General features: G+C 52.2%; 46 protein-coding genes (2 of these 46 running past the window's edge). 33 read left to right on the top strand and 13 right to left on the bottom strand.

The features are described from left to right. Both QMG16_RS06370 and fdhD read left to right on the top strand, forming a co-directional pair. A protein-coding gene (locus QMG16_RS06370; RefSeq protein WP_281793099.1) for an NUDIX domain-containing protein crosses the window boundary here: on the top strand, positions 1–273 show its 3' portion. 180 nt of this gene lie to the left of the window's left edge; only the last 273 of its 453 coding nucleotides appear in the window; its start codon lies beyond the left edge, outside the window; the stop codon is at positions 271–273. A gap of 21 nt (positions 274–294) precedes the next feature. Continuing rightward, positions 295–1,128 carry a formate dehydrogenase accessory sulfurtransferase FdhD gene (fdhD, locus tag QMG16_RS06365; RefSeq protein ID WP_281793097.1) on the top strand — a complete coding sequence of 278 codons (834 nt, stop codon included), beginning with the start codon at positions 295–297 and terminating at the stop codon, positions 1,126–1,128. A 95-nt stretch (positions 1,129–1,223) separates the two neighbouring features. Here the strand turns inward: fdhD and QMG16_RS06360 are convergent, their stop codons facing one another. Together QMG16_RS06360 and QMG16_RS06355 are read right to left on the bottom strand one after the other, a co-directional pair. Then, positions 1,224–2,519 carry a spore maturation protein gene (locus QMG16_RS06360; RefSeq protein ID WP_281793095.1) on the bottom strand — a complete coding sequence of 432 codons (1,296 nt, stop codon included), beginning with the start codon at positions 2,517–2,519 and terminating at the stop codon, positions 1,224–1,226. A 23-nt stretch (positions 2,520–2,542) separates the two neighbouring features. After that, positions 2,543–6,124: an AAA family ATPase gene (locus QMG16_RS06355; RefSeq protein WP_281793094.1), complete on the bottom strand. Its 3,582-nt coding sequence runs from the start codon at positions 6,122–6,124 to the stop codon at positions 2,543–2,545. Positions 6,125–6,475: 351 nt separating this feature from the next. Here QMG16_RS06355 and QMG16_RS06350 point away from each other — a divergent pair, with 351 nt between their 5' ends. The 8 genes from QMG16_RS06350 (at position 6,476) to aqpZ (ending at position 14,342) form a co-directional block, all read left to right on the top strand. Then, entirely contained in the window at positions 6,476–7,006 is a 531-nt protein-coding gene (locus QMG16_RS06350; protein WP_281793093.1) for a nucleotide exchange factor GrpE, read from the top strand. Continuing rightward, the gene (locus QMG16_RS06345) at positions 7,006–8,718 is read left to right on the top strand and encodes an Hsp70 family protein (RefSeq protein WP_281793091.1); all 1,713 of its coding nucleotides are present in this window, start codon (positions 7,006–7,008) and stop codon (positions 8,716–8,718) included. The genes QMG16_RS06350 and QMG16_RS06345 overlap by 1 nt, the downstream gene beginning before the upstream one ends. Next, complete coding sequence (locus tag QMG16_RS06340; protein WP_281793089.1) at positions 8,711–10,786, top strand: hypothetical protein; 2,076 nt, start codon at positions 8,711–8,713, stop codon at positions 10,784–10,786. Before QMG16_RS06345 ends, QMG16_RS06340 begins: the two co-directional genes overlap by 8 nt. Then, positions 10,783–11,145 (top strand): hypothetical protein, encoded by a 363-nt coding sequence (locus QMG16_RS06335; protein WP_281793087.1) that lies wholly within the window; start codon positions 10,783–10,785, stop codon positions 11,143–11,145. The genes QMG16_RS06340 and QMG16_RS06335 overlap by 4 nt, the downstream gene beginning before the upstream one ends. 15 nt (positions 11,146–11,160) lie before the next feature. Next, entirely contained in the window at positions 11,161–12,294 is a 1,134-nt protein-coding gene (locus tag QMG16_RS06330) for a phosphotransferase enzyme family protein (protein WP_281793085.1), read from the top strand. Continuing rightward, on the top strand, positions 12,291–12,845 hold the full coding sequence (locus QMG16_RS06325) for a DOMON-like domain-containing protein (protein WP_281793083.1): 555 nt from the start codon (positions 12,291–12,293) through the stop codon (positions 12,843–12,845). Before QMG16_RS06330 ends, QMG16_RS06325 begins: the two co-directional genes overlap by 4 nt. 44 nt (positions 12,846–12,889) lie before the next feature. Next, positions 12,890–13,138, top strand: coding sequence for a GlsB/YeaQ/YmgE family stress response membrane protein (locus QMG16_RS06320; RefSeq protein ID WP_281793081.1), 249 nt, complete (start codon positions 12,890–12,892; stop codon positions 13,136–13,138). A gap of 508 nt (positions 13,139–13,646) precedes the next feature. Then, positions 13,647–14,342, top strand: coding sequence for an aquaporin Z (aqpZ, locus tag QMG16_RS06315; RefSeq protein ID WP_373878714.1), 696 nt, complete (start codon positions 13,647–13,649; stop codon positions 14,340–14,342). A 141-nt stretch (positions 14,343–14,483) separates the two neighbouring features. On the opposite strand, the gene grdA is transcribed toward aqpZ, so the two are convergent. From grdA to QMG16_RS06295, 4 genes are read right to left on the bottom strand one after another with little or no spacing between them, the layout of a single operon-like run. Then, a complete protein-coding gene (gene grdA / locus QMG16_RS06310) occupies positions 14,484–14,948 on the bottom strand; it encodes a glycine/sarcosine/betaine reductase complex selenoprotein A (protein WP_281793077.1) in 465 nt (154 codons plus the stop codon). Positions 14,949–14,978: 30 nt separating this feature from the next. After that, positions 14,979–16,424 (bottom strand): glycine/sarcosine/betaine reductase complex component C subunit beta, encoded by a 1,446-nt coding sequence (gene grdC / locus QMG16_RS06305; RefSeq protein ID WP_281793076.1) that lies wholly within the window; start codon positions 16,422–16,424, stop codon positions 14,979–14,981. 11 nt (positions 16,425–16,435) lie between these two features. Next, positions 16,436–17,743, bottom strand: a complete 1,308-nt coding sequence (gene grdB / locus QMG16_RS06300) for a glycine reductase complex selenoprotein B (protein WP_281793074.1) — start codon at positions 17,741–17,743, stop codon at positions 16,436–16,438. Between the two features lie 9 nt (positions 17,744–17,752). Beyond that, complete coding sequence (locus QMG16_RS06295; RefSeq protein WP_281793072.1) at positions 17,753–19,039, bottom strand: glycine/sarcosine/betaine reductase component B subunit; 1,287 nt, start codon at positions 19,037–19,039, stop codon at positions 17,753–17,755. Positions 19,040–19,522: 483 nt separating this feature from the next. Here QMG16_RS06295 and trpS point away from each other — a divergent pair, with 483 nt between their 5' ends. Beyond that, a complete protein-coding gene (gene trpS, locus QMG16_RS06290; RefSeq protein ID WP_281793070.1) occupies positions 19,523–20,608 on the top strand; it encodes a tryptophan--tRNA ligase in 1,086 nt (361 codons plus the stop codon). A 171-nt stretch (positions 20,609–20,779) separates the two neighbouring features. On the opposite strand, the gene QMG16_RS06285 is transcribed toward trpS, so the two are convergent. From QMG16_RS06285 to QMG16_RS06275, 3 genes are all read right to left on the bottom strand, one after another. Further along, positions 20,780–21,703 carry an AAA family ATPase gene (locus QMG16_RS06285; protein WP_281793068.1) on the bottom strand — a complete coding sequence of 308 codons (924 nt, stop codon included), beginning with the start codon at positions 21,701–21,703 and terminating at the stop codon, positions 20,780–20,782. Positions 21,704–21,823: 120 nt separating this feature from the next. Further along, positions 21,824–22,210: a hypothetical protein gene (locus QMG16_RS06280; RefSeq protein WP_281793066.1), complete on the bottom strand. Its 387-nt coding sequence runs from the start codon at positions 22,208–22,210 to the stop codon at positions 21,824–21,826. A gap of 39 nt (positions 22,211–22,249) precedes the next feature. Continuing rightward, entirely contained in the window at positions 22,250–22,678 is a 429-nt protein-coding gene (locus QMG16_RS06275) for a PilZ domain-containing protein (RefSeq protein WP_281793064.1), read from the bottom strand. A gap of 775 nt (positions 22,679–23,453) precedes the next feature. On the opposite strand from QMG16_RS06275, the gene QMG16_RS06270 reads away from it, so the two are divergent. From QMG16_RS06270 to QMG16_RS06260, 3 genes are all read left to right on the top strand, one after another. Continuing rightward, positions 23,454–23,999, top strand: a complete 546-nt coding sequence (locus QMG16_RS06270; RefSeq protein ID WP_281793062.1) for a hypothetical protein — start codon at positions 23,454–23,456, stop codon at positions 23,997–23,999. 69 nt (positions 24,000–24,068) lie between these two features. Further along, the gene (gene hisC, locus QMG16_RS06265; protein ID WP_281793060.1) at positions 24,069–25,130 is read left to right on the top strand and encodes a histidinol-phosphate transaminase; all 1,062 of its coding nucleotides are present in this window, start codon (positions 24,069–24,071) and stop codon (positions 25,128–25,130) included. 569 nt (positions 25,131–25,699) lie between these two features. Beyond that, entirely contained in the window at positions 25,700–26,824 is a 1,125-nt protein-coding gene (locus QMG16_RS06260) for a sodium ion-translocating decarboxylase subunit beta (RefSeq protein WP_281793058.1), read from the top strand. A 75-nt stretch (positions 26,825–26,899) separates the two neighbouring features. On the opposite strand, the gene QMG16_RS06255 is transcribed toward QMG16_RS06260, so the two are convergent. Continuing rightward, on the bottom strand, positions 26,900–28,303 hold the full coding sequence (locus QMG16_RS06255) for an amidophosphoribosyltransferase (RefSeq protein WP_281793056.1): 1,404 nt from the start codon (positions 28,301–28,303) through the stop codon (positions 26,900–26,902). 350 nt (positions 28,304–28,653) lie between these two features. Here QMG16_RS06255 and QMG16_RS06250 point away from each other — a divergent pair, with 350 nt between their 5' ends. The 6 genes from QMG16_RS06250 to argJ all read left to right on the top strand — a co-directional run bounded on the left by QMG16_RS06250 (position 28,654) and on the right by argJ (position 39,169). Next, complete coding sequence (locus QMG16_RS06250) at positions 28,654–30,354, top strand: glutamine--tRNA ligase/YqeY domain fusion protein (protein ID WP_281793054.1); 1,701 nt, start codon at positions 28,654–28,656, stop codon at positions 30,352–30,354. Between the two features lie 58 nt (positions 30,355–30,412). Continuing rightward, positions 30,413–33,259: an AMP-binding protein gene (locus QMG16_RS06245; RefSeq protein ID WP_281793052.1), complete on the top strand. Its 2,847-nt coding sequence runs from the start codon at positions 30,413–30,415 to the stop codon at positions 33,257–33,259. A gap of 27 nt (positions 33,260–33,286) precedes the next feature. Next, positions 33,287–34,429 carry an aminotransferase class V-fold PLP-dependent enzyme gene (locus QMG16_RS06240; protein WP_281793050.1) on the top strand — a complete coding sequence of 381 codons (1,143 nt, stop codon included), beginning with the start codon at positions 33,287–33,289 and terminating at the stop codon, positions 34,427–34,429. A gap of 296 nt (positions 34,430–34,725) precedes the next feature. Continuing rightward, positions 34,726–35,214: an N-acetyltransferase gene (locus QMG16_RS06235; protein ID WP_281793047.1), complete on the top strand. Its 489-nt coding sequence runs from the start codon at positions 34,726–34,728 to the stop codon at positions 35,212–35,214. A 228-nt stretch (positions 35,215–35,442) separates the two neighbouring features. Further along, entirely contained in the window at positions 35,443–37,968 is a 2,526-nt protein-coding gene (gene secA / locus QMG16_RS06230) for a preprotein translocase subunit SecA (RefSeq protein ID WP_281793045.1), read from the top strand. Further along, positions 37,913–39,169, top strand: coding sequence for a bifunctional glutamate N-acetyltransferase/amino-acid acetyltransferase ArgJ (argJ, locus tag QMG16_RS06225; RefSeq protein WP_281797041.1), 1,257 nt, complete (start codon positions 37,913–37,915; stop codon positions 39,167–39,169). The genes secA and argJ overlap by 56 nt, the downstream gene beginning before the upstream one ends. Before the next feature lie 131 nt (positions 39,170–39,300). On the opposite strand, the gene glgP is transcribed toward argJ, so the two are convergent. Beyond that, positions 39,301–40,917: an alpha-glucan family phosphorylase gene (glgP, locus tag QMG16_RS06220; RefSeq protein WP_281793043.1), complete on the bottom strand. Its 1,617-nt coding sequence runs from the start codon at positions 40,915–40,917 to the stop codon at positions 39,301–39,303. Positions 40,918–41,835: 918 nt separating this feature from the next. Between glgP and QMG16_RS06215 the strand changes: the two genes are divergently transcribed. The 8 genes from QMG16_RS06215 (at position 41,836) to lon (ending at position 50,352) form a co-directional block, all read left to right on the top strand. Continuing rightward, positions 41,836–42,129, top strand: a complete 294-nt coding sequence (locus tag QMG16_RS06215) for a hypothetical protein (RefSeq protein WP_281793042.1) — start codon at positions 41,836–41,838, stop codon at positions 42,127–42,129. A 325-nt stretch (positions 42,130–42,454) separates the two neighbouring features. Then, positions 42,455–43,867, top strand: a complete 1,413-nt coding sequence (locus QMG16_RS06210) for a KamA family radical SAM protein (RefSeq protein ID WP_281793040.1) — start codon at positions 42,455–42,457, stop codon at positions 43,865–43,867. Then, positions 43,864–44,838, top strand: a complete 975-nt coding sequence (locus QMG16_RS06205) for a D-alanine--D-alanine ligase family protein (protein WP_281793038.1) — start codon at positions 43,864–43,866, stop codon at positions 44,836–44,838. Before QMG16_RS06210 ends, QMG16_RS06205 begins: the two co-directional genes overlap by 4 nt. Positions 44,839–44,900: 62 nt before the next feature. Continuing rightward, entirely contained in the window at positions 44,901–45,860 is a 960-nt protein-coding gene (locus QMG16_RS06200) for a D-alanine--D-alanine ligase family protein (protein WP_281793036.1), read from the top strand. 154 nt (positions 45,861–46,014) lie between these two features. Continuing rightward, a complete protein-coding gene (locus tag QMG16_RS06195; protein WP_281793034.1) occupies positions 46,015–46,509 on the top strand; it encodes a GNAT family N-acetyltransferase in 495 nt (164 codons plus the stop codon). Between the two features lie 76 nt (positions 46,510–46,585). Then, on the top strand, positions 46,586–46,936 hold the full coding sequence (locus tag QMG16_RS06190) for a DMT family protein (protein ID WP_281793032.1): 351 nt from the start codon (positions 46,586–46,588) through the stop codon (positions 46,934–46,936). 575 nt (positions 46,937–47,511) lie between these two features. After that, positions 47,512–47,952, top strand: a complete 441-nt coding sequence (locus QMG16_RS06185) for an Hsp20/alpha crystallin family protein (RefSeq protein ID WP_281793030.1) — start codon at positions 47,512–47,514, stop codon at positions 47,950–47,952. Between the two features lie 33 nt (positions 47,953–47,985). Next, complete coding sequence (gene lon, locus QMG16_RS06180; RefSeq protein ID WP_281793028.1) at positions 47,986–50,352, top strand: endopeptidase La; 2,367 nt, start codon at positions 47,986–47,988, stop codon at positions 50,350–50,352. 79 nt (positions 50,353–50,431) lie between these two features. Here the strand turns inward: lon and QMG16_RS06175 are convergent, their stop codons facing one another. Then, the gene (locus QMG16_RS06175; RefSeq protein WP_281793026.1) at positions 50,432–51,382 is read right to left on the bottom strand and encodes a PP-loop family protein; all 951 of its coding nucleotides are present in this window, start codon (positions 51,380–51,382) and stop codon (positions 50,432–50,434) included. A 147-nt stretch (positions 51,383–51,529) separates the two neighbouring features. Between QMG16_RS06175 and QMG16_RS06170 the strand changes: the two genes are divergently transcribed. Then, entirely contained in the window at positions 51,530–52,408 is an 879-nt protein-coding gene (locus tag QMG16_RS06170; protein ID WP_281793024.1) for a radical SAM protein, read from the top strand. A 61-nt stretch (positions 52,409–52,469) separates the two neighbouring features. On the opposite strand, the gene QMG16_RS06165 is transcribed toward QMG16_RS06170, so the two are convergent. Continuing rightward, the gene (locus QMG16_RS06165) at positions 52,470–53,321 is read right to left on the bottom strand and encodes an NAD(+)/NADH kinase (RefSeq protein ID WP_281793022.1); all 852 of its coding nucleotides are present in this window, start codon (positions 53,319–53,321) and stop codon (positions 52,470–52,472) included. A 181-nt stretch (positions 53,322–53,502) separates the two neighbouring features. Here QMG16_RS06165 and QMG16_RS06160 point away from each other — a divergent pair, with 181 nt between their 5' ends. The 4 genes from QMG16_RS06160 to lnt form a co-directional block, all read left to right on the top strand. Then, the gene (locus QMG16_RS06160) at positions 53,503–54,426 is read left to right on the top strand and encodes a GGDEF domain-containing response regulator (protein WP_281793021.1); all 924 of its coding nucleotides are present in this window, start codon (positions 53,503–53,505) and stop codon (positions 54,424–54,426) included. A 498-nt stretch (positions 54,427–54,924) separates the two neighbouring features. Further along, the gene (gene speD / locus QMG16_RS06155; protein ID WP_281793019.1) at positions 54,925–55,374 is read left to right on the top strand and encodes an adenosylmethionine decarboxylase; all 450 of its coding nucleotides are present in this window, start codon (positions 54,925–54,927) and stop codon (positions 55,372–55,374) included. Positions 55,375–55,637: 263 nt separating this feature from the next. Beyond that, on the top strand, positions 55,638–56,519 hold the full coding sequence (locus QMG16_RS06150; RefSeq protein WP_281793017.1) for a hemolysin family protein: 882 nt from the start codon (positions 55,638–55,640) through the stop codon (positions 56,517–56,519). Positions 56,520–56,658: 139 nt separating this feature from the next. Continuing rightward, positions 56,659–57,671: the 5' portion of an apolipoprotein N-acyltransferase gene (gene lnt, locus QMG16_RS06145; protein ID WP_281793015.1), read on the top strand. The gene runs 508 nt beyond the window's last position; only the first 1,013 of its 1,521 coding nucleotides appear in the window; its start codon is at positions 56,659–56,661; its stop codon lies beyond the right edge, outside the window.

Here is a 57,671-nt window from a genome sequence, read left to right as displayed (position 1 = left end):
AGCCTGGAGACGGCTGCCCGGCGTGAAGCCTTTGAAGAAACGAACCTGGAAGTCGAGGATCTGGAACAGTTTCACGCCTATTCAGAACCTGACCGTGATCCCCGTCAACATACTGTGAGTGTGGTTTTTACGGCCACGGGAAAGGGAATCCCAAAGGCGGCCGATGATGCAAAACACCTGGAGGTGTTTGCTCCGGATGCGCTTCCCAAAGTCCTCGCCTTCGATCATGCCAAAATCCTTTCGGATTATCTGGCATCCCTGCGCCGCCGTTGAGCCGGATTCGAGGTTCAGCTTATGACCATAGACAAAGTCCCGGAGGAAGATATCTCTTCGGAAAAGGTCTCCGCCGTTTCTACCTGGATTTATGACAGAACGGGCCAGGGCGTCGAACGCTCTCAGTGGGTGATCAAGGAGCGTCCGGTTACACTCTACCTGAACGGACGCGAAATGGTGACCCTCCTTTGCGCAGGACATCATCTGGATGAATTGGCTGTGGGATTTTTTCATGCCGAAGGCTTTCTACAGACTCGCGATGATCTGGTAACGCTCGATGTGGAGGAGGTGGCGGGAAAAGTCCGTATCGGGACAAAGGCAGATGTTTCCCTGCCGGACCGTCTCTGGATGAAGCGAACCATTACATCGGGGTGCGGCAAGGGATCTCTTTTCTATTATGCACTGGATGCCCTGATGAGCCGTCCGGTCAAGGGCGACATCGAAATTTCGCCGCAGCAGGTGCTGGATCGAGTGGAGGAGTTGCACCGGCTCAGTGAAATCTACCGTCGCACGCATGGAGTCCATAACACCGTTCTGGCTGCGCCTCACAAAGCTTTGCTCTTCCGCGACGATATCGGCAGGCATAATGCGGTGGATATGATAGTGGGGTATGCTTTCCTGAATCGCATTTCCCTGGAGGACAAAATCCTCATCACAACGGGGCGGCTTACCTCCGAGATTCTCATCAAGGCCGCCAAAGTCAACATTCCCATCATCATCAGCCGCAATACCGCCACCACACTCGCCATTGAACTGGCTCACTCCCTCAACATCACCCTCATCGGATACGCTCGTGCAGGAAAATTCACGGTCTACAGCGGCAGAGAACGAATAATTGACGCTGTTGGAGTTTGAACGGATGTTTTGGATGTGTATTTTGAGCTAGGCTTGCAACGTCATTGCTGCAAAGGCAGGAATCCAGAAAATCACAGGCTATTGATTGACACCTCCTATCCATAGAGGAAGGCGCAAATGGCGACAGAGGCCATCACCGCAACCAAATCGGCGGTAAGGGCGGCTCCAAGGGTATGGCGCAGGCTCCGCACCTGCACAGCCCCAAAGTAGACCGCCACAACGTAGAACGTTGTTTCCGTCGAACCCTGCAGTGTGGAGACAAGATAGCCGGTGTAACTGTCCGGTCCTATGGAAGGGTCTTTGATGATGGATGCGAGGATGCCGTATGCTCCCGATCCCGAAAGCGGCCTCAGAAGGGCCATGGGTAACGCTTCCGCCGGAAGGCCGACGTAAGCCGTCCATCTGCCCAGCCAGTGCACCATGGCTTCCAGTGCGCTGCTGGCGCGGAACATTCCCACAGCGACGAGAATGGCAACCAGATAGGGGATAATTTTCACGGCCACTTGAAAACCATCCTTAGCCCCATCGACGAAGACCTCGTAAATACGCACCCGGCGAAATACCCCGAAACTCAGGAAAGCGACCATGAGCCCAGGAATGACCCAGGGCGAAATCTCTTTTCCATAGAGGATCGTGACGGGGATGAGGCCGGCCAGGCACAGAAGCGCCAAAAGGCTCACCCATAGGGGATAAGAGCCGATCTGTTCGATCGAATCGGACTTGTCATCCGCTTCAGAGGAACTCCCTTCCTTTGCCATTCCTTCATTTTGGCCGGGATCGTTTTGTATGGAAAGCCTTTGATAGGCTTTTGCAGCGATTATGGCGGCAACGGTTGAACAAATCGTAGCGAATAAAGTCGTTGGGAGTATTCCCGCAGGATTGTGAGAACCTGCCGCCGCCCTAAGGGCAATGACTCCCGTTGGCAAGAGTGTCACGCTCGAAGTATTGATGGCAAGGAAGAGGGCCATGGCGTTCGTGGCGGTTCCGGGCTTCGGGTTGAGTTTATCCAGTTCCTGCATGGCGCGAATGCCAAATGGGGTTGCAGCGTTTCCAAGCCCCATGGCATTGGCCGACATATTGAGAATCATGGCACCCATGGCCGGATGTTCGGGGGGCACGTCGGGAAACAATCGCACCATGACGGGCCGGATCAAACGGGCGAGAATCGTGAGCATGCCTCCTTGCTCAGCGACTTTCATCAAGCCGAGAAAAAGGGTCATGACCCCAATGAGTCCTATGGCCAGTTCCACGGAACTTCCAGCGGATTGTACCATGGCTTGGGAAAGACGCTCCATCGGGGATGCGGCGCCCTCCGGGGAAACTTCGAAAATCTGCTGCCAACCGGCGGCCGCAAATGAAACGAGAACGATAAGGAAAAAGATCTGGTTCATCGAGGGATCGTTTCTCTTCCTCTCTACGCCACAACGCTGATTCGGCTGCGGCCGCCCGGCTGTTTTTCTACCCTGATTTGAGTGGGGATTTCATCTGCCAGCCGTTTTACATGGGAGATGACGCCCACCATCTTGCCGTTTGCCCGCAATTCCTTGAGAGTGAGCATCACTTTGTAAAGCATTTCGTCATCCAGGACACCGAAGCCTTCGTCCAGGAAGAGGGTTTCGATCTTTCGATCCTTTGCGGCCATCTCGGCCAGGCCAAGAGCCAGGCAAAGGCTGACCACGAAAGATTCGCCGCCCGAAAGGGATTTTGTGGAGCGGCAGGCGCCTTTTCGAAGGGAGTCTTCAACCTGTATTCCAAGCCCCTCGTCTGAAAGCGGTCGAAGATGATATCGGCCATTCAGTGTTTCCAGATGCTGATTGGTGCGTTCCAGCAGACGTTCCAGCATCAGCCGCTGCATGTTTTTTTTGACTTCCGTGAGATCCTGTGACCGGAGGGCTTTTTCTTCATCCATCGCGTGGGCGCAGATTTTTTCCTGTTCCGCGACCGCCCGTAATAATTCACGATATCCCCGTTCCTGCTCTCTATGCTCTTTTAAAGCGCGGTTGGCGGATTCCAGCTCTTCTTGAAGGAATTCGAGACGCTCGGTGGCTGCGACGATTTTTCCCCGCAGTGTTTCCAGGGGCATTTCCATACCCTCCGAACGGGCCGACTCCAGGGTAGCCTTCGCGGCTTCATGGCGCCCGCTCGCTTCGGACAGAGTCTTCTCGGCCTCATCCCATTGCCTGGTGATTGCCTCCTCCTGTTCTAAAAGATGCAGAAAGTCTTCCAGTTGGGCAACGGATTCAAAGCCGGCGGAGGCAGCTGCCTGGGCGGCCTTTTCCCCGGCTTCCTGGAAAGCCGTTTGCGCATCTTGAGCGTGTTCTGATGCCTGGGAAAGGGCTTTTTCCTTTTCCTGGAGCGCCTCTCGAACGGATTCCATTTCCCGTGCCAGGGCCTCCTGCTCTTCGGTGCCGGAGGCGATTTCGCTTTCCAGTTCCTGTCTTTCTTTGGCAGGATCCTGTGTTCCGAAAAGTGCTTCGCGTTCACCCTTGAGAGCGGCTAACCGATGTTGTGTGGTCTCGATCTCCGCCGCAAGGGTGTCCACCTCTTTCCGGATCTCTATGAGCTCCTGTGGCAAGGCTCCCAGCTTCTCTTCAAACGACTGCAGCCGTTCCGCTAGAGTCTCCCGTTCTTGTAAGTGGCGGCGGTAAGTTGTCCATCGCTGGTTGGCGCTTTGAAGGAAGTCCCTCTCCGTACCGGATTCCGGCAAAGACTCACCGTATTTTTTCAGGAGATCGGCCAGTTGCTCCCGGACTTTTTCTTTATTTTCTTTCAGATCCTTTGTCAGGGCATCCAGGTCGGCCAGCGCTTTGACCTGCGTTGTATGAGCTTCTTGCTGCCGATCTCTTTCCTGTTCTTTTCTGGAGAGTTTTCTTTCCTTTCTTCGCAGGGCGTGATCCGTCCAAATGCCCTGCCATTTATGCCAGCGAGCGGAGCGCAGGCGTGACTTGAAGCGTTTGATATCTCGTTTGGCGGAGTTAATCTCCTTGTGGATCGCGGCCGGGTTTGTGATGTCCCATTCACCGCCTGCTTCAGCACACGCCTTGGTCCATGCTGCGCTGATGGCTTCCAGTGCCTTCAGCCGGGATTGGAATTCACCTGCTTTCGCATTGAGAGATTCCATCTCGGCTTGTAAAGCTCTGACCTTGTCCCGTTGAGCATACAGAGTAGCTTCAGGAACACCGATATCCGGCAGCCCCTGTTCTACGTATGGATGATCCAGGGCGCCACAGAGGGGGCATGGCTTTCCAGGAGCAAGAACCGCCCGGTCGGGTGCAAATTTCTTCAGAGTTTCAATCCCCGCGAACTTTCCTTCCAACTCGGCCAGAAGCTTTTCCTCAACGGCCAGTGACTGGGACAGTGTTTCCCTTTGAGACTCAATGCGAATCAGAGTGCTGCGGACGTCTTCACCACCCGTCTGCGCCTGATATCCCTGTTGGATTTGCATGAGTTTCCCGTATGCGGCCAGATGAATTTTTCGCTCTTTGTAATGGGTATGCAAGGATTCAATGCTGTCTGCTTCGAGCAACTCCATCAACCGTTTTTCTCTCGCATTCCGACGAGCGATGATCCGTTCCACTCTTTCCCGCGCCTTCCTGGCTTCCTCTTCAGCGCGCTTGAGGGTGTCTGCAGCCTGCTGCTCGGCTTTCAGAGCCTCCGTATGCCGTCCTTGCAGCTCGTGTATCTTGCGGCGTGTCTCCAACAGACGTTTGAGCATGCTTTCAATGATTGGAATGTCGGTTTCAAGGTGGGCATCCGAAGCGTGTTCCTGGATCCAGCTCAGTACTTGCTGCTGGCGGGTTTGGGTTTCGGCGAGCTTTTTTTCGATATCCGACTGCAGTTGGGGGTGTTCTTTGAGCGAACGCTCCAATGTTTCGTACCTGGAAACGGTTTCCAGGAAACGGGAGCTTTCTGCCGCAATCTCGCGGTCCAGTTGCAGGGCTTTCTGAACGTCTCCGCTGCGCTCTTCCATCCTTTTGCGGGCTTGATCCAACCTTTCACGGCTCTTTTCCAGGCTTTTTTCCAGATCTTCAAGGCGCGTGAGATCCGCCCCAATATCGGTCTGAAGCGATTTCAAGAGCGTTTCCGTCCTGTCTGCTTCGAGCCGCAGGTCTTTGAATCGAGCCATCTCCTCCCGAAAGGGAAGCGCCTTTCTGGCTTCTTCCAGCCGGTAAAGATCTGCCTGCAACCGGTTGGCGCAGGCTTCGGCCTCTTTCAGTGCCATAAAGGCTTCGCCCTCTTCCGAGGTCAGCCGATCCACTCGCTTTTGCCAGTCCTCCTGAGCTTTGAGCTCTTGAAGGATCCGTTCGGTTTCCTGCAGCTCCTCCTCGGTCTGCTCGAGGGACTCCTGCAGGGCCTTGAGCTGATCTTTGCTCAACGGGGAATAACCGCCGGCACTCTCCTTGAGCTGAAGCAGTTTCTCATTTTCCGCCCGGGCCCTGACATGAGTCATTTCCTCCAGTTCCTGTGCCAACTCGGGTCCTATGATTTTTTCCAGAATCTCTGACCGTTCGTTTTCAAGAGCATCCAGGAAGGCTGTGAATTCGCCCTGAGCAAGGAGGATAGAGCGACAAAAACGTTTGAAGTCGAGACCGGTCAGTTCAGCGACTCGCGTGCGAACTTTGATGATCCTGTCTTCCAGCGGAGTTTCCTGTCCGTTGAGACTGACCAGGGTCATCTCGGGAGATGCCACGCGTCCATCTTTTTTGCGCACGGACCATCGGCTGCGGTAGGCGCTTCCCCCAATGGAAAAAGTCACTTCGGAATAGGAATGGTCTGCCTCCCAGTTTAATACTCCTCCTCCTTCGACGTCTTTCATACGCGGGGTTTCACCGTAGAGCCCCAGGGTGATGGCATCGAGAATACTGGTCTTGCCGGAGCCGTTGGGGCCGACGATAGCAAAGAGTCCCGTGTCCGCCAGTGGGGGCTCGTCAAAGCGGATTTCAAATGTCCCCTGTAATGAATTGATATTTTCAAATTTGACGCCTAATATTTTCATCTTTCCCCTCCGCCGAAAGAGTATCCAGTGACAAGAGTTGCCGCCCGGTGTGTAGGAGCGGGGTACGGCGAATCTGCATTGTTTTCAATGGCCATATCATGGACATTTCAATGGTGCAAAGGGAAAAATTTCCAATATCTCAAGAGCTGTGAATGCACTCTTCAAAAGCAGCGGGCAGGGTCTTGTTTGCATCGCGGGCGCAGCGGACGGTTTCTTTTCTGCGATTCGGATTTTTATTAAGTCCATAAAAATAGTTGCTTTTGGAAGGGGTGTACACTTATCTTTTGTTTATGATTATTTTTAGAATTTTTTGCTTCAGTATCATGGATGATGGGTGGAGACAGGTCTAATATGTGGTCTAAATTGTTTCAGCTTTTCAGGCGAAAAACGGCTTCCGACGATGCATTCAAAGCGGATGCCGCGGCGCTTCAGGAGCTGCAGGCGGTCAAGAAACTGCTTCGAAAGCAGAATATATTCCTGGAAAAAATGAGAGAAGAACTGCTTGCTCAGAGTGAAGGACAGAGCCGGCAGCAGTTGCAGCCGCTTTTGTCTTTTGCCGAGGCTTATTTTTTCCTGAGCCAATCTCTTGGGCAGTATGAGGCTTTGTCGGCACAGCGTCGGGAAGCTGTCGAAATGGTTTGGAGCCGCCTGGACGGACTGCTCGCCGCCGTCCAGGTGACGATGATTCGCCAGGAAGGAGTCCCTTTTGATGGCCGTCTGCACGAAGCCATTGAAAACACATCGCCGGAATATGACCAGCTCAAGGTATTGCGAGTCCTTCAACCGGGTTATCTGCATGAGGGTAAAGTCATCAAGACAGCCAAGGTCGTTATCGGCCAGAACGAAACCATTGAAGCATTATTACGAGGAGTCAACCATTGATGGGTGAGATAATCTGTGGCATTGATCTGGGAACTACCAATTCAGTCGTTGCCTACCTCAATAAAGGTAAACCCGAGGCCGTCCCGGTAGAAGAAGGAAGCGCTATCGTGCCTTCAGTCGTCAGTCTTGACGAATCGAGCGGCGAATTGGTCGTCGGCCGAAGAGCGCGGAACAGGCTGGCAGCTTTTCCCGACCATACGGTGCGCTCCGTAAAACGTCTCATGGGGAAGGATTCCGTAATTCGTCTCGGGAGTCAAGAATTTAGCCCCGAAGAGGTCTCTTCCCTGATTCTCCGCTATCTTATTCACAAGGCTTCGGAGTTCTTGGGCCAGGAGATTCGAAAGGCGGTGATCACGGTGCCCGCCTATTTTGACGATGCACAGCGCAGGGCCACCATCCGCGCCGGGGAATTGGCGGGTCTCGAAGTGCTGCGAATCATCAACGAACCTACCGCAGCCGCCCTGGTATACGATCAGGTCACCTCGGAAGAATCGGAACCCAATCCTTACCTTATGGTTTACGATCTCGGAGGGGGGACCTTCGACGTCTCCATCCTGGAAATCAAGGGCGAAATCAAGGAGGTGCTGGCCTCTTGCGGCAATGCCGCTCTCGGAGGAGATGATTTCGACGAACGGCTCAAAGATTTCTTTTTGCGACACATCAAGGAAAAGACGGGATCGGACTTGTCCGGAGATCATGCTGTGAATGTCAGACTGCGGGATATTGCTGAGAGAACAAAAATCGTTCTTTCAGATCAGCCTTACGCATCCGTCGACGAGGTGGCTGTAGCCATGATCGGCGGGGAGCCGGTCAATCTCAGTCTGGAAGTCAGTCGCGCGGATTTCGAGGAGATGACCGACGATCTTCTGGCCAAGACCCTGGATAAGGTGCAGGAAGCCCTCAATGAAGCCAGCCTTGATCCGGAAGATATCGGCAGGATCATCCTCGTAGGGGGCGCCACCCGCATGCCTGCGGTTCAAGAGGAACTCTCCGAGATGTTCAATCGGTCCATCGAGCATTCTCTGGATCCCGATCTCTGCGTGGCATTGGGTGCGAGCGTTCAGGCAGGTCTCATTGCAGGCGAGCCTCTCGGGCATATCCTTCTCGATGTTAGCGCCCACTCGCTGGGTGTGAAAACCATGGATGAAATCGATCCCAAAACGGGCGAGGCGGATTACTTTTCTGTCATTATTCGCAGAAACAGCCGCATTCCAGCGAGCCGTTCGGAAGTCTATTACACGATGGTTCCGAACCAGGACGGAGTCAAGGTGGAGGTGTTCCAGGGCGAGAGCGCCTCCTGCGCGGAAAACACTCTCGTCGGGCAGTTTTATTTCCCTTTGAAGCCGGCTCCCGCTGGATCTCCTGTGACCGTAGAGTTTGCCTATGACCGGGAGGGCATTGTCCACGTCTCCGTGAACCAGAAAGGGTTCGAAAACAGCAAAACGGTTACCCTGAATGTTCGGCAGAAAGCTTTCCAGGAAGTCGCGGAAGGCGACTTGATGGATAAACCCATCAACTACATTTCCGAGAAGGCGCGACGCATCATAAACGATGAGCGGTTGCCTCAGGATGTGCGCGATCAGCTGAAAAAGCTTACCGGACAATATGAGAAAGCCGTATCGAGCGGGGACGACGAGCGGATTGACGAACTGGAAGACCGGCTGCTGGAAAAGATCGAAGAAGCCGAGGAAGTGCTGGAAGACATTGGCTAAGAAAAAGACGAAAAAGCTCGAGCGGGACCTCGAAAAATTCTTGCGCACCGGCAACTACTGGAAGTGGCTGCACGAAGTGGAAGCGTCGAATCTGGAGGCTCAATACGCCGAAGATCTTTCAGATGTCTGGAAAAGCCTTATCCGGAGAGCGCTTCGGGATCCCCATGCTTTCAAAACTTTCTGCGAGGAGGTTCAGAGCATCAGGAACCTTCCTGCATCCGCCGACTTCACTTTTCTGATGGTGCTCGAAGGCTTTTTGGAAGGCACCAAGACCCGCCAGGATCTGGCCGACCTGAAAGGTTTGAGCCTCCCTGCAGAGACCCTGAGAGAGAGGGCCCTTCTCTGGAATGATGAAATCTTTTCCTCCGGGCGAATGCAAAAGCTTTTGAAGCCTTTTGCCGTACAGCCGGAAAAGGTGACACAACGCTATTATGACGAACTTTCCAGGGCTCTGATTGAAACCGAACTTGCTGTACCCGTTGAAATGCTGGGTGAACACATTCCGGAACTGCGCCGAATGAACAGTAAGGCGGGAGTGGCAAAAGGCTGGAAAGCGGTCGATTTCGAGGAACTGGCCAATCTGGAAGATTCTTTATCGAATATTATGGAAAACTTTCCGCCCTCCCTCTTTCAGCTGTTGGTGCATCCTTTCGCATTTCAGATCGCCGCCCTCATGAAGCGGCTTGGAGGGAAGGGGGACCCGTCATCGATGGCCGGGCTGGTATCTGCTATACCCACTTTGTTTCAATCGGTGGCGGGAGAAAACGCGGATGAAATCCGTGCACAACTGTTACGCGCACACCCTGAATCCATGTCGGCCGCCGAAATCCCACGGCTCGAGTCGCAAATTGCCACGGGGAGCTTCGAGGAAAAGCTGGTGCTCCTGAATCGGATGCGAGAGATGCTCAAACAAAAGAGCCACAAGGATGAAGAGGAGTTTCTGCCGTTTTCCCTTTTCGGCGAGGAAGAGGAGGTAGACGAGGAATCCTGGCGTGTGTTTCGCTTGCTTTTCAACGAGATTTTGCGGGAAATTGGGGAAAGGACAAAAGATATCAGCCCTCGCGAGGGAAAAGAATTGCGGCAGGTCATGGATCGAATCATCCAGGACAATTTTCCGCTACTGATCGACGACCCGGGCGATGCTAAAGAGTTGGCTCCTCTCCTTTCCCGTCTGGTGGAGGCGCATTGCCTCGGCAAGCGCCTGGCGCTGCTCGCCCTGATAGTTGCCAAGGGGGCGAGAAACGTCTCCTTGCAGCACGCCGCGGAAAGTGTTCTCGACCAATCAGCTCCTGTGGATATAGGCGACATGGAATGGCTGCTCACAGTTTTTAGACCCCTTTATTATCCCGGTCTGAGAATATTGACTCCCCTTTTGGATCGCTTCCCCAGCGACAGCGAAATTTACCCCATGATTCCCATGAAAATTCTTCATGATACAGAGGATTTGGTTGCTTTGCGCACCCTTACCGGGCTTAGCCATGGGCTCATGGCCGGTTTCACAAAAGGTCTCGAGAAAAAGTTTGCGCAAGAATTCAATAAACTGCGGCAGGAGCTCAAAGAGCTTGGGGATTATCAACAGCTGAATTTATTGAGGAAATATATAGAATGCTTTCCCGAAGGGATCCATACCCCGGAGGCTTTAAATAACTGGTTGGAGAATCTGCGAAACTTTTACCCGGGGAATTTTCTATCCGCTTTGAGGAAAGAACTCGAGGGACTCGCAGTCAAGAAGGCAAGTGCTGAGGATATGTTTTTCCTGGATGATTCCGTCACCCAATTCCTGGATGGACAAATCAGTACAATTTTCAACTTCTTGAAGAAGCATGAAGATGACCTTTTGACGGCGGAACCGGGCGATCTCCAGGGGCTGTTTGATGTAATGAAAAAATTCAGGAGCCTCCTCCGTCGGGATCCCAGCCCTCTCGTGCGGGTGGGAAATATGTTACAAAGGCGTATTGAGAGTGGAGACATGGATGTCGCTCCCGTCAGAGATCAATTCATGAGGTTGCTCAGCGAGGTGGCAAAGCCGCCGGCCAAAAGCAGCAGGAGGAAAAGAGGGCGGAAATGACACGGGAAGAAGCTTTGAAAAATCTGAACCTGCCTGAGTCGGCAGGCAAAGAAGAGATCGAAAAGGCCTACCAGCGAATGGTTCGCCGTTATCCTCCAGAATTTCACCCGGAACGGTTCCGCCAGATCGATGAGAGTTACCGGACGCTTACCTCTCTGCCATTCCTCCTAGAAAATCTCCTTTCTCCCACATTGAAGCAGGCGGAGTTGGATCCGGCGCTTTTTTCCTTCTCGCCGTCGCTCTCCGATGATTGTCTGGAAAATGCCATGTCAGAAATTCGAAAAGCGTTCTTGATGGATTACCTTTGGGCTACCCCTCCGGCACCAGAAAAAAAAGTGAAACCGGGACAAAAAAGGTAAGTTCAAGAATGATGGATGCAAATGAAGGAACAGGGAACAAGAGGCGATAACGTGGAGAGTCTTGTCGCCGTGGCCGAACAGTTTAAAACGCAGGGCAGGGTTGTGGAAATCCGAGAGTTCGGGAGCGGCAATATCAACGACACGTTTTTGGTGACTCTGGATTCCGGGTCTGAGAAACATTTTATACTCCAGCGCATCAATACCGGGGTATTTCGGCAGCCGGAACTTGTCATGCAGAACATGCGCATTCTGACGGAACATGTCCAAAACCGGTTGCAGAGAATGCCCCTTCCATCCGGACGCCGCTGGGAGGTGCCCCGTGTTTTGCCGACCCATGATGCTCGTAGTTATTGGAGCGATGTAGGCGGCTCGTTCTGGCGGGCCATCAGTTTCATTGACGCCGCCCGGTCCTTCGATACCATACAGGATATGAATCACGCGGCGGAGATCGGGTATGCCCTTGGCATGTTCCATGACCTCGTGAGCGATCTTCCTTCCGAAAAACTTGTCGACACGCTGCAAGGGTTCCATGTCACACCGCGTTACCTGACTCATTTTGATGAGGTGCTGGCAGAAAGCGATTTTGACAGATCCCCCGAGGTGAAACATTGTTTGAAGTTTATCCAGGAACGAAGAGCCTGGGCGCATGTTCTTGAAAATGCCAGGATGGGCGGGCGGCTCCACTTGCGTCCGATTCATGGTGATCCCAAAGTCAATAATGTCATGATCGATAGTGTCACCCGTCAGGCCGTCGGCATCGTCGACCTGGATACTGTCAAGCCAGGATTGGTGCACTACGACATCGGCGACTGCCTCCGTTCGTGCTGTAACCCGCTTGGGGAGGAAGCTGAACGGTGGGAAGCGGTTCGCTTCGAACCCGACCTCTGCAGGATCATTCTGCGAAGTTATCTGTCGTTTGCAAACGGCTTTCTCACTGCCGGTGACTACGAGTATCTCTACGACGCAATCCGGCTGATCGCCTTTGAGTTGGGGTTGAGATTCTTCACCGACTGTCTCGAAGGCAATATTTATTTCAAGGTCAGGTACCGGGAACACAATCTTGCCCGCGCTCTTGTTCAGTTCAAGCTTGTTGAAAGCATCGAATTCCAGGCGAAGGCGATTTCCGCCATCATCCAGGAGATGAAATGAATCGGACCCCTTTTTCTCTGAAGCCTTTCCTCCCTCTCCCCACCGCACATATCCCAAAGGTCGAGATCTCGGGCGACATCGGCCGCTGTTCCGACGGGTTTGCCATTCGCTATCTGTTTGTGGACCCTCTTGGAAAAACCTCGATCCCAGTGCGTGCAGATGTCCCGCTTCGCAGGCATGGACTATGGGAGGAGACGTGTTTTGAATTTTTCCTGGCGGTCAAGAATTCTCCCTCTTATTGGGAATTCAATCTTTCACCCTCCGGGCACTGGAATGTCTATCGGTTTTCGGAATATCGGCAGAACATGCAGGAGGAAACGCGCTTTTCATCCCTCCCGTTTGATATACGGGTATTATCGAGTGGGGGACTTTCCCTTGCGCTGGAAATGGACTTGGGTATTTTTATGAAAAGGGGGTTGCCCCTCGAGGTGGGTGTCAGCGCCGTCATCAGGCAAAAAGACGGCAACGTGACCTATTGGGCTCTGTCCCACGCCGGTCGGCAGGCCGATTTCCATCGGCGGGATGGCTTCGCCGTGGAATGCAAAGCGTGAATGGTTCACCTTTAATCAAAATCTCAAAACATGAAGGAGGAGAAATGGGAATACTCTCTTGGATCGTTATGGGTCTCATTGTTGGAGCATTGGCAAAACTCATCATGCCCGGTAGAGATCCGGGCGGGATATTCGTCACCATTCTCATTGGCATAGCCGGTGCTTTCGTTGGGGGATTTATCGGTTCAAAAATGGGCATGGGAACCGTTACGGGGTTCAATCTCGGCAGCATCGGATTGGCCACGGGTGGGGCGTTGATCCTGCTTTTTGTCTATCGTCAGATCAAACGATAATGCACAAAACGGTATGAAGGGTTAGCGAAAAGACATTTGACGGAACATCAAGATCTTCTTCAATATCTGTAAATACCTTCTGAAAGAATAGTAGTTATTCTAAAAATTATGGAATCTTAAATCCGCCTCTCCTATCGAAATATTATTGCATGAGCTGATCGAGAAGATCATAATGTTGTCATTTTAGAGCCTATCCCAAAAAACACCGGCTTCAACCCCGTTTTATGCTGAGGTATCGAAGGGCGACCTGGGAAGTTTTGGGATAGGTGCTAGTGGATGTCATGCATTTCTACTGGTCTTATCATTTCATGTTCTGAATCCTGATCTTGGTTCGTCCGGTCTTTCTTTACACTTTTTCGATAAATTGGGTGAAAAGGGGGCTTTCGCCGCAGGAAACGGTGCGGGTTCGCTTCGAGGGCCTTTGGTATGAACGGGAGGAGTATTGGGGGAATGCAGTCGAAGCAAATCTAAACCACATTTCAATGAGGAGGTATGAGTCATGCCGATGATGAATCGATTAGGAGCGGAGTTTATCGGTACGTTTTGGCTGGTTTTTGGAGGATGCGGCAGTGCCGTTCTTGCTGCAGCGTTTCCCGGTCTAGGCATTGGGTTTCTGGGAGTTGCCCTGGCCTTTGGACTGACCGTTCTCACCATGGCGTTTGCCATTGGTCACATTTCCGGCTGCCACTTGAACCCGGCGGTTTCCGTCGGATTGGTCGTGGGAAAAAGGTTTCCTGTCTCCGATCTCCTTCCCTATGTTGTGGCTCAGGTAGCGGGTGCCATCCTTGCTGGTGGAGTGCTTTATCTGATTGCAAGCGGAAAGGCCGGCTTCGACATTGCCGGCGGCTTTGCATCAAACGGCTACGGTAGCCATTCCCCAGGGGGCTACCCCCTCACGTCGTGCTTTGTGGCTGAAGTCGTTTTGACCTTCATGTTTCTCATTATTATCCTCGGCTCGACCGACCCGCGGGCGCCCGCGGGGTTCGCTCCCATCGCCATTGGTTTGGGCCTGACCCTGATTCACCTTATCGGCATTCCGGTCACCAATCTCTCGGTGAATCCAGCACGCAGCACAGGACCCGCGCTCTATGTCGGCGGTTGGGCTATCCAGCAACTCTGGCTCTTCTGGGTCGCACCCATCATCGGAGCGGCATTGGCCGGCGTGGTTTACCGGTGGGTCGGTGGGGATGTCTCTTCCAAATAGCCGTCATCGCCATATGAACTGAATGAAAAGGGACGCTCCCCTCTGAGTGTCCCTTTTAGTTTCTGTGATCTCGAGTCGCTTCTCAAGGTGCTTTTCTTCCGAATACCTTTCACCACTTGGGACCCAGCCAGGAAGAGTCCCTCAGGCCTTTAGCATCTTCTCCCTTATTTCCTTGAATTTCTTGCTGATTTCTTCAGTATTGGTCACCATTTCCATAAATCCGGCCTGTTCTTCGTATACGTCTTGAGGAACGTCGTTTTTCACTTCAGACTCAAGGATATGGTATACGGGGAGTCTCAACGAGACTCCTGCCAGTGGACCTGCGAAACTGGGGTCGCCGATGGTGACGGTCTCCGCCGTGATCTGAGCCACTTCCAGATCGACTGCCCCGATGACCACCACCAAATCTTCGGTTCCCATGTCATCCACCAATTTCTTGATGATGGTCTGTTTTTCTGTGTCCACTGCGCCCGCCGCCGTTCAGACAAAACATTCTGTAGCGGCGAAAACCACCTCAGCACCGGCCGCCTTCATGCATTTCTCGATGGCCGGCCCCGGTACACCATCCCTGTCACCGAAAACGATGACTTTCTTCCCTTTAAGCATTGTATGCGTCCTTTTCTTTGAAAATACAGTTCACTGTCTCTTGGGATTCTTCTCTATAAGAAAAGACATGCCGTCCGAAAGCTGGGTCATCCTCCCCAAAAAAAGACTCCCCCGCGCAACAAACATGGCATTTTCCATTTTCCCTTTCTTTATGGCGTCAATGGCGTGGCCCAAAAAGGGAACCGCCGCCGGTACATGGCCTTGGGTGGGGGAAAAGCCAGGCATGCCGTGCTCCAGAACAAACCGGTCGATCTCTTCGCGCTTGATCTCCTTTCTCAATACCGCCAGGGCTCCGATCATCCGGTAATTGATCAGAGGCACGTTGCCGCTTCCCGCCGGGACGGTGACTTCGGGGTTTTGCAATTCAGTGGCGTACTTGTCCACTTGCGTGATCTTCATTCCCATTTTTTCGAGCGGCTTTAGAACCAACGATTCCATAATGCTCTGCTGAGAGGACCCGGAACCGATGTCATGCTTCCCAATGCCGTCCAGCCGGATGATGGGGCTCTCCCCATCGTCTTCGGTCACCAGGAAAGCGAGTCCGCCCAGCATATCCTCTAGGATGGGCATATCTTTGGAAACATGGCCTTTGAACTTCATACCGAGCTTGGCCATGGACCCTCCACCCACCACGGCGACCCTTTTGAACAGCCCGGACTTGACCATGGCTGCAGCGCTGACGATGGCATAGATGGGTCCCACGCAAAAGGCTTTGATGTCGCAGCCCGTGGCATGAACGCACCCGCACATTTCACCTATGGCTTTGGAGAGCCCGCCACCTCCCCGGTTGTATCGGTCGCCGACCGCTTCTTCGGAGCAGTTGAGGATAAGGTCGATCTCTTCCGGCTGAAGATTCGCCTTTTTCATGAGATGCGTCAAAGCCAGGGCTCCCGAAGCTTTCGCCATGAGGTTTTCCATCAATACGTGAGCCTTCAGGGTATCGTCCCGATCGTGATCGCGATGCAAACATCCCATCAGGCGGCCCTTGTGATAGATGGGAAGCGACCCGCGGTTTTCAATGCGATCGAGGATCTGTTCCATCTCCACTCCCACATCGATTTTTTTCAGGACTGACTTTTCCCAGAGCGGATTTGTCTCCAGGGCTCTACGGAGAAAAGGAGCCGCTTCCTTTTCGATCCACATGAGATCGAAATCGTCCGCGAGCTTCATCAACCCCAGGAACTCTTCTTCCGGCATGATCTCACCATAGGCGCCGTAACGGGACGCGCCTTCAAGGGGGTGTTTGTACCAGGGTTGCCCGATTTCGTTCAGGCGATCTGGATGGAGATTGCCGATAAAGACCTGGTTGGGGGGATAGGCGACCGCCTCTTCAAAACTCCTGAGATGCCGCTCTATGGTTGGCAAGAGAAGGGTCGGACTGTCGGCTATTTCCCGTATCGGTTTGGATCCGTACCGGACGAAACCGGGGACATGAGCGAGAATATAGGAACATGTTTTGACAATGGGGTCGAACATGGCTCACCTCATCAGAAAACCGTTTGCCCTTCGATCTTCGTTTCCAATGCGCGAAGGGCCTTTTCCACCAGGGCTCTGCGCAAAGATTTTTCCTCTGATTTGGACTTGGTGGGATCACCCAGGGGATGGGGGATGGCGATGGCGGGAACGATGCGGTTTGCTCCCACCGTCTTGGAGATGGGAACGATGCTGCAAATATGAACTGCCGGGATTCCTGCTCTTTCGATCTCTTTGGCCATCGTTGCGCCGCAACGAGTGCAGGTCCCTCAGGTGGAGCTGATGATGACGGCCTTGACGCCATCCCTCACGAGGTCCCTGGATATCTCCTGAGCAAACAGCCTGGCTTTCGCCACCGATGTACCGTTTCCTACCGTGGCATAGTAGTAGGGATAAAGCTTGCCGATGCCCCCTTCCTCTTCGAGGTCTCTCACTACATCCAGAGGGAGTACGCGGTGAGGGTCCTCGTTGGCATAGGTGGGGTCGTAGCCCCCATGGGCGGTTTCATAGGATTCCGGAGTCAACCGCTTCACTGTGCTGATGTCGTATCTGCCGTATTTTGTCGCACTGGAAGATTCTATGCGATCCGGATTTCCCTTGGGGACAATGCCCCCGCTGGTGATAAGGGCCAACGTGATTTCGTGCATCTTCTCAATGGGGGGCAGGGGGGCCACGCGATCGAAAACCGGCATGGGATACTCGGTTGCAAAGGGTTCCCTCTTCAATTTGCGCAGGAGCATCGCTACGGCTCTTGCCGCACCCGTTTCCGATGCAAAATAATTCCGGCGGATTCCCCTCGCGAGATACCCTTCTTCCTGAGGAGATTCAAGGGGTTTCCCTTTCGCGAGCTTCATGACAAGGCGGGTCATTTGCGCGGCCGCGTCCCTCATCCCTACGGTTGTAGCCTTCGTCTCGACGATGTAGGCGTCCTTCCGGTAAGATTCCACGCCCGGATTTTCGGGGAACATTCCTGTTACGGCGGGAATTCCCAACCGGTTCATCACTGCGGCGCATACCGCTCCGCAGGCGATTCCATATCTCCCCGCATTGAATGCGGGGCCGGCCAATACCAGATCGGGGCTGTAACCCTCGATCATAGCAAGCACCGCTTTTGTGGCTTCCTCGATATGTTCGCCGAAATAATTATCGCCGCAGATGACGGTGGCCTCAATCTCGACTTCCTGCCCAAAAAGTTCCTGGAAGAGGACTCCGGGGCCTACGGGGCCGGCTTTGCTGAGCGGTTTCGTATCGGCCTTATCTTCTCCCCCGATTTGCCCGAAGAATTGATTGAGATAGTGGACCGCTTTCAGTTTTCCTTCCATGACATCCCCCTATTCCCCCCGACAGGACAACCGTTCGAAGCCGAGTTCATTTGTGGCTCCCATGATGACCTGCAATTCGGCCCTGATGCCTTCCTCTAAGAGACTGCCGGACTGTCCTCCCGCGATCTTTTCTATGGCCCGGATATCGCCGATCACCTTGTCCATGTGAGGCAATGTGATGATCTCGTTGGCATTGCCGACGCTCACGACGGCATCAGCCTTGGGCGTCGTATCGGCCAGGGACTGAGACGCTCCATCCGCTCCGGCGAACTCATCGGAGACCAACACGGTGAGAATCCCTTTTTCTTCCATCTTTGAACAATACATCATGGCGTCGGCATCCGGATTTCCGAAGCCTTCCTTGGAGATGACGGCTCCGTCGGCGCCCAGCATTTCAGCCAGCTTGGCCGCATAGTCCGAAGATCGCATCTTATCCCTGAGAGTCACATTGGCGTTGCCGACGACGGTCCCCACGTAATGGAGATCGATCCCGTCCCGTTTGAGCAGCTCGTGGATGATGGGATTGTTCTGATGATGATAGGTGGTGTTCTTGTCGCATGCGGAAACGCAGTTTCCGCTTACAATCGCGCCGTCCATGACCTCGGTGGGCATAATGAGGGTAGGAAGCAGGGTCTTCAAGTCGTGCCCATAGAGGTAAGTATCGTGCAGCAGGCCCTGGCTCAAGAGCATATAAACATAAACCACTCTGGGAAGTTCCGTACCGCCGCTTTTCGGTTCAAAGGGCCGGTTCACCTCGAAACGCTCCACGTGATGTGGCTCAATATCTCTCCCCGCTTCCCCCAGGTAAACGGCAGCCCGCAAACCCGCCAGCCGGAGGACCTCCTCGTGTTCGTGCGGGGAGATGCCTTCCCTGACGTTCATCGCCAGGACAACGTTCAGGAGCCTGGAAAAGGAAGTATAGCGGGCCCCGGGGCCGTTCATGTCGATTATCCCTTCCTGAAAACCCACGATCTGCCCTGCGGTGACCACGGAACATCCCTGGAGCACATGCGTTCTTCCTGTTCCCACGGTTTCCACACCGGAAACCAGGCCGGGAAACATTCCCCCTTTTCCCTGGACTTTGACCCGGGGTTCGATGACATCCTTTACGGGAATGATCCGAACGCTCTCCCCCGGCCTCGCAATGTCAGCTTCAATTGCGGTGATGCGTGAATCTCCCTGTCTGGTTCTTTCGAGGAGTTCTTCCCGGTTGATATGGAGAACCTTCCCCTCGATGAAAGTCTTTTGCCCCCACTCGATTTCTTCAATGGGTATTCGGCCCAGTTCCAGAAACATGGTGCATCCTCCCTTGAAAAACAGGGGAACTCCGGATTGCGTCCAAAAGCTTCCCTATGTTTTCACGTGAGAGTTTATTCCTTTTTATTCAAAAGCTTTTGATCGCCCGTTTGTGCAGCGCCATGAAAGGATGCTTTCCAGAAGTGATAAAGATGACAATAATTCGTTTCATTACACATATTTGATAGTCTCTGTGCCGGTGGCTGTCAAGGAGTGGTCCCTGGAGACCTTGCCCATGGGGCGGGAATCAAACGAACCGCTTCAGACTCCCTTTGCGGACTGGCACCAAATCATCAGCTACATATTGGGCAAGGCTCAAATTCCCACGGCCTGAATGATTTTCTCCCGCATGGAAAAACAGTGCTTTTTCGTTTGGGGAAGACTTGATTTATTACGCTACTTTAGATAAGAGCATCATTTTATTCAATTGAAACTCTTTTAGCTTGAGCGCTCCACAAATACGGACGAAAACGGAGAACAAACATGAATTCTGTGAAGACGATCGAATACGGAACCTTTGAAGCCTCTTTGAAAAGAAGTGAGGCTATCGAGAAGGATCTGAAGATAAATCCCGGAAAGTACAGGGTCCTCACCGGAGACCGGCCGACGGGCAGCTTGCATGTGGGGCACTTGTTCGGCTCTCTCGAAAATCGTGTCCGGCTGCAAAATCTCGGAGTTGAAGTCTTTGTGGTCATCGCCGACTACCAGGTTCTGACTGATCGGGATGCGTTTGACGCGATTTCTGAAAATGTGCATCAGCTCGTCATGGATTATGTTGCCGTTGGGCTCGACCCGGATTGCGGAAGGACGTTTATTTTCCCTCACAGCCATGTTCCCGAACTCAACCAGCTGCTTCTTCCGTTCCTGACGCTCGTCTCCAATGCGGAATTGGACAGGAATCCGACAGTCAAGGAAGAGATCGAGGCGGCCGGTCAAAAGCGAGTCAATGCCGGAATGTATATCTATCCCGTGCATCAGGCGGCGGATATTCTCTTTTGCAAGGCCAACGTGGTTCCCGTCGGCAAGGACCAGCTCCCTCACCTGGAGCTTACACGCACCATCGCACGGCGTTTCAACAAGAAATTTGGTAAGGATAAAGAGGTATTTCCCGAACCCGCGGCGCTCTTGAGCAGCGCTCCGGTCATTCTGGGGTTGGACGGCGCTCAGAAAATGAGCAAGAGCCGGCATAATTCCATTATGTTGCGTGCGACAGAAGAGGAAACGGCCAAACTCATCAAAAAGGCCAAGACGGATACCGACCGCCTGATCACCTACGATCCCGACAAGCGTCCCGAGGTCTCCAACCTCCTGCGTATTGCGGGAATTGCGACCCAGAGAACACCTGAGAGCATCGCCGAGGAAATCGGAAATGGCGGCGCCGGGAAATTGAAATCCTTCGTCACGGAAGCTCTCAACAGCTATCTCAGGCCCATTCGCGCCCGCAGAAAGGAGATCGAAAACGATCCCGGACGGGTTCGGGACATTCTCGTACGCGGAATCCAGAGAGCACGCCAGGAAGCCGAGAAAACGCTTGCGGAAGTGCGGACGGTCATGAATATGGATATTTAGGCTTTCGAGGCAGGTAGAGGAGCGGGTCACAACATGCCGGTTGTCTCACCATGGATTTTTTCACGATGTGATGCTGCGCATGTGTGAGGAAAAGCGGTGTGTGGGGCCTGCTGCTCAAAAAAGCAGAGCTTATAAGGCGTAAGGTGTTTCAAGTCGATTTGTTTTCTTCCGTTAGATCATATCCATCTGCCGAAAGAGCTTCGGATTGTTCGCCACCTTTCGGACGAGTTCCCGGTAATCGTGTGCGCCGGGGGAACCTGGCGCATATTCGTAAATGCTTTTCCCGTAGGCGGGAGCCTCGGATATTCTCACATTGTAACGGATCGGGGGGCAGATCTGTTCGCTGTAGAGCTTGCCCAGTTCTTCGAGCATTTTCTGGGACTGTTTGACCCTCCCGTCGAGAAAGGTCGGGACGACGTATTTCAAGGTGAGTTCGTCCCGGTATTTACGGATGCTGGCAAGGCTCTTCATGAACTCCATCAGCCCCTGTAGAGCCATGACTTCCAGGGAGATAGGCGTTAGAACTTCTTTCACATAGAAAAGCACCGCGACCGTCAAGGCATCCCAACCGGGAGAGGTGTCCACAACGATGTAATCGTATTCCCCTTCGAAGATGGAGAGGGATTCCCTGAAAGTGAGTTCCCCTCCGAAGTCCTTTCGGTCGATGAGCCTCTTGACGCCGGCCAGGGACTTGCCGCCTGCGAGCAGATAGAGGCGTTCCCGGACCTTGCAGACAGCTTCTTCCGGCTTGAGTTCTTCCGTAACGACTTCCACAAGACCGGCTTTCGGCTTGACTCCGAGGCTGTAGCTTGCCTGGCCCTGCGTATCGGTGTCGATGAGCAGAACCTTGTGTCCCGCCAAAGCGAGCCCCGCAGAAAGACTTACCGCCGTCGTTGTTTTGCCGACTCCCCCTTTGCTCAGCGCAACCCCGATGATCCTGGTCTCCCTGGAGAGTTCTGCGGCATCCGTTTTGCCGGGCAGGTTGAGAGCGAAGAGATTACCGCAGCTCTTGCATCGTGCCTTTTTGGCGTTTGCTGGGATGCGCTTTTCATCGATATTGCACTGTTTTTTGCAACGGGGACACGTAATGATCATTACCGGCCTCCTGTATTGCCGACACCAGAGGAAAATTCTTGTTCAACGAACAGTCACGCTATTTGAGAATTTCCTGCAGCGGAACCTCTGACAATCAATGGAAGGGATCGGAAACCGCTTTTATTTCTCGCCCATGACGTATGCGACGAGCTTGCTTTCCGTGCCCTTCTCCGCCAGTTCTTTCAATACGTACTGAAGTGCCATTTCCACAATGCGGGATTTGGATATCAGGCGTTTCAGGTTGGGAGACACAAGCGTACGGATCTCCTCTTTCGCTTCTTCGAGAGCATCGGATGTATCGACCGAAATGTAGTGGGTCGTCTTTTTCTTGAGCCGCGGCCTCGATTGACGGATGCTTGCCGTACCGGTCCTGGACTGTGCCGCTTTGCTTGATTGAGTAAAACGCTCGATAAGTTTTGAGAGTTCCTCTACTGCAGGCGCCATTTCCTCTTCCACACCGCTCAGAAGGTCCTCCAATATATCCCGCTCGTTTTGCTCATCAGCCATGTTCTTGGACTCCTCCGACGGTCGATATACTGCTGGAAATCAGCGTGCCCCAAATAACCTGCTCTGTTCTTTTTCGAGAATATCCGCAATTTCCTGTTCGGTTTCTGCATCCATTTCCTGAAATTCCATGCCACAGAGGCATTCACCGGATTCGTGAGGCGAGACGTGGGTTACTCTTCCCTTCAGGGTCAGGGATTTTTCGGCTATTTTCAGCGTGACGGAAGACAAGATGTCATTGCGCGAAAAATATTTGGGACTTCCGATCAAAAATCCGACTCCCCCCCTGGAAAGATTGATGACCGTGTATTCATGGTCGTCCACTTTCACCCGTATCTTACCGGTCTCCTCTATCGGTACGCGAAAAGACTTGCGGATAAACGCTCTTGCATCAGCGTCCCTTGGTTCCTCAGGCGATGAAGTGCCCGGCTCCAGCTCAAAATCCAAATCTTCCAATTCATTCGGGTCCATGTAACACTCCTTGCATTTGTATTGACCGCCAGTTGATCCCACATGCTTTGGTTACATTGGTTTGAGCCCCTTCTGGTCCTCCAGAAAGATGCAGTGCGCTGCAGTTGCCCTCCCGGGAAGAAGAACCATGGGTTTGAGCTCTCTGAGCGATAAACATCATCGATTCCATAAAGACTATCTGACCTTTGCAACAAAAATGCCCATATTATATGAAAGGGATTTTTGGGCTTGTTTAAGAGGATGTCTGAAAATTCCCCCTCTTGAGGGGGAGTAGGAGGGTGTCAAGATTTCGCGAACCAGAAAAACACCCCCCTTGGCCCCCCTCAAGGGGGGAATCGAAGCGGGTTCGGCTCCCAAGCAGAGGAATTTTTCAGACAGCCTCTAAGCGAGATATGGGATGTGTCGGGAGGGGGAAGCGCGAAATTTGAGCACTTCCCGCTTGAGCATTCATCTCTAATGGGCTTTAATCCGGCAAAATTATGACGCAAGTGTCACGGAAATATCCATTTTGTAATGGTGGGATTTGACTGCAGTGCATGCATCGGGGCTTTTCATGGGACTGGCATTCGTATATTAAGGAAGCATACGGTTGTTGGAACAGGCAGCTGCTCAGGTTTCTTGGTATTTTAGAGGTGCGCCTCCATGTTGAGCGGAACAGGCTTCGCTTTGGCGTGGGAGCCTTTTAGGATTTTTAAAAACAGAAGCCGCTGGGACTCATCCCGGCAAGTTCGATGTGATTCTACCGAGTCCTTCAAGAAAAGGTGATTAAAGTGATATGGATGAAATGAAATTTCATGTGGGTGAACGCTTTCCTTTACCCGTTCCTGCAGAAAAGGGTTTTACTCTGGAGATTTTGGATAGCGGTCTGACTGCTTTTCTGCAGCTTCCTGGACTGGCCGACGAAAAGGTTGACGCTTTCAACGCCGGTTTTTCCAGCTATAACTTCTGGGAATCCTCCACACCCGTGCCCGTGGCGGTGTGGGTCTTTAATTTCAGTGAACCTTTTGCTCCCGTTGACTTTCAGTTCGATGCAAGAGTAGTAGACCCGGTCCATCTACAAAATTTCCTGGACACTTCAAAGGAAATCAAAGGCGATATCACGTTCTTTCTGCTGGACGGGGATATCCTCAGAGGGAAAAGAACATGCCGGCTCGATTCTGCCGCCCTGGCGCTTTTTCATAAAACGATTCAAAAGCAGCTGAGTCTTTCATATACCCATGAAGAATACCTCAGATCTTGCCAGACCATTTTGAGATTCAACCCGGGTGCACTGGCAAGATTTGGTTCCCGGTATCGGCATATGCCGGAAAGGGATGTTTAATCAAGAGAATTTATCTGATATTTTAACTAATTATGTTATATGTATGTCTGAACGGATTGGAAAAACTAAATGAGCCGATATTGGAGTAAAATTGTTTCAGACCTGGAGCCGTATGTTCCCGGCGAACAGCCCAAGGACAGGCGTTACATCAAGCTAAACACCAACGAGAACCCTTATCCTCCCTCTCCAAGGGTCATAGAGGCGATCAAGCACGCTGCCAATGACCTGCTCAAACTCTATCCGGACCCCAACTGCGAGGACTTGCGGGACGCCATTGCCAAATATCACGGGGTGGATTCCGGGAATGTATTTGTGGGAAACGGTTCCGACGAGATCCTCGCCCTCGCGTTTTTTACTTTTTTCAAACAGGATCTTCCGCTCCTTTTTCCAGATGTGACGTACAGTTTTTATGATGCCTACTGCAATCTTTTCAACATCGAAGCCAAACGCATCCCCATCAGGCCGGATTTCACCATCGACTTGAAGGACTACATTCGACCCAACGGGGGAATCATCTTTGCCAACCCCAATGCTTTGACGGCCAATTGCATTTCCCCTGAGGAAATCGAAAGACTGCTCGAGGCGAACACCGGTTCCGCTGTGGTCGTGGATGAAGCCTATATTGACTTCGGGGGAGAGACGGCTATTCCTCTCATAAAAAAATACCCGAACCTTTTGATCATTCAAACGCTCTCCAAGTCCAGGTCCCTGGCTGGGCTGAGAGTGGGGTTTGCCGTGGGGGAACAGGAGCTGATAGAAGGGCTTGACCGTACAAAAAATTCGTTCAATTCCTACACATTGGATCGTTTGGCCCTTGCCGGGGCTTTGGAATCCATCAAAGATGAGGAGTACTTTCAGGAAACCTGTCGCAAGGTGATCGAAACAAGAGAGTGGACGACGAAGGAGCTGGGTGGATTGGGATTTTCAGTTGTTCCTTCCAAGGCCAATTTCATACTCATCCAGCACGAAAGGCTTCCTGCAAAAGTGCTGTTTCAAAAGCTTCGAGACGAAGGGATTCTTGTGCGTTACTTCGACAAGCCCCGCGTGCGGAACCACTTGCGCGTCACCATCGGCACCGAAGCGGAGATGAAGACGTTCGTGCAGAAGGTGAGAGAACTCGTCAAGAGTTGATCCTGCGGTGAGTAATATGGAAGGCACGAACTCTAAACAAGGAGTCGGAAGCCGGCTTTGACAGCTATCGAAGGGCTTGCGATAGAAATGGAACGAGCATTCATCCCAGATCTACTCTGAATAGGCATTGCCTTAAATTTGAGATCCGGCGGTAAGGGAGTTGGTGGATTCTAATGTCCCGTTATTCACCACGGAGACACGAAGGGGACGGAGAAGGTTTTGGAATTCTTACCGGATTCCTCCGTGATCTCTGTGCCTCCGTGGTAAAAGGGGATTTCAAGAGCGGTTCACCCCCTAAGATCCTCAGGATTCTACTTCGACATTGTCGGATTTTACCGCAGGCCATTGGAATCGTTGAATCCAGTATCTGGTTATGGAATTCCGAGCATGACCGAGCACATCAAGTACATAGCCGCACAGGTAATCTGGCAAAGTCTAGCTAAAGGCCGAAACATCGCACAATAACTGAACGATTGAGGAACAGGTTTCAAGAAAAGTCCTAAAATCAAGGGAGTGCCTCGAAAAGTCCAAGTGTTTTGAGGTCTTGTAAGGGAGGTCGATGGGAAGCGATGGAACTCTTACTCGAATTTTGGCAAAACACGGGATTTGCTATGGCGGACTACCGCCACCTGATCATGATCGCCGTGGGAATCACTTTTATTTACCTGGGCGTAGCAAGACATTACGAACCTTTCCTTCTTATTCCCATCGGGTTTGGCATTCTCATGGGGAATGTGCCCGTGTTCAAGGGACTGGGACTCGGGATTTATGAAGAGGGGAGCGTCCTGCGTTATCTCTATTTTGGAGTCCTGCAGGGAATCTATCCTCCCCTCATTTTTCTTGGGATCGGGGCCATGACGGACTTTTCCTACATGCTGGCCCAGCCCCGGTTGATGTTGCTGGGAGCGGCAGCGCAATTCGGCATTTTTCTGACTTTTCTCGGTGCACTTGCTCTGGGGTTTGCACCAACGGAGGCGGGTTCCATCGGTATTATCGGAGGAGCTGATGGTCCCACGGCTATTTTTCTCACAGCGAAGCTTGCTCCTCATTTGATCGGTCCCATCGCCATAGCGGCGTATTCTTACATGGCTCTGGTGCCGGTCATTCAGCCTCCCATAATGAAGCTTCTCACGACTCGAAAAGAGCGGCTGATCCGCATGAAGGATCCGCGTCCCGTCAGCAAACGTGAAAAAATCATCTTCCCCATAGTGGGGTTTCTATTGTGTTGCTTTGTGGCCCCTGCCGCCCTGCCGCTGCTGGGAATGCTCTTCTTTGGAAATCTCTTGAAAGAGTGCCTTGTGGTGGATCGACTGGCGATTGTTGCCAGAAGCACCGTCATCGATACGGTCACCATTTTGCTTGGAATCACGGTAGGGGCTTCCACCCAGGCCGATGTCTTTCTGACAGCGAGTTCCATCGGGATTTTTGTTCTGGGAGCCGCTTCATTCATGGTAGCAACGGCAGCGGGAGTCGTTTTTGCCAAGCTGATGAACCTGTTTGTCCAGGAAAAAATCAATCCTCTGTTGGGGGCGGCAGGTGTTTCGGCTGTGCCGGACTCGGCTCGTGTGGTGCAACTGTTGGGAAATCGTGAAGACCCCGGTAATTATCTGCTGATGCATGCAATGGCTCCCAATATTTCCGGCGTCATAGGCTCTGCCATTGCTGCGGGAGCTCTATGGTCGTTTTTGATATAGTATCCGTAAGGGAAGGAAGATTTCAAAACATCACCTCTCTGCGACCAGGCGGAACCTTGTCAGCAAAGAATGGAATCAAGAATAGCCTGTTCCGTCCCAGCAGTGCGTGCACAGCTTTTCCTTGGGGAGGCCGATGGCCGCCACCAGGTCGTCCATCTCCTGGTATTTCAACGAACTGAGGCGCAATCGTTTCCGGATTCTCTCGATCATATCACTGTTTTTAGTGGTTCCTGCAGTGGCATATTCGTCCAGGAACTTGTCGTCGCGGCCTTCAATCTCTTTTATGGCTTTTCGGCCGGCGAGGTCCAGTGTGGATCGCGATGTTGAAAAGTTGAGGAATTCGCAAGGGAAGATGAGAGTGGGGCATGCGGGCCGCATGTGTACCTCGAGGACGCCGTAGTCATAGAGTATCTGAACATTATCCTGCAGTTGAGTGCCGCGCACGATGGAATCTTCACAAAATAGAATCCTTTTTCCTTCTATGAGCGCCCGTACGGGAATGAGTTTCATTTTGGCCACGAGGTCACGCATGCGCTGGTTCTGAGGCATGAAGCTTCTGGGCCAGGTGGGAGTGTACTTCACATAGGGACGCATGTAAGGAATGCATTTCTCATTGGCATATCCCAGGGCATGACCGATTCCCGAGTCTGGAATTCCCGAAACGCAGTCGACAAGGACATCGTCTTTTCTGGCCAGCGCTGAGCCGCATCGGTATCGCACCTGCTCTACATTTATGCCTTCATAACAGGATGCGGGATAACCGTAGTAGACCCAAAGAAAGGAGCAAATCTGCATTTGGTCCCCAGGTGCCTTCCTCTGTTCATGGGATTCGGCGGTGATGAAGACGATTTCGCCGGGACCGACGTATTTGTCTATATCAAACCCCAGATTCGGAAACGCGCACGTTTCGGAGGATACGGCATAAGCCCCGTCTCTTTTGCCGATGACGATGGGGGTTCGGCCCAACTTGTCCCTCGCGGCATAAAGGCCCTTTTCCGTCAGGATCAGCATGGAACAGGACCCCTTGATGGATGTGTAAACGTTTTGAATGCCGTCCTCGAAGGAAGTCTCTTCGCAAATCAGCATTGCTGCCAGTTCGGTTGGATTGATGTGGCCGGCGCTCGCTTCGGAAAAAAATGATCTTTTAAGGAAGGCTCTGCTCCTGAGTTCATCGATATTAGTGATTTTGCCCACGGTGACGATGGCGAATTTTCCAAGGTGAGAATCAATAATGATGGGTTGCGCGTCATAGTCGCTGATGACGCCTATGCCTTTGTTTCCATGGAAGTTGGCCAGATCGGGTTCGAACTTGGATCTGAAATATGCATTCTCGATATTGTGGATGGATCTTTGGAACCCTTCGGAGTTCACTACAGCGAGTCCGCCTCTTTTTGTGCCCAAATGAGAATGATAATCGGTCCCGTAAAAGAGTTCTCTCACACAATCTTCTTTAGAAACGACGCCAAAAAATCCACCCATTTACAGTCAATCCTTTCAGAGAAAATAGTTAACACAAATAGCCCGCTTGTTCCTTTGCTGCGCATGATTCTCAATATCAGCCCCGATGAAACTTTTAAACCATAAATAAAGATGAAATGAGCAAAATTTCGCATGACTGTTTCGGAAGCGCTACGGGGCAATGTTTTAAACATTTTACATTCGAAGGATCGTGATTTTGTGGTAAACAAAATTCTTTGTGGGTGAGATTCATTCAACGCATGTGTTATGAGAAATGAGGGGCCTGAGAAAAAATGGTGTGGATACCACACGAATATTCCAATATTTCATATGATGAAATCAAAAACGAAATCCAATAGGGAGCTGTGAGTATGAGTGCGATTGATTTTACACCTCCGCCGAATTTCATCCGTACAATCATTGCGGAAGATGTGAAAGCCAATAAAAACAATGGCCGGGTGGTCACCCGATTTCCGCCCGAACCCAACGGTTATCTCCACATAGGGCATGCCAAATCCATCTGCCTCAATTTCGGACTCGCGGCGGAATTTGGAGGCGTGTGCAATTTTCGCTTCGATGACACCAATCCTGGAAAAGAGGAAGTTGAATATGTAGATTCCATCCAGGCGGATGTCCGGTGGCTGGGGTTTGATTGGGGGGATCGGCTCTTTCACGCTTCCGATTACTTTGAACAGCTCTATCAATACGCGCTACAGTTGATCAAAGCGGGAAAGGCCTATGTTTGCAGTCTAAGTGGCGATGAAATAAGGCAGTACCGCGGCACTCTGACCGAGCCCGGCAAGGACAGTCCCTACCGAAACCGTTCCGTTGAAGAAAACCTGGATCTCTTTCAGCGTATGCGGGCGGGGGAATTCGAAGATGGCGCACATGTGCTTCGAGCCAAAATCGACATGGCTTCTCCCAACTTGAACATGCGGGACCCCGTCATGTACCGCATTCGCCATCTGGAACACCACAGGACGGGTGACAAATGGTGTATTTACCCCATGTACGACTATGCCCACGGCATTTCCGATTCCATTGAAGGTATCACCCATTCCATCTGCACCATGGAATATGAAGACCATCGTCCCCTCTACGACTGGTTTCTGGACGAACTGGAGCTGGAATGCCACCCTCAGCAGATCGAGTTTGCGCGGCTCAACCTGAGCTATACGGTCATGAGCAAACGGAAACTTCTGCAACTCGTCCAGGAAGGGCATGTGACGGGCTGGGACGATCCCCGTATGCCGACGCTCGCCGGCATGCGAAGGCGTGGATATACTCCGGAATCCATTAGGAACTTTTGTGAACGCATCGGTGTGGGCAAAAAGGAGAGCACGGTCGATATCGCCCTGCTCGAATACTGCATCCGTGAGGACCTGAATAAGAAAGCTCCACGGGTCATGGGGGTATTGAATCCCCTGCGGGTGGTTATAGAAAACTATCCCGAAGACCAGGTGGAAGAACTGGAGGCCGTCAACAATCCCGAGGATGCCGGCATGGGGACGCGGAAAGTACCCTTTTCGCGGGTGCTCTATATCGAAAAGGAAGACTTCATGGAGCATCCTCCCAAGAAGTTTTACCGCCTCTCTCCCGGCCGGGAAGTGCGCCTGCGCTACGCCTACTACATCACCTGCGTGGGGGTCGTGAAGGATGAAAAGACCGGCGAGATCGTCGAACTTCGGTGTACCTACGATCCCGAAACGAGAGGGGGCGATTCTCCAGACGGCCGAAAGGTTAAGGCCACTCTGCACTGGGTTTCGGCCCCACACGCACTCCAGGCCGAGGTCAGGCTGTACGGCCACCTTTTCTCCGTGCCCAATCCCGCAGACGAAAAGGATGGCCTGGATTTCAAAACCCACTTGAACCCGAAATCCCTGGAAGTGCTTCCTTCCTGTTGGGTGGAACCCAGCCTGAAGGGTGCTCCGGCAGGGAGCCGCTATCAGTTTGAACGGCAAGGGTATTTCTGTGTGGATCCCGTGGATTCTTCAGAAGAAAAACTGGTTTTCAATCGGACGGTGACCCTGCGGGACACGTGGGCCAAGATCATGAAAGCCGAAGGCAAGTAGGCGGGTAGCTGCCATATCGGTCGGTTCCTTCATGAAGGAAGGCTCGTGGGGGCGTCAGATGAATGGAGAAAAGACGATATTTGACCCCAAAGAGGCATCGAACTCCCTCTTTAAAATCATCCAGGAACTGGTCTCCGAACTTCATCCGGGTCTGCCTGCCGCCAGGCGGGTGACCCTGGATGTCTCGCTGGACCGTGAGTTGGGGTTGGACAGCCTTTCCCGGATGGAACTGCTTGCGCGTATTGAACGTCATTTTGGAGTCACATTGTCCGAAAGGACTTTTGCGGATGCGGATACGCCGCGCGATCTGTTGAGGGCGCTCATGTGCGCCGGCGCTCCACGGGCGGCGGCGACCTTCGAGACGCTGCTTGTGAAACCCGATGATGTGAGCGACGAACCCTACAGCGTCGAGACTCTTGTGGAGATGCTGGCTTGGCATGTTCGCAGGCATCCCGACCGCCTGCATATCCGCCTCTACAGTGATGAAGGGGAAGGGGAGAGTCTTTCCTATGTGCAGCTTTGGGAAGGAGCCGAAGTATTGGCTGCGGGACTGCAAAAACATGGCCTGCAACCCGCAGAGCCTGTTGCCATCATGCTTCCCACGGGCAAGGATTACTTTTTCACCTTCATGGGAATCCTGATGGCGGGCGGAGTGCCTGTTCCCATGTATCCCCCGGTGCGCAAGAGCCAGGTGGAAGAGCACCTGAGGAGACACCGGGCCATTCTGGGAAACTGTGCCGCTGTCACTTTGATCACCATGCCGGAAGCCAGGGCCTTCGCCAGGCTGCTCAAGTCCCAGGTGGAGACCCTGCGTAGTGTTGTGACGGTGGAGGAACTTTCTGCAGCTTCCGGTACCTGGAGGGAACCTGTTTTCGGCCCCCAGGATATGGCCTTTTTGCAGTACACTTCAGGCAGTACCGGCAATCCCAAGGGGGTGGTTCTGACTCATGTCAATCTCCTGGCCAATATCCGCGCCATGGGGCAGGCACTCGAAGTCAAACCGACCGATGTCTTTGTCAGCTGGCTTCCCCTCTATCACGATATGGGATTGATCGGGGCCTGGCTGGGCAGCCTTTACTACGCCGTCCCCCTGGTCATCATGTCTCCTCTTTCTTTCATTTCAAGGCCTGAGCGATGGCTTTGGGCCATTCATCGGTATCGGGGGACCCTGTCGGCTGCACCCAATTTTGGTTATGAGCTTTGTCTGAAAAGGCTGCGGGAAGAGGATTTGGAGGGTCTGGACCTCAGCTGCTGGAGAGGTGCTTTCAATGGCGCCGAGCCCGTGAGCCCGGAAACCCTGGAACGTTTCTGCGAGCGCTTCAGCCGTTATGGTTTCAGGCGGGAAGCGCTCATGCCGGTTTACGGTCTGGCGGAAAGCTCGGTGGGGTTGGCCTTTCCCCCCCTTGGCCGGGGCCCTCTCATCGATGCCATAGACCGGGATATTTTTACGCGCGAAGGCAGGGCCGTACCCGTCAGTGAAAAAGACCCGCGCGCGCTTCGCTTCGTTGCATGCGGCCGTCCCTTGGCCGGGCACGAGATTCGCATCCTGGATCCGACGGGCCGTGAACTGCCCGAACGGCATGAGGGGCGTCTCCAGTTCCGCGGACCTTCCACCACGAGCGGTTATTTTCGAAACCCGGAACAAAACCGTCTCCTCTTCAATGGCGACTGGCTGAACTCGGGAGACTTGGCGTACATCTCCGGCGGCGACATTTTCATCACAGGCCGTACCAAGGACATCATCATTCGCGCGGGCCGCAATATCTACCCCAGGGAATTGGAAGAGGCGGTGGGGAACCTTGCCGGCATTCGCAAAGGAAATGTCGTCGTCTTCGGGAGCGCCGACCCGGTTTCTGGTACGGAGCGGCTGATCGTGCTCTGTGAAACCCGGCTTACGGACCCCATCGAACTGGAAAACTTGCGGCAGAAAATCACTGCCTTGACAACGGACCTGGTGGAAATGCCCCCCGATGAAGTGGTTTTGTCGCCACCGGGCACGGTGCTCAAAACTTCCAGCGGGAAAATCCGGCGTGCCGCCAGTCGTGAACTTTATGAAAGCGGCAAGATCGGCCGTCCTCAACGTGCCGCCTGGTGGCAGATCCTGCGTGTCGTGCTGTCGGGTCTCGTTCCGGAAATGAGGCGTTTCAAAAATCTGATCGTCGCGGGGCTTTACTCGGGGTACGCCTGGATGATGGTGGGGATTCTTTCACCCTTCGTCTGGCTGGGGATCCTCACTCTTCCGAACCTGTCCCTGCGGTGGAAGTTCATGCAGAGGGTGGCGAGGTTTCTTTCCGGGGCATTGAGGATTCCGGTTACAATACAAGGAGCGGAAAATATACCCCGTGATTGCACCTGCGTCATGGTGGTCAACCATGCCAGCTACCTGGACAGTTATGTCCTGGTGGGGGTTCTGCCTGTTCCCGTAAACTTTGTGGCCAAGGCGGAACTCCTGAAAAACGCAGGTCTTCGAATGTTTCTGAACCGCATCGAAACGGAGTTTGTGGATCGCTTCGACAAACAACGGGGAATAGAAGATGCCCGGCGCATCGCGGGTAAGGCCCGTGGGGGGCGTCCGTTGATGTTTTTCCCGGAAGGAACCTTCACTCGAATGCCCGGGCTCCTTCCTTTCCATATGGGAGCCTTTTCTGCGGCCGCTGAAGCCGGTGTGCCGGTGATCCCCATAGCCATTCGGGGTACGCGTTCCATTTTACGTTCGGAATCATGGTTTTTCCGCCGCGGGTCCATTACCGTTACTATCGGGCAACCTTTGAATACGGCTGAAATCAAGGAACAGAATGACGGAGATGCCTGGGCGACTGCCTTGAAGCTTCGTGATGAGGCTCGGGATTTTATTCTGCGCCATTGCGGGGAACCGGATCTCTCTCATGAGAAGTCGCCCGTATAACCCCTGTTTTAAAATATTAAGAATAAAATGACTCTTTATCTCGATAATGCTGCAACAACCTACCCCAAACCTCCCCAGGTTTATGAAGCTGTTCAATATGCCATGCGGGAAGTGGGAGCCTCTCCCGGAAGAGGAGCCTATCGCATGGCGCGGGATGCTTCGGAACTTATGGCTTCCGCACGGGAAAAGGCGGCTCGCCTGTTGGGCATCCCCCATAGCGACCAGGTGCTTTTTACGAGAAATGCCACGGAAAGCATCAATTTGGTGCTGAAGGGATGGCTGCGCCCTGGCGATCGAGTGCTCATTTCGGCCATGGAACACAATGCGGTGGTTCGTCCCTTGGAAAGACTCAAGGGCATGGGGGTGCAGGCAGATATCATTCCATGCAGTTCCAAGGGACGGCTGGACCTGGAGGCTTTTGGAAAACTGCTTGCACTGTTGCCACGTTTGGTAGTGTTGACGCATGCTTCCAATGTGAACGGAGCTTTGCAGCCTGTTTCCCAGGTGGCGGCGATGTGCCATGATCTGGGGGTCCCTCTGCTTTTGGATGCCGCCCAGTCTGCCGGTGTGCAGCCTATCAGGGCGGGAGACTGGAAACTGGGGATGCTCGCCTGTTCCGGGCACAAGGGACTGCTGGGGCCTCCAGGTGTGGGAATCCTCTATATCCGGCCGGACCTCGACGTAGCGCCGCTCATGGAAGGAGGGACGGGAAGCCGCTCTGAGGATTTCCTGCAACCCGAGTACTGCCCCGATCGCTACGAAAGCGGAACCCCCAATCTGCCGGGAATCGCAGGGTTGGCTGCGGGAATGGATTTTATCCTCGATACGGGAATGGATACCATTCGCGAGCACGAACTGGCATTGGCCGCTTTTCTGGAAAACGAACTGGAGCATATGGCCGGGGTGAAAGTTTACAGCCCCGAAGAGAGGGGAACGGGATCGGTTTCCTTTACGGTCGAAGGGCTCAATCCGGCGGATGTGGGTTATCTTCTGGATGAAGCCTATGATATTGCCGTAAGGACCGGGCTTCATTGTGCACCCTTGGCGCACCGGACGCTGGGAAGCTTTCCCGAGGGCACGGTTCGTGTCTCTCCAGGATATTCAACGGTTATGGAGGATATGCATTATTTCCTTCAATCCCTGTGGTCCCTGCTGAATCGCCGCCGTTGAAGGGAACGTTCAATCTGGTAAGGGAGTGAATCGCTCTTGAAATCCCCATTTACCACGGAGACACAGAGGTCACAGAGAGATTTCATAAGATTCCAAAATTTTCTCCATGTCCTCCGTGTCTCCGTGGTGAATAACGGGATATTGGAATCCGCCAACTCCCTAACTGTATTTTTCAATCACGAAATCTTAAATGGTCTTTGTGGAAAACGGGACCATTCATCATGTGGAAATGCGATGCATATTTTGGGGTGAACTTCGGGTATTGTTGCCCGTTTTGAATTCGAAGGGCTTGAAGAATGATACGTAAGGCGAGGATTGCAGATGTTCCGCACATTCAGAAGATGCTGGGTGATTTTGCCAGGGAAGGAAAACTTTTACCCCGTTCTTTGAGTGAGCTGTACACGAACCTGCGGGATATGTTTGTGGCTGTGGAGACAGAAACGGATCGAGTCATAGGCTGTTGCAGTCTGCATATCATGTGGGAAAATCTGGCAGAAGTGCGTTCATTGGCTGTAATGCCCTCGTACCAGAAGAGAGGAATCGGGCGCAAGCTTGTAGAGGCATGTATCGAAGAGGCCAGGGAGTTGGGAATCAGGAGGCTGTTTACCCTTACCTATAAAGATAAATTTTTTGAGCACATGGGGTTTCAACTGGCGGATAAAAACATTTTTCCTCAAAAAATCTGGGCCGATTGCCTCCATTGCCCCAAGTTTCCAGAATGCGACGAAATCGCTCTTGTACTCGATATTCAGGTGCAAAATTCGCCTTCCCCTTGCAATGGTTGATGCAGCAGCGTTTGGCGACATGCGCCGGGAGCCGGGATTGTGGCTGTCGGGCCGGGTCTTCCCTGTTCACCGGGAGAACATCTTTCCGCCGGCGAATTGCAAAACTGCAGGAGGTGAGTTATATAAGCAAAAAAAATTTGCCGGCATGGTACACTCTAACGTGTTCTTATCATTGAAGGGATTGAGTCGAATCAATCGCTCCTTGTGAGGAAGGAATATACTTACCAAATGATTAATGCTCTTCTAAAGAAGATTTTTGGAAGCCAGAACGATCGAAATCTGAAGCGGATCGCTCCTCTGGTGGATGAGATCAATCTATTGGAACCCGGGATACGCAGACTTTCCGATGATGGTTTGAAGGCCAAAACCCCCGAATTCCGGCAGCGGTTGGAAAACGGGGAAACTTTGGATGATCTGCTGCCGGAAGCTTTTGCAGTGGTTCGGGAAGCCTCTATCCGGACCCTTGGGATGCGCCCCTTCGACGCTCAGATGATCGGCGGCATTGTGCTGCATCAAGGTAAAATCGCGGAAATGAAAACCGGTGAAGGTAAAACCCTGGTGGCCACTATGCCGGTGTATCTCAATGCCCTGACGGGAAAAGGGGTGCATCTGGTTACGGTCAATGATTACCTGGCGCGGCGCGACAGCGAGTGGATGGGAAAGATTTATAGATTCCTGGGTTTGAGTGTCGGCTGTATTGTGCATGGTCTCGACGACAGGGAACGGAAAGAAGCGTACAACGCGGATGTGACCTACGGCACCAACAATGAATTCGGCTTCGATTATCTCCGGGATAACATGAAGTTCCGTATCGAGGACATGGTACAGAGGGAACTCCATTACGCCATTGTCGATGAAGTGGACAGCATCCTCATCGACGAGGCACGGACTCCTCTCATCATTTCGGGCCCTGCGGAAAAGTCGACGGAGCTTTACTACAATGTCAACCGGATCATTCCGGGGCTCAAAGAGGGGGAACACTATACCAAAGAGGAAAAAAGCCGGACCGTATCCCTTACGGAAGAGGGCGTGGCTAGGGCGGAAAAGCTTTTGAACATCGACAATCTCTATGACCCCCGTAACATCGACAGCCTGCACCACGTGCAACAGGCATTGAGGGCCCATGTGCTTTTCAAGCGTGATGTGGACTACATCGTTAAGGATGGGCAGGTCATCATTGTTGACGAATTTACCGGGCGCCTCATGCCCGGCCGCCGCTACAGCGAGGGGCTGCATCAGGCGCTGGAGGCAAAGGAAGGGGTCAAGATCGAGAATGAAAACCAGACTCTCGCCACGATCACCTTTCAGAACTATTTCCGCATGTTCGAAAAACTGGCGGGAATGACGGGTACGGCGGATACCGAGGCTGCGGAATTCGACAAGATTTACAAGCTGGAAGTGGTCGTCATTCCGACGCATCGGAAAATGATCCGGATCGACCATCCCGATTGCATTTATCGCACGGAGCGCGAAAAATTTCGAGCGGCGGCAAGAGAAATCAAGGAACTGCACGCTGCGGGGCGCCCGGTCCTGGTCGGTACGGTCAGCATCGAGAAATCCGAAAAACTCAGTGAAATGCTCAAACGGCAGGGGGTTCCCCATCTGGTCCTGAATGCAAAGCACCACGAAAAAGAAGCCGAGATCGTTTCCCGGGCTGGACAGCGCGGGGCCGTCACCATATCCACCAACATGGCGGGACGTGGTACGGACATTGTGCTGGGGCCGGGCGTGGCGGAACTGGGAGGCCTTCACATTCTCGGCACCGAGCGGCATGAATCCCGCCGCATCGACAATCAGCTGCGAGGCCGTGCCGGACGTCAGGGGGACCCCGGTTCATCCCGTTTTTATCTCTCCCTTGAAGATGACCTCATGCGCATCTTCGCCGCTGAACGCCTTTCCGGACTCATGCAGCGCATCGGCATGGACGAGGATGAACCCATTGAACATCGCCTCATCAGCAAGGCCATCGAAAATGCGCAGAGCCGTGTGGAAGCACAGAACTTCAGCATACGCAAGCAGTTGATCGAATACGACGATGTCATGAATCAACAGCGTGAAATCATCTACCGGCAGCGCAGGGAAGCCTTGCAGGGTGGGAACCTGAAGCCCGTGATCATGGATATGGTCGAGGACCTGCTGGATGGCCTGGTGGCGGAATGTTCCGATGAGAAGACCTACGCCGAGGACTGGGATCTCGATAAAATCAATGGAGAAATGCTGAAGCTTTTCGCTATCCAGACCCGCCTCACTGAGGACTCCCTCGGGGAGTCGAACCAGGAAGACTTGAGGCAGTTGCTCCGGCAGCGCATTGAAGAGCGTTATACGGCGCGCGAGAAGGAATTCGGCGAAAGCGTCATGCGGGACCTCGAAAGCTACATTCTCCTGCAGACTGTTGACAGTCTCTGGAAAGATCACCTCCTCAATATGGACCACCTCAAGGAGGGAATCGGGCTGCGTGGGTACGGGCAGCAGGACCCCCTGGTGGCGTACAAGCGGGAAGGGCATGCCCTCTTCGATGAAATGATCGAAAGGGTAAAAGAGGAGACGGTCCGGTTGCTCTTCCACATTCAAATCCAGCGCGAAGAACAGGTGCAGCAGCTCCGGAAAGAGCAGGAAGATCAGCCCATGTTTTTTGGACCGGCCGACGGTGGCGGATCCCGTCCCCCGGTTGTGAGAAAGGATGCCAAAGTTGGACGAAATGACCCATGCCCCTGCGGAAGTGGCAAAAAATATAAAAAATGTTGCGGTAAGTAGTCAGCCGTTTGTCGTTCCAGGATTTCAGGTTTCCGCCGTGCAATCCGGCATGCGTTACCGTAATCGACTCGATCTGGCCCTGATTGTGGCGGAACCGCAGGAGGGTGCGGTCGCGGCCGGAGTATTCACCACCAATCGTTTTTGTGCCGCACCGGTGGAGTGGTGCAGGCGGTGTCTGGATTCTTCCCGGGCAAAAGGCATCCTCGTCAATGCGGGAATTGCCAACGCCTGCACGGGAGAAGAAGGGTTCAAACGTGCCGGGGAAATGGCCCGAATGGCCGGAGAAGCTTTGAATGCGCCGCCCGGGGATATTCTCATCTCTTCCACCGGAGTCATCGGTCCTCAGGTGCTTCTGGAACCGGTTCAGAAGAGTATGCCGGCCCTGGTCAAAGGGTTGCGCCCCGATAGATGGGGCGCCGTCGCCGAAGCCATCATGACGACGGATACCGTCCCGAAACTGGCGAGCACCCGGATTCAAATCGGCGGGCGCACCGTTACCATCGGCGGGGTGGCCAAGGGGTCGGGCATGATCGCTCCCAACATGGCTACGCTTCTTGCTTTTGTATGCACGGATGCCGCTGTTGACCCGCAAGTTCTGAACTACTGGGTGCATTGGGGAGCGGATCGCTCTTTCAACAGCATCACGGTGGACGGGGATACGAGTACCAACGACACGCTGTTGGTTCTTGCCGGCGGACATGCCGGAAATGCCGTCCTGGCGGATAGAATGAGTCCCGAAAGCCGGCTTTTTGGTGAAGCTTTGAGCGCCGTACTTTCGGAGCTGGCCAAAAAAATCGTACTGGATGGGGAAGGGGCCACCAAATTCATCGAAATTTTGGTGACGGGAGCTTCCGATGCGGCGAGCGCCAGGAGCGTCGCTTTTACCGTTGCCAACTCTCCTTTGGTCAAGACGGCGTTTTTCGGCGAAGACGCCAACTGGGGCCGCATCGTTGCCGCCGCGGGGCGTGCAGGGGTCCCTTTGCAGCCGGAAAAGGTCACCCTCTTTTTTGACCGGGTCTGCGTCTTCAAGGCGGGGACTCCCCTGACGGGGTCCGACATTGAGGAAAAAGCGACAGCCGTATTCAAGCAGAAAGAATTGCGGGTGCATCTGGATCTGGGGATGGGGGACTCTCAGTTCACCGCTTTCACGTGCGATTTTTCCTATGACTATGTAAAGATCAACGCCTCGTACCGTTCGTGATATTTTGCTGTAAAATAAGATTCAAAAAAGGAGCTGACAGAGATTCCTTACTCTGCAGCCCTTTTTTTGTTCGTATAGGGGATAGTTGACCGGGTGGCTCCCGCCTTGCCAAAGGCGGGAGATCCCACCTGTCAGATATAGTACTTGTGCACGTAATCCAGAACCATGCGATGCGTGTTGAATACGGGGGTGAGATCCGCGATGGAGTTCTTCATGATGGACAACCACTGCTGGGGCTTGGAATAGTAAGTAGTCACCATGTCGTCGAGATCCTGGTAAAGATCCGCTGCGGCCTCTTCATCGGCTTGATCTTCATCATCGCCTATCGCCCAGCCGTTGAGCCGGTTGCGGCATCCCTCGCGCCACCAGCCGTCCAGAACGCTCATGTTCACTCCACCATTGAAGCACACTTTCATCCCGCTTGTTCCACTGGCTTCGCGGGGGCGGCGAGGAGTGTTCAGCCAGACATCCGTTCCCTGAGTCATGAGGGCGGCGGACCAGATGTTGTAATTGGGTAGGAAGACCAGGCGTATTTTGTCCTCGTACTGCTTTCCCGTATTCACGATTTCCTTGATCAGCTCTTTTCCCGCGCCATCCTGTGGGTGGGCTTTTCCCGCAAAAATGAACTGCGCCCGATCGAAGGAGAGGTTGAAGAGATATTCCAGGTCAGTGAAAAGAAGGGTGGCGCGTTTGTACGCAGCCGCTCTCCTGGCAAAGCAGATGGTGAGAAATTCGTCCGTGAATCCCACACCGGAGACGGAATTGATGTAGCTTATGAGCCGTTTTTTAGCCTTCTTCTTGGCTTCCCTGATCTCATCATCGGGAATGTTTCTCGCTCCGCTCAGCGCCTGGGGCTGTATGCGCCAGTTGGGCAGGTGCCTGTCGAAGAGCTCTTGAAACTCGGGCCCCGTCCAACTCAAATGATGCACTCCATTGGTGATGTGGCCGATGTTGAAACCCGGAAACATTTGCCTGGAAATCTCACCGTGGAGTTCACTCACTCCATTGGCCGCGCGGGAAAGATTGAGAGCGAGAACCGTGGTGTTCAATTCTTCTTTGCCTGCCAGAGCGCGAATATTGGCTGGCAGGTAGGCCCCCAGAACCTTTTCCGCCATACCATAGGAAAAGCGGTCATGGCCCGCAGGAACAGGAGTGTGCGTCGTAAAAACACACTGCTCTCTCACACTCTCTTCGTTTCCGTTGGCATCTCGAAGCATGGCCAGGGTGAGAAAAACGGCATGCCCTTCATTCATATGATAAGTGGTAATATTGCGTTCGAGTTTCTTCAGGGCGAGGTAGCCGCCTATCCCCAACACCGCCTCCTGGCAGATGCGCGTATGTTGATCGCCTCCATAAAGGAATTGCGTGATGAGGCGATCGTCCGCCGTATTGATGGGAAGATCCGTATCTAGAAAATATACGGGAACCCGTCCATGCATGCCGATTTGATTGTACTTCCAGACCCCGATATGGACGTCGCGGCCCTCAATTTTGATGGTCACCTTGAAGGGAAGGGGTTCCATGAAAGCCCGTGGGTCAAAATAGGGGTACATCTCTTCCTGCTGCCCCAGAGGATTGATGTTTTGGATGAAATAACCCCGTTTATAAAGGAGTGTGACTGCAACAATGGGGATATTCAGATCGGCTGCCGATTTGATATGGTCTCCCGCAAGGATCCCCAAGCCTCCACTGTAAGTGGGCATGTTTTCATTCAGGCCGATTTCCATACTGAAATAAGCGACTTTCATCGAGCCTCCCCTTTCTTCATGTCTGCCTTCTCCTCATTTTTTTCTGACTTGTGGTCATTTGCAAACCTGAGCTCCGCTTTCTCTTATATCACAGGGGAAAACCCCTTTAACATTTTATATGAAAAAAGGCTCATGGTTCATGCCGATATCGCTTTTCAAAAGAGTTTCACACTATCTCCCCCTTTGCGTCTTTTTGCCCTTTTTCATCTTTTGTTGTGACCGCTCCGGTCATGGGGGGTAATAAAACCATATAGTCAGTATATGACACCGCAACTCGATTTTTTCATACAAGTTTTTGGCACAAGTGGTATACGAAGGCAAGCGCCTTGCGAAGAACTATGCCCGCAGTGGTCGACCAGTGCTGAAAATCTAAAGGATATTGTCATTTCATAACCTTGAACGCCTGTTGGATGCAAGTTGTCATGCAAGGTACAATTCCCTTTCCGACAGCTCCGTGAACGGGGTCCGATGTCTCCTCCAATGTGTAAAATAATGTTGAAATATTCAATAGTTAAAAAAATGTGCCTTGCGTCTTGAATCCTATCAAATAACTATATACTTTATTGCCTGAATTTGCTATCAACCATACGCCGGATTGTAGCAGGAGAAAATTGAACAGGCAGGTTTATTGGTCCTTCTATTGGGAAGTGACCTTTAACGTCGGTTGTCCATGAAATTTGGCAATCAAAGGAGGTGGTTCATCACAGCGAAGGAGTTGCCACAGTTCAAGAAAAGGGGCCTCGCGACCCTGTCCACGTTGTTGTCGACAATGAAAGAGCGAGGCGGTATCCTCCGATAATATCTCAGTGCAAGCCGGACGGTACTGGGTGCTGATGTTTTGAATCGACTCGAATGTTTCTGAAAGAAGATGTTTATTGATCAAGCAGAAAAACCCCTTGGTGATGAGGAACTAAAGAAATGAAGTTGCATAAAACTCTTCTGAGTCTTTTGCTGTGTGCTTTTGTCTTTTCTATGATTTCAACCGTATGTGTGCATAAAGGTTTTGCTGCAGATGAGCAGGAAACCATTGCCGGTGTGGTCGCCAAGACCGATAAAGGGATTGTGATCGAGGGCGAAGATGGGGACTACATCGTTAAGGGTGCAGATCTGTCGAAAATGGTCGGTAAAATGATAGAAGCAACCGGCATTATTACCGAAACGGAAAAGGATGATTTTATCGACGTAAAATCCTTTGAAGAAATTCAAGAATAATGCGGCTGTGAAGCGAAGAAGGGGAAACCCTGCTTCGCTCCGGCACAGTAAGAGGTGCACTTCGGCATTTCATCCGGATTGCACCTGAACTGCAGCGGTTTGCAGAGCCTGATCTTCCCTCCCTCTTCAGCCATTAAGGCTGAAGGCGGAGGGATTAAAGTTTCTGGATGCCGCTTCCGGCCGTAAAATTGGTGCAGGCTCGGGGTGAATTGGCATATGAATCTAAAAGAAGACAACGGCATCAAAGAAAAGATCTGGAAAATTTTGCACAAGTGAAAGTGAAGATTTCCTTCATCTTGATCATGAATAAAAAGGAGCCATTCAAATGGAAAAGAAGATATATATCGAAGACGAAACGGAACCTCCCGACGAAGATACTGAACCTCCAAGCGGTGAAGCAGCATTTGGACCTGTTTCCACACCGGAGCTTGGTCAAAAAACCGCCGCTCTTCCTTCCTCTTTCCTTCCAAGGACAAGAAAACCGCATCGTCTAAGGCCCAAGAATCTCAATGCCGCTGCTCGATTCACCTGCAGTCCCCAATCGGATGCTTTCCGCAAGCGCGTTTTCCCCGGCGTTTCCGTGAACGAATGGAATGACTGGCATTGGCAGTTGCGCAACCGCATCCTGAATATGGACGCGCTGGAACGGATCATTGACTTTTCCCGTGAAGAGCGCAGCGCCATAGAACATTCCAATGGCCTGTTGCCTCTGGCTATTACCCCCTATTACGCGAGCCTGCTTGATGCCGCCGATCCCATGCAGCCTTTGAGGCGCACCGTGGTTCCCGTTGCTGCTGAATATTTCCACAGGGACGGGGAAGAGGAAGATCCTTTGGGAGAGGAAAAGGACAGTCCCGTTCCAGGGATTGTTCACCGGTATCCGGACCGTGTCCTGTTCCTGGTGACGGGATATTGTTCCACTTACTGCCGCTACTGCACCCGTTCACGTATGGTGGGTAACGGTCACGGAACGCATTTCAACGTCAAGGAGTGGGAAAGGGCCATTGCGTACATCGAGGGAACCCCCGCCATTCGAGACGTGCTTCTCTCGGGAGGGGACCCGCTGACCCTCTCGAATGACCGCCTGGAATGGCTTTTATCCAGGCTGAGAAGGATCCCGCATGTGGAATTTATCCGTATAGGGACCAAGATGCCCGTGGTATTGCCTCAGCGTGTGACCCCTTCGCTCACTCGAATGCTCAAACGCTTTCATCCTTTGTGGATGAGCATTCACTTTACCCATCCGGATGAGTTGACCCCTGAGGTGAACCATGCCTGCACCCGGTTGGCGGATGCAGGAATCCCATTGGGAAGCCAGACGGTTTTACTCGCAGGGGTGAACGACAGTGTGGAAACCATGAAACACCTTGTCCATGGTTTACTCAAGATGCGTGTCAAACCTTATTATCTCTATCAATGTGATCCCATCCCTGGGTCTTCGCATTTTCGTACCCCCGTGGAAAAAGGCCTGGAAATCATCCATGGATTGCGAGGATTCACGACGGGATATGCCGTACCGGCCTATGTGATTGACGCTCCGGCAGGCGGCGGCAAGATCCCGCTGCTCCCCGAATATGTCGTTGGCCGCGATGGAGATGACCTGCTGCTGAGGAATTACCAGGGAAATATTTACCGGTATCCGGACCCGGGCGGAAGTATCGGGAATTTCCCGGTTGAAAGAAAAAGCTGTGAGACCTTTTGCGAGTCGTCCAGTGGAGATATGGAGCCGGTCCTGTGAAGATAGGAATCACATTCGACCTTCGGGAAGCTTACCTGGCTGAGGGGTACAGCGAAGAGGATACGGCGGAATTCGATCATCCCGACACCATCGCAGCCATCGAAAAGGCTCTGAAGGATCTGGGATATGAAACAGACCGCATCGGGCATGTGAAGGATCTCATGCAAAGGCTTCTGGCAGGGGATCGATGGGACCTGGTTTTCAATATCGCAGAAGGACTTCGGGGATATGCGCGTGAGGCGCAGATTCCTTGCCTGTTGGATGCCTATGAGATTCCCTATACTTTTTCCGATCCGCTGATTTTGGCTCTCACGCTTCATAAGGGAATGACCAAGCATGTGATCCGTGACCTGGGAATTCCCACTCCGGATTTTGCCGTGGTGGAAAAAGAGGAAGACCTGGAAAGAATAGATCTTCCCTTTCCGTTGTTTGCAAAGCCTGTGGCCGAAGGCACGGGAAAGGGCATCACGGCTGGATCAAGAGTCACGTCCAGGAGCGAAATGAACAGGGCCTGCATGGAAATTCTGCAACGGTTCGGGCAGCCCGCACTGGTAGAGGCTTTCCTGCCGGGGCGTGAATTCACGGTGGGGATCAGGGGCACAGGAAAAGAGAGTGCTGTCATTGCCGTGATGGAAGTGATGTTCACGGGACATGCGCATGATGGGACCTACTCATATGAAACCAAGAAGAACTACGAAGAACGGGTCTCTTATCGCCTGGTAAACGACTCCGTGGCTGAAAAAGCGGGAGAAGTGGCGCTTGTAGCCTGGAGAGGCCTGGGATGCCGCGATGCAGGGCGTATCGATCTTCGCGCCGATGTTCATGGAGTGCCGAATTTCATTGAAGTGAATCCCCTTGCCGGTTTACACCCCGTTGATTCGGACCTGCCCATTCTCTGCGGGCTGGCAGGGATCGGTTACGGTGAATTGATCCGGGGGATTATGGATTCGGCTTTGAAAAGATTGAGATAGGGGCGGTTTTCCGTACAGAGTGAGAAAGTATGAAGGTTGTTGTTTTACATAGTGAAGTTTCCATGGGAGCAGGTAAGGACGAAGAAGACGTTCTGATCCAGGTGGAAGCGGTCACCCATGCTCTGCAGGATTTGGGATTTGAGCCTCTAGCGGTTCCTTGTGCATTGAACCTTCAAAGTGTGGCGGATCGATTGAAAAGGATTCAGCCGGCTTTTGTCTTCAACCTTGTAGAAACGATAGGAGGGACGGGGCGATTGATTCATATTGCCCCGTCGGTTCTGGATCACCTGGGGATCATTTATACGGGTGCAAGAACAGACGCTCTTTATTTGAGTTCGAACAAGCTTTTGGCCAAGAACCTTCTTCATGGAGCGCACATTCCAACGCCCAAATGGTTCGTACCGGCTGGCCTGGAGAACCTGGAGCACCTGGAAGGGGGGCGATATATCATCAAGTCCGTCTGGGAACATGCATCCGTTGGATTGGACGAAGATTCGGTGGTTTTTGCAGAAGATCCGGGATTCTTGCTTGAAGAGATGAAACGACGACAGGAGCGGCTGGGCGGCGATTGTTTCACTGAGGCATACATCGAGGGGAGGGAATTCAACCTTTCCTTGTTGGGAGGTGAGAAGGATCCCAAGGTCCTTCCGATCGCAGAAATACGATTCGACGGTTTTCCTTCGGACAGGGTCAAGGTCGTGGGCTACCGGGCCAAATGGGAAGAGGAATCGTTCGAATATTTGAACACTTCTCGATGTTTTGACTTCTCCAGAGAGGATGCACCTCTGATTTGCCGGCTCGAGGAGATGGCGAAAGCGTGTTGGTCTCTCTTTGGTCTGCGTGGCTATGCTCGAGTGGATTTCCGGGTGGACCCGGCCGGAAATCCCTGGGTTCTTGAAGTCAACGCAAACCCCTGCCTCTCTCCCGATGCGGGATTTGCGGCCGCATCGGTGCGGGCCGGTATGGATTATTCACAGGTTGTCGGGAAAATTTTGCAGGATTCAGGAATATTCCTGCATTAACAATCGGTTCGAAAGGCTGTAAGAACCTGCCCAAAAGTTCGCAGTGTCTGGAAACACTCCCCTCAGCTCTCCCTTGAGGGGGAATAAAAGGGGGGCAGACTAATGATGAGTTTTTTGGATAGGCTCTGAATACAGTGGTGGTGTGGATTCCTTTATGAACAATATCCCTGCGGTGGTTTATCGGGAAGAGGTTATGGAATCCGATCTTGAAGGCGTTCACAGCGTCGTCCGTTCATCGGGTTTCTTTTCGCCTGAAGAAACAGCGGTCGCGATGGAATTGGTGGCGGAACGCCTGAAAAGCGGAAAGGCCAGCGGTTACTTTTTTCTGTTTGCCGAACATGAGAGAGAGGTTGTGGGCTATACGTGTTACGGACCCGTTCCTTGTACGGAGTCGAGCTACGATCTGTACTGGATCGCGGTGCACGACGATTTCAGATTCCTGGGTTTGGGAAGAGAACTTCTCGAGAGGACGGAGAAAGAGATTCGCGCATTGGGAGGAAGCCGCATTTATATTGAAACATCGTCACGGGGCCAATACGAGCCGACCCGGGCCTTCTACCGGAAGTGCGGGTACAGGGACGAGGCGATTTTTAAGGATTTTTATGCTCCGGGCGACAGCAAGATCGTTTATGTCAAAACGATCGCCTGAAATCCATGAAGCTGTTTTCCCCTGGGTCTATTTCTTTTCTGTAAAAAACGTATATTTTTTGATAAGGTAATGACGGATGTTAAAGCCTATTTTCTTATTGATCCTGTCGAATCTGTTCATGACTTTTGCCTGGTATGGACATTTGAAAAATATGAGCGGTAAACCTCTCTATTTTGTCATTCTGATGAGCTGGGGGATCGCTTTTTTTGAATACACTCTGCAGGTTCCCGCCAATCGCATGGGATCCCGTTACTACAATATCGGGCAGTTGAAAGTGATGCAGGAAATGATCACGATGTGCATTTTCCCCATGTTTGCGTTTTTTTACATGAAACAACCTCTGAAGCTGGATTACTTATGGGCTGGACTTTGTTTAATTGGAGCGGCTTATTTCATGTTTCGAGGAGGGATGCCTGAATCTCCATGATGGAGAACAGAGAGGGAATATCTCTTTTTTCCAGGTAAAATGCCTTGCTCTTCAATTCAATGAAAGATTAAATCCAAGCATCCTTCCCCATTTCCTTTTATGCTCATAATGGTTGATAATTATGTTGTGCAGGGGTGCTACCCCTGCATGACGATCAAAAGTCTTAATTTTATCCGTGCAGAGTATAAACAAGTGGTGCCTCCCTTTTTATAAGAAAAAAGGCTCATGGTTCATGGCTCATGATAACATCGCTTTTCAAGAGCGTTTCCCGCTTTCCTTATTGCCTTGTGTCTCTTTGCCTTTTTTTATTTTCCGTTGTGATCGTCCCGGTCATGGGAGTTAATGCGAGCCATGGGGGTTCCTTCCGGTGGGCAACGCTCCGCCTTTGTCCCCTCTGCACTGGAAGTCTCGTTGTATACCGCGCACGGTCTGAATTTGGGCTTTTGTCGTCCCGAACGAATGTGAGGGATCTCAAGATTTCTCCCTTCGGTCGAAGTGACAGTAGAGTCCAATTCATAACCGTTTGCAATATCGTAGCAAGAAGTCCCCGTTCTTAAACTTGTGAGAGGGAAGCCATGTCTCTTTATGATTTGAATGACGAAATGGATGAAATGCCTCAACGGTTGCGCAAGTGGCTCAGCCAGTTGTCACGATATCGATTATCTAGCTGTTTTTCCAGCAAAAGCAATTGGATGCCGTCTGCAGACATCCATGAAACCCAGGAGGCTTATCATGTTTTTATTGATTTGGCGGGTATTGAACCGTCATGCGTCCAGCTGGTGGTTGAAGGCAACCTTCTCCATTTGAGGGGAGAACGCAAGCGTCCTCAAGTCAATGCCCGCACCCGCATCCACCAGATCGAAATTGATTTCGGCAAGTTTCAAAGGACGTTCCATTTTCCCGTGCGCCTGGATTCCGACGGCGCACAATCTTCCTATCGGAATGGATTCCTGGAGATTGTATTGCCCAAGTTCCAAAAGTCGATTTCCGTTCGGGTTCCTTTGCAGCACGATTGATCGATCTTCCAGGATGAGGAAAGCGAGGTGGCAATGTCAGAAGAACTGCTGGAAGTGAAAGATAAAAGCGAAGAGGTGGTGCCTGAACGTCTTCCCATTCTTCCCCTGAGAAATATGGTGCTCTACCCCGAATTGGTGATGCCGCTTCATGTGGAAAGGGCGGGGTCTATCAAATTGATTGACGATGTGGTGCCGGGTGAGCTCTCCATGGTGGTTGTGGCGCAGCGTGACAGGCAGGTGGAAAACCCGGGTCCATCGGATTTTTATGATGTGGGCACCATCGGGAATGTCATGAAACTCGTGAAGCAAACAGATGGGTCTTATCAGATCATTGTTCGAGCCAAACAGAAGGTGAGGTTGAGCGATATCCGGGCGAAGGGCAATTATTTTGATGCCCGCATCGAAGTTCTGCCTGAGGATACGAGCACCAGCCCAGAAATCGAAGCGATGGTTTTGAATCTTCGCACGCAGTTCGAAAAGCTCGTGGAAATGGCCAACCTGCCGACCGAACTGGCCACGCTGTCTCTGAACCTGGATCGTCCTATTCAACTGGTCTATGTCGTTGCTGCAAATCTTTCTCTCACAGTGGCCGAGAGACAGACCATTCTGGAATTGCCCGATATCTACACCGCTTTGGAGCGCACCACCTTTTATTTGACCCGCCAACTCGATCAGTTGGAACTGGTTCAAAAAATACAGGAGAAAGTCAAAGCGGGCATGGATAGACGCCAGCGTGAATACTTTCTGCGTGAGCAACTTCAGGTCATCAAGAGAGAACTGGGGGAAAGTGAGGAGAAGAACCCGGAAATCCAGGAACTCCTGGATAGACTCGATCAAGTTCAAATGCCTCCGGAGGTCCTGACTGCTGCGGAAAAGGAAATCGAACGACTCGGACGCATTTCACCTGCGGCAGCGGAATATACTGTTTCCAGGAACTACCTGGATTGGCTCCTGGAATTGCCCTGGAAAGTTTCCACTCAAGATACTCTGGATGTTCGAGAAGCTGCGAAGATCCTGGATGAAGACCACTTTGATCTGGAAAAAGTCAAACGGCGCATATTGGAATACCTGGCTGTCCTTCAGCTCAAGAAAGACTTGAAAGGGCCGATCCTCTGTTTCGTGGGCCCCCCCGGGGTGGGCAAGACTTCGCTGGGGCAGTCCATTGCCAGGAGCTTGGGCCGGAAATTTCTGCGCATATCTTTGGGAGGCCTGCGGGATGAGGCCGAACTGCGAGGACACCGGCGAACCTATGTTGGAGCACTCCCAGGGCGGATCATTCAAGGGTTGCGTCGGATTGGGAGCAACAATCCTGTCTTCATGCTGGATGAAATCGACAAATTGGGCATGGATTTTCGCGGCGATCCTTCGTCCGCTTTGCTGGAAGTACTGGACCCCGAACAAAACTCCACTTTTTCGGATCATTACCTGGGGGTTCCTTTTGATCTGTCCAGAATCATTTTTGTGGCGACCGCCAATATGTTGGATCCCATTCCTTCCGCTTTGCGGGATCGAATGGAGGTGATCGAATTGCCCGGATACACGGAGGAAGAAAAGCTGCAGATCGCCAGGAAGTTCCTGGTCGTTCGGCAGATTGAAAACCACGGTCTCAAGACGGACCAGGTGATTATTCCTGATGAGACCATCCTCGAGATCATTCATTCTTATACGAGGGAAGCCGGCGTACGGAATCTGGATAGAAATCTTGCGGCTCTTTGCCGCTTTGTTGCCAAGGATATTGCCGAAGGCAAGGATGGACCCGTCACCATTCGTCCGGAAAACTGCAAGGAAATTCTCGGGCCTGTCCGGTTCCTTCCAGAAACGGCCACACGCTCCTGGGGACCAGGGATCAGCACGGGACTTGCCTGGACTCCAAGTGGAGGCGAACTCATTTTTGTCGAGGCCCTCCGTACCCACGGGCGCGGGAATTTGACTCTCACGGGTCAGTTGGGAGCGGTGATGAAGGAATCGGTGGCGGCGGCTTTGACCTATATTCGGGCCCATGCTTCCGATTTGGGGATAGATGAAGAAAAGTTTGAAAAGTCGGACATCCACGTGCATGTCCCGGCGGGGGGGATTCCCAAAGACGGTCCGTCGGCCGGAGTCGCCATGGTGGTAGCGCTTGCGTCTCTTATGAGCCAGCGGGAAGTGCGTCGAAACGTGGCCATGACGGGGGAGATCACTCTGCGTGGGGATGTGTTGCCGGTTGGGGGAATCAAGGAAAAAATGCTGGCTGCCCGTCGAGCAGGCATCCGGGAAGTGATGATTCCTCAGGCCAATGCCAAAGACCTGATGGAAATTCCCCAACACCTGCGAGAAGGGATGGTTTTCCACGAGCTGCAGATCATCATGGACGCCCTTGAAATTGCCCTGGTTCCGCCTCAGGCTGTGGGAGGAAAATGAACGGGATGGGTATACTTGCAGCGGCAGCCAAGTTCTTTTTGAGAGACGGGAAGCTTTTCACTCGCTTCCCCCTTGTTTCTCAAGCCGGCCCCGAATCTAATTCTTTTTTTGAATTTTCTTCCAGATGTCTTGCCAGGTTGCAAACACTGCAAAGATCATCGTATGTGGGTTCTCCGCACAGCTTGCAGGTTCCGAAGGGTAGGCTGTCGAGGGGTGTTTTCTTGCGGTCGAGGTAGGAATAGAGAAACTGCCGTTTGGTGCCCGGCATTTTTGTTTCAAGGAAATTGAGAGCTTCCTTGAAAATGTGGCTGGTGGCTCCCCGGGAAAGGGGGCATTTTGCCTCCAGAGGAAAAATTTTTTTCAGTTTGCAGTAGGTCCGGATCTCATGGGCATCTACCCGGTAGAGGGGTTTGAATTTAGCGGGAAGCCTGGGATGTGTCGAAGGGAGGAGAGGGGATTGCTTGTCGAGATATTCATTGCGGTGACGCACCAGGTTTCCCAGAAGGCGCCCCGCCTCGTCGTCGAGATTGTGGCCGGTTGCAAGGACTTGGAATCCCTCTTTTATGGTCAGTCTGTTGAGGAGTTGTCGTTTGAGCAGACCGCAAAGGGAGCAGATTTTTCTTCTGGACCGCTTTTTGATTTCAAGGAGATCATATCCAAAGATCTCCTTGAGCGAGTACCGGGTCCAGGTGAGGTTTCGTTCGCTGGCAAAACGGTCTACCGCTTCTTCCGAAGGTTGCGAAAAGCCGTCGATTCCAAGATCGATGTGAAGCCCTTTGGTTGTGTAACCCAGTTCATTGAGTACTTCCCATAGGGCCAAGGAGTCTTTCCCCCCCGAGACTGCCACGAGGAGGGGGACGTCCGGGAGGATTCCGTGCTTTTTCATGGCGCGACGAACGGCGGTTTCAAAAAAGCGACAGAAACATTCGGGACAGAAGAGTGTGTGATGATTGGGCAGACGGATAGTTGCACGGTTGCGGCATCGAGTACATTTGGCGCCGGGGGGAAGCTCTGGAAGAATTCTTGTCATCTGTTACACTACCTTTCATTTCGTTTTGTTCTTTAAAAAGATCTGACAATTGGCCTAAATCATACTCTATTCTCATGAAACTGGCTATGATGTTGAGATGATTGAAACAGACCAGGGAAGAGCCAAAAGGGGTAAATTGAGAAAATCATGGATGGGATGCATTACGAAGGAATGGTCATTCGCCCTCCGAGCGAAGCGGAGAGTGTCATCCTGCAGGTCACTGTGGGTTGTTCTCACAATAAGTGCACATTTTGCGGAACATACAAGGGTGAGCGTTTTCGCATCAAGGATGACGCGGTCATCGATGCGGACATTCGCTACGCCGCCAGGCATCTTTCGTTCCTGAAGCGAGTGTTTCTGGCCGACGGAGATGCTTTGATCCTGCCTCAACCGAGGCTGATCCGGATCTTGTCTCGCATACGGGAAGAGATGCCCTGGATTCGGCGTGTCGGACTCTATGGCAATGCCAAAAGCATTCTGCGCAAGAGCCCCGAGGAGTTGGAGGCTTTGCGGGATTTGGGCTTGGGGATTGTTTACCTGGGAGTGGAAAGTGGGGACGGCCAGGTGTTGCAAGAGATCAAAAAAGGGGTCTCCCCCGAACGTCTCATCGAGGCCGGCCGGCGCGTGCGGGAAGCGGGACTCAAGCTCTCCGTTACAGTCCTTTTGGGCATAGCCGGGCGTGAACGGTCATTGGAACATGCCCGAGCTACGGGAGAACTCCTCAGTGTCATGGACCCCAATTACGTGGGGGTACTCACGCTCATGCTTCTCCCCAATACGGAACTGGGCCAAAAAGCCGAAGCCGGGGAATTCGAATTGTTGAGTCAGCCGGAACTTTTGAGGGAGCTCCGGGAGATGCTGTACTTCACCCGCATGACGCGGGGCCTCTTTTTCTCCAATCATGCCTCCAATTATTTGCCGCTCAAGGTAAGAATGCCCAATGAAAAGGAAAAGGCCCTGACCACTATCGATGAGGCACTTCAAGGCAATGTGCGACTCAAACCGGAGTGGCTGAGGGCCTTGTAGCCAGGGAGCAGGACCGGGAAAATAGGTTTTTGAGGAAAAGTGGGGCCTGGATTCTGAATTCTTAATTTTGGCCCCATTTCAATTTGGTACGGAGAATCTCGAAATAGTCGATGGACTGGGTCTTGATCAATCGCAGGGGATTCGTTGAAGCCGAGATGACGATTCTATCGGAAGAATCCAGTTGGTAGCCGATTTGCCCGTCACACGTGAGAGTTACATCCTGAATGGGCTCTCTTGGTTTGATTTGAACGGTGACTTTGGGAGGGAAAATGATAGGACGATTGGAAACCGTGAACGGGCAGATGGGGGTCAGCATAATGCATTGGGCGGTAGGATAGACGATGGGGCCCCCTGCTGAGAGGTTGTAAGCCGTGGACCCGGTGGGAGTAGCCACAATGAGGCCATCTCCCCGGTACCGTGTCAGATAGCGGCCATCTATTGTTGTTTCGAGATCGATGATACGGGCCAGAGCCCCTTTGTTGATGACCGCATCGTTGAGTGCTCCAAGACGGAAAATGACCTGATTGCCGCGCAGAACGGAAATTTCCAGGCGCATGCGTTCTTCAATTTCATAGTTTCCATCCAGGATTTGCTGAAATTCCCGAAAGTAGCTTTCCGTGCTGTATTCTGTGAGGAACCCCAATCCGCCCAGGTTGACGCCCATTATGGGGGTGGAACGCTTTTCCAATAAACGGGCGACACTCAAAAAAGTGCCGTCGCCGCCAAGTACTACGACCGCTTCGACACTTTCGGGGATAATAAGGCTCTCATGATCGCGGGAGGCGCAAGATCTATCGATGTTTTCGTGTGAGAATACTCGAATTTTGCGCTCCTCAAACCAATGGCTTAGATTCGCGGTAAGTTCTGCAGCCTCGGGTCGAGTGCGTTTATAGATGATGGCAATATGTTTCATGTACTTCCTCCTTCCCCCAGTCACCAAAAATCATAGGCAATTCGATGGTCAAAAAGCAATGAAAATTATTTGTAAAAATCAGTGAGTTGAATTAAATTAAATATTGACATCGTTTTGCTTTTGACCTTGTCGTTATCTCAGGCAAAGTAGCTGCTTTGAAAAGAAGAAGGAATACAGTTTTATGCTTTCCAAGGAGTCACGTCCTGATTCAAGTTCCCAAAAAGTCCTGTTGGTGGACGATGAGGAACAGATGTGTGATGTTCTTGGAGAGGCCCTGACACATATGGGGCATCAAGTTGTTACTGCAGGCGATGGCCGGGAAGCCCTTGAAAAAATAGCGCAAAATGCGTTTGACATTGTCATCACAGACATCAATATGCCTCGAATGGATGGCATTGAACTTATCAAACGCCTCGCCGGCGACCGCAAGGAAATTGACATCATCGCCATCACCGGCCATGCTATGAGATACAGTTATACGGATGTGGTTTCCGCCGGAGCCTCCGATTTTATCATCAAGCCGTTCACTCTCAATGAACTGGAAGCCAAACTCACCCGCATCATTCGAGAAAGATCCCTGCGCAAGGAACTCGAACATTTGGCTATTCGAGACCCCCTGACAGGTCTCTACAACCGCCGTTTCTTTCAGCGCATCGTTCGAAAAGAGGCTCTCAGGGCCATTCGATACCGTCATCCCTTGTTTTTGTTTTTTTTCGATATAGACCACTTCAAGATGTATAACGATATGAAAGGCCATCAGGCCGGGGATCAATTGCTCGTTCAATTTGCAGAATTATTGAAGTCCTGCATCCGCAAGGATCTGGACGTGGCTTTCCGCTACGGTGGTGATGAGTTCACTTTGCTCCTCCCGCACCTTCTTCCGGATTCGGCTATGTCGGTAGCAGACCGTATTCGCCAGAACTATAATCTTCTGGGGTTGACTCCCACCTTTCTTTCTGTGGGAATTGCCCAGTTCATAGAGAAAACGGGTGCTGTCGACGGAGACATTGCGGACATGATTCGACGTGCGGACCGGTCGCTCTATCATGCCAAACATGATTTGGGTGGCGACACAGCGTTCTTTGATGGAGAAAAGCCTGAATGATCGAGTCTCTTTGAGACCTTATCCCACTACCGGCCAAGATTTTTTTTCGGCCTCTCTTCCCCCTTTTTTCCTATGATTTTCCTTGACACCTGTTATGCTCTCCTTTATATAGTGCTGACTTTGTTGAAAAGCAGTGCGAGTATGGGTAAACGGTAGAGAATTCTTTAAAATATCAACAGAACGACTGATCCCTGGTCAGCCGGGACCCAATATCACAGCATCACAGTACGTCTGGAAGTTGGGGCCTTTTGGTTGAAGCGGGGATATGCTTTTCTTGGTTTAGGAATTCAATGAGCCGCTTTGTATGAAGATGGTAACAGGTCCGCCCCGAAGCGTAGGAAGTGAGTCCATCGGTTTTTAGAAAGCTGGAAGCTTGCATGCCCTGCAATGCTTTCGATAGCTCTCAGGTGGCATCCCCAGATGTTGGGCGGTAGGGAAACGTTGTGTGGATTTAGTGAGAACGTGACGGTTCTCGAGAGAAAATGGGAGGTGACTGCCATGGGTAGGGGCAAGCCCGAATTTGGTTTTGGGGTCCACTTGATGGTGGATGGATATGGTTGTGAACGCACCACTCTTGAAGATATGGGCCTGATTTATAACTTTCTTGATGATTATCCCTCTCAGATGGAAATGACCAAGATCATGCCTCCTTACGTTTTTCGTTACAGTGGTGTAGTTCCGGAGGATTGGGGTGTCTCTGGCTTTGTTCTCATAGCTGAAAGCCATATCAGTATTCACACTTTCCCGGAAAAGCAATATCTCAGTCTGGATATGTTCTCTTGTAAGCCGTTCGATACGGAACTGGCAGTGGAAAATGTCAAAAAGTACTTCGAGATTCAAAAGTATGAAATGAAAGTGCTGGATCGGGGCCAGGAATTCCCCAATGCTATCCATGAGTCCGCGCAGGTTGTCCGCATGGACCGGATGTTGATGCAGCGTTCCAGATAAAAGATACGGTTCTCTGAGCGATTCCGAATAAACGATGGGGTCCCTGGCGTTTAACGCCTCGGACCTCTTTTTTATTCGAAAAACAATTCTTCAGCACTGTTGCTGGTTTTGCGCTTGGAATCTTCAGTGTATTTTTTATGGACAATCCATCCGGCTCTTGTTAGAGTGCGTCCGTTCATATATAATAACATTGTGATTTAAGGAGAGATTTTGGACCCAGATATGGATGGGGCAAGTAAACAAAACTCGTTGAGGGAAGAGATTTGACGTTGGAAGAAGAGGAGTCGGCCAAAGGATTTCAGAATTGGCTAAGGATGTGCTTCCGTCGGCTTGCTCGGGTTGGAGAATCCGAGAATATCGAAAAAGAGATCCAGCAACTCATCGATGAGGGAGAGCAGCAGGGCCTCATTTCTCAGGATGAGGGCGAAATGATTCAGGGTATTTTCTCCTTCAGGGATACGATTGCCCGTGAAATCATGGTTCCCAGGACGGATGCAGTTTATGCCCGTGCGGATGCCAGCATATCGGATATCATTCAGATCATCATTCAGAGTGGTCATTCACGCATTCCCCTCTATGAGGGAAACATCGACAATATCATCGGGACTCTCCACGCAAAGGATCTCCTGAATTATTGGGGGCGCAACGATCTGGATGCCACCGCCATCATGCGTCCTCCCTATTTTATCCCCGAGACCAAAAAGATCAGCGATGTTTTGAAAGACTTGCGGGACAACAAGTCTCACATGGCCATCGTGTTGGATGAATATGGAGGAACGGCTGGCATTTTGACTCTGGAGGATGTCATTGAAGAGATCATCGGCGATGTTATGGACGAGTATGACGCCGAAGAGAATCTCATCGTGGAAGCAGATGATGGATCGCTTCTCGTGAGCGCCAGGTTGGATGTTGAAGAACTGGAGGATTATCTCAATGTGGAATTTCCCGAAGGCAAGTTCGAGTCCGTGGGAGGATTTGTGATCAGTCTTTTGGGCAAAGTTCCTGCTGTCAACGAACGGTTGGTATATAAGGACATTGAGATGATCGTTGAGGCAGCAGACAACAGGAAGATTGAAAAAATACGTGTACGTAAGCTCCGTCCGGAATCATTGGAACCGGAAAGTCAAACAGGAAATTCCGACTGAAGGCCAAATTCCCTTTATCGCAATTCAGCGAAACGGGGAATGACGGCTGAAACCATCAGCAAGCCTTCCTTTTCCCGTGTGGGTGTTTTCATACAAACCTCACTGCCCATATAGTTCGGGCAAAAAAGAAATAGAAATCATGCGGTCTGTGACTTTTCTTCTCAGTGTCTTGAGTGGCGTGCTGCTGACGTTGGGGTTCCCTACCCCGGAACTGTTTTACCTTTCATGGGTTGCTCTGGTGCCGCTTTTCGTCGCTTTGCGGAACAGCACCGGAAAAGAAGCCTTCCGCCTGGGTTTTGTTTGCGGGTTGACCCACTACGTAACCGCATTATATTGGATTCAGTACGTTCTTCAGCGTTATGGCAGCCTTCCTCTGTCCGTGGCTGTTTTCCTCCTGGTGCTTCTAAGCGGTTATCTTGCATTATATCTTGCCTGTTTTGCGTATATCGCACGCAAGTGGCAGGATCACCCTCTGTTGTGGATATTTGGGCTGCCCGGAGTTTGGGTCGGACTGGAGTGGATTCGCGGATATGCGCTCACGGGATTTCCATGGGCCAATCTGGGATATACGCAGACGCCGTTTACGTTGCTCATTCAATTCGCCGATATTACCGGCGTCTATGGTGTCAGTTGGCTGGTGGTGTTGGGGAATACCACTCTCATGTCCTGCCTGAATCGAAATCGAACCCGATGGAGCATACCCGTGTTTGCGCTATGCATGCTGGGGGCGATTGTTTATGGGTCGTGGCGGCTGGATGCAATCCATAGCCTTCAGAATCGAGCCGCTCCCTGGACGGTAGGAGTCATTCAAGGCAACATTGATCAGGCTCGCAAGTGGGACCCTGCATTTCAGCAGGAAACCCTGAAACGTTACCGCGAGCTGTCACTGGTCGCAGCTCAAAATGATCCTCGGCCCGATCTTCTGGTGTGGCCTGAAACAGCGGCTCCCTTCTTTTACGGAGTGGAAGACGCTCTGACGGAGCAGGTCAATGAGATAGTGCGTGACACGAGTGTGCCGCTCCTCTTTGGAAGTCCTGCGGTGAGTCTGGTGGATGGAAAGCCCCGTTTGCAGAACCGGGCCTATCTTGTTGACGGCAAGGCCGGCCTCATGGGGGCCTATGCAAAACAGCACCTTGTTCCATTTGGGGAATA

Source organism: Desulforhabdus amnigena (genome assembly GCF_027925305.1).
Lineage (GTDB): Bacteria > Desulfobacterota > Syntrophobacteria > Syntrophobacterales > Syntrophobacteraceae > Desulforhabdus > Desulforhabdus amnigena.
Note: the sequence above shows the minus strand (reverse complement) of the source record. Positions and strands in the feature narration are given on the sequence as shown.

What these genes read in the sequence shown, in the direction of transcription:
- fdhD (WP_281793097.1), top strand. Translation starts at nt 295, where the DNA reads ATGACCATAGACAAAGTCCCGGAGGAAGATATCTCTTCGGAAAAGGTC.
- QMG16_RS06360 (WP_281793095.1), bottom strand. Translation starts at nt 2,519, where the DNA reads ATGAACCAGATCTTTTTCCTTATCGTTCTCGTTTCATTTGCGGCCGCC.
- QMG16_RS06355 (WP_281793094.1), bottom strand. Translation starts at nt 6,124, where the DNA reads ATGAAAATATTAGGCGTCAAATTTGAAAATATCAATTCATTACAGGGG.
- QMG16_RS06350 (WP_281793093.1), top strand. Translation starts at nt 6,476, where the DNA reads ATGTGGTCTAAATTGTTTCAGCTTTTCAGGCGAAAAACGGCTTCCGAC.
- QMG16_RS06345 (WP_281793091.1), top strand. Translation starts at nt 7,006, where the DNA reads ATGGGTGAGATAATCTGTGGCATTGATCTGGGAACTACCAATTCAGTC.
- QMG16_RS06335 (WP_281793087.1), top strand. Translation starts at nt 10,783, where the DNA reads ATGACACGGGAAGAAGCTTTGAAAAATCTGAACCTGCCTGAGTCGGCA.
- QMG16_RS06330 (WP_281793085.1), top strand. Translation starts at nt 11,161, where the DNA reads ATGCAAATGAAGGAACAGGGAACAAGAGGCGATAACGTGGAGAGTCTT.
- QMG16_RS06325 (WP_281793083.1), top strand. Translation starts at nt 12,291, where the DNA reads ATGAATCGGACCCCTTTTTCTCTGAAGCCTTTCCTCCCTCTCCCCACC.
- QMG16_RS06320 (WP_281793081.1), top strand. Translation starts at nt 12,890, where the DNA reads ATGGGAATACTCTCTTGGATCGTTATGGGTCTCATTGTTGGAGCATTG.
- aqpZ (WP_373878714.1), top strand. Translation starts at nt 13,647, where the DNA reads ATGAATCGATTAGGAGCGGAGTTTATCGGTACGTTTTGGCTGGTTTTT.
- grdC (WP_281793076.1), bottom strand. Translation starts at nt 16,424, where the DNA reads ATGTTCGACCCCATTGTCAAAACATGTTCCTATATTCTCGCTCATGTC.
- QMG16_RS06295 (WP_281793072.1), bottom strand. Translation starts at nt 19,039, where the DNA reads ATGTTTCTGGAACTGGGCCGAATACCCATTGAAGAAATCGAGTGGGGG.
- trpS (WP_281793070.1), top strand. Translation starts at nt 19,523, where the DNA reads ATGAATTCTGTGAAGACGATCGAATACGGAACCTTTGAAGCCTCTTTG.
- QMG16_RS06285 (WP_281793068.1), bottom strand. Translation starts at nt 21,703, where the DNA reads ATGATCATTACGTGTCCCCGTTGCAAAAAACAGTGCAATATCGATGAA.
- QMG16_RS06280 (WP_281793066.1), bottom strand. Translation starts at nt 22,210, where the DNA reads ATGGCTGATGAGCAAAACGAGCGGGATATATTGGAGGACCTTCTGAGC.
- QMG16_RS06275 (WP_281793064.1), bottom strand. Translation starts at nt 22,678, where the DNA reads ATGGACCCGAATGAATTGGAAGATTTGGATTTTGAGCTGGAGCCGGGC.
- QMG16_RS06270 (WP_281793062.1), top strand. Translation starts at nt 23,454, where the DNA reads ATGGATGAAATGAAATTTCATGTGGGTGAACGCTTTCCTTTACCCGTT.
- hisC (WP_281793060.1), top strand. Translation starts at nt 24,069, where the DNA reads ATGAGCCGATATTGGAGTAAAATTGTTTCAGACCTGGAGCCGTATGTT.
- QMG16_RS06260 (WP_281793058.1), top strand. Translation starts at nt 25,700, where the DNA reads ATGGAACTCTTACTCGAATTTTGGCAAAACACGGGATTTGCTATGGCG.
- QMG16_RS06255 (WP_281793056.1), bottom strand. Translation starts at nt 28,303, where the DNA reads ATGGGTGGATTTTTTGGCGTCGTTTCTAAAGAAGATTGTGTGAGAGAA.
- QMG16_RS06250 (WP_281793054.1), top strand. Translation starts at nt 28,654, where the DNA reads ATGAGTGCGATTGATTTTACACCTCCGCCGAATTTCATCCGTACAATC.
- QMG16_RS06245 (WP_281793052.1), top strand. Translation starts at nt 30,413, where the DNA reads ATGAATGGAGAAAAGACGATATTTGACCCCAAAGAGGCATCGAACTCC.
- QMG16_RS06240 (WP_281793050.1), top strand. Translation starts at nt 33,287, where the DNA reads ATGACTCTTTATCTCGATAATGCTGCAACAACCTACCCCAAACCTCCC.
- QMG16_RS06235 (WP_281793047.1), top strand. Translation starts at nt 34,726, where the DNA reads ATGATACGTAAGGCGAGGATTGCAGATGTTCCGCACATTCAGAAGATG.
- secA (WP_281793045.1), top strand. Translation starts at nt 35,443, where the DNA reads ATGATTAATGCTCTTCTAAAGAAGATTTTTGGAAGCCAGAACGATCGA.
- argJ (WP_281797041.1), top strand. Translation starts at nt 37,913, where the DNA reads ATGACCCATGCCCCTGCGGAAGTGGCAAAAAATATAAAAAATGTTGCG.
- glgP (WP_281793043.1), bottom strand. Translation starts at nt 40,917, where the DNA reads ATGAAAGTCGCTTATTTCAGTATGGAAATCGGCCTGAATGAAAACATG.
- QMG16_RS06215 (WP_281793042.1), top strand. Translation starts at nt 41,836, where the DNA reads ATGAAGTTGCATAAAACTCTTCTGAGTCTTTTGCTGTGTGCTTTTGTC.
- QMG16_RS06210 (WP_281793040.1), top strand. Translation starts at nt 42,455, where the DNA reads ATGGAAAAGAAGATATATATCGAAGACGAAACGGAACCTCCCGACGAA.
- QMG16_RS06200 (WP_281793036.1), top strand. Translation starts at nt 44,901, where the DNA reads ATGGGAGCAGGTAAGGACGAAGAAGACGTTCTGATCCAGGTGGAAGCG.
- QMG16_RS06195 (WP_281793034.1), top strand. Translation starts at nt 46,015, where the DNA reads ATGAACAATATCCCTGCGGTGGTTTATCGGGAAGAGGTTATGGAATCC.
- QMG16_RS06190 (WP_281793032.1), top strand. Translation starts at nt 46,586, where the DNA reads ATGTTAAAGCCTATTTTCTTATTGATCCTGTCGAATCTGTTCATGACT.
- QMG16_RS06185 (WP_281793030.1), top strand. Translation starts at nt 47,512, where the DNA reads ATGTCTCTTTATGATTTGAATGACGAAATGGATGAAATGCCTCAACGG.
- lon (WP_281793028.1), top strand. Translation starts at nt 47,986, where the DNA reads ATGTCAGAAGAACTGCTGGAAGTGAAAGATAAAAGCGAAGAGGTGGTG.
- QMG16_RS06175 (WP_281793026.1), bottom strand. Translation starts at nt 51,382, where the DNA reads ATGACAAGAATTCTTCCAGAGCTTCCCCCCGGCGCCAAATGTACTCGA.
- QMG16_RS06170 (WP_281793024.1), top strand. Translation starts at nt 51,530, where the DNA reads ATGGATGGGATGCATTACGAAGGAATGGTCATTCGCCCTCCGAGCGAA.
- QMG16_RS06165 (WP_281793022.1), bottom strand. Translation starts at nt 53,321, where the DNA reads ATGAAACATATTGCCATCATCTATAAACGCACTCGACCCGAGGCTGCA.
- QMG16_RS06160 (WP_281793021.1), top strand. Translation starts at nt 53,503, where the DNA reads ATGCTTTCCAAGGAGTCACGTCCTGATTCAAGTTCCCAAAAAGTCCTG.
- speD (WP_281793019.1), top strand. Translation starts at nt 54,925, where the DNA reads ATGGGTAGGGGCAAGCCCGAATTTGGTTTTGGGGTCCACTTGATGGTG.